The following is a 45419-nucleotide window of genomic DNA, read 5'->3' as shown; positions in this document are numbered from 1 at the left end:
AACCATTGAATCACTCGCACTATTTCCAGAACAGTCACTACCTGACACGGCTAGGGTGTGAGCGCCCAAAGCATAAGTTCCTAGTGCTGAGTTAAGAGTCACAACGCAGCATGTATCTGAAGCCGTTGCCTGAGTAGACACATCAAAATACACACCAGAAGTACTGGTTGCTTCAATTGTTTGATCAGCGCCTGCACTGACGGTTGGAGCTGTTGTATCCTGTACTGTAACCGAAGTGGTTGACGAGGCCGTATGACCATTGCCATCATCTACGGTCAAATAAATATCTATTGTTCCAATAGGAAATGAAGCGGATGGATTCACTCCCGTAACAGTTGTATCAAAGATACCATTCCTATCGCTATCCCACGTCCAAGAATAAGTCAGCGTATCTCCATCAGGATCAGATGAGGCGGTGCCATCTAACATAACGTTGGCACTTGAACCGCCAGTACACTGTGCTGTCTGCGCAGCCCCCCCACTCGCTGTTGGAGCGGAATTAATAGGCCCTCCTCTAAATAAAACAGCCAAACCAGCGCTTACCCTTTGTTGGCGAAATGAATACTGCAAACCGGTAGAAGAATCACGTTGGATGCCAATAGATGCGCTACTACCCTGATTTCTCACAGTTCCTGCATAAGCATATTGAAACAATATATCATTGCTGCCTTCGTGAAGAATTACCTCAAAGTTATTTGTTCCTGAGAAAAAATAGAAAGGTGGCCTATATTGTACAATAAATGTCCTATTTGGTGCAGTACCTTGCGTTTGATAATGTACCTGGCCATACCTAGGATATAGATCATCCCAAAATGGAGCGACAACAGTAGACGGCATCCATGGCGTAGGAAGGTTTAACTCACTATACCTACCATAGTTGCCCGTATTGAACGTTAGAAACCCATTAGAACCAACGTTTACGCTTGTATAATTCACACCGTAATAATTAAAAGTAAATCCAATAGGCACCATCCTAGAAGAGTCATCATAAAGACTGATAACAGAGCCAACTAAGGAAATATCCACATAATTATATGAAGGACCTCCAACTTCATGGGAATCAATAAAAGAATACCCTCCTGCATCTGGTCCCCCAGTTAAAGCAATGGCCTCTTGAGTCACACCGACAATAAAAAAAGGAATAGCCAACAAACATTTCAATGCTTTGATTTTCATATTTAGTTACCTCGCCACACTTATTATATCAATGTCAACTGGAGCTCCATTTGCATCTTCATAAAATAAGTGAATTGTTAAAGGTAAAGTGCCATCGAAACTCGAAAGACTTGTGTTTAGTTGCCAAGTATTGGCTAATGCCCCCCCTGCAATAATAGCGCCCAATTTAAGAGGGAGAGTAGTGGCAGCATTGATTTGCCATGTCGAATCATTCTGATCCACTGTAATGTAATTAATGTTTTGAGCAGATATATTCGATAAGACCAGATTTATTGTTATATCATTACCACTTGCTGTAGGTTGTACTGAAAGTATTTGGTGTGATGCTAATATATCAACTGCGTAAGCATATCCCGCTGATGTAAATATCAGCAGCAAAGCAAGCACCCCGTTTAAAAAGTAATGTTTCATATTCCCCCCCCCTAAGATCCTTCTTCATTCATCAAACATAAAATCATGTGAAAATTCAGTTTCACAATCCCAATTAAAGCAGGAAAGAAAGAAGTTCGAATCACCCATATGGGGGAGATTTTGAAATTAGTTGCAATTAATTCTTGCGAATTTGAAAATATGATCTAAAACTATGTGGAGATGTTACAAAAACGACAGCCTGAAGAGGCACGCTCTTTCAGTGAATTACGTGAAACGTTAATTCATAACATTTATGCATTGATAGATAATCAGCAGCAATGGCCTGAAATCATTCATACGCTGGATGCTATGATTCAGCAGTCGCCTGCCCACACCTTTGACGCAGAATTATCTGCCATGCTACCGCACCTTGAACGTGCTGATATGTTAATTGGTAAAATGGATAAGCTGCAATTAGATCAACAACACAGCGAAAACATCCTTAATAATATACCGATGGGTATCATTATGATGACTGAAGAGAGGCATATCATTTCAGCCAATCATCGCGCGCTGGAGTTATTGAAAAGCATTAAAATTGAGCATGGTGTAAAACATGTCTGTTTTACCAATAAAAAAGATCAAAGCACCTTTCTCAAAACCATTGATGAAGTATTACATCAACATGTTGATGGGCAATCTTTGCGTCTGGATGACTTGAATCTCTGGATCAGTAAACACAGCGAAAAACAGATCGTTATCTACTTATCCGATCACACTGTGCAGCATCAAATCTGCTGTGATGCACTCCAACAGATGTATGCCTTAACACCAAAAGAGACAACGCTGGTATGCGAGCTCTGTAATGGGAGAGCAAGCCTTGAAAGTGCCGCTTTGTCCATGCATATCGGTTTAAGTACTGCTCGCTCACACCTCAAAAAAATATTTCTCAAAACGAATACGCATAGCCAGACTGAATTAATACAGATGATTATGCTCAACCCGGCGGTAACGCTGTTTCATGATAATAAAAAACCAGAAAAAACATTGAACAGAGATCACCTTTTGGCGCATTTACCATCGGGTAGAACAATCTCATATGCTGAATATGGCCCGCCGAATGGTAGCCCTTTATTAATGTGTCACCCGGTTAGCGGTAGTCGTTTAAGTGCTCCTGCGAATAAACAGATTCTGAATAAGTTAGGCATTCGATTAATTATTCCTGATCGGGCTGGATTTGGAGATAGTACGCTTGCATCCGGGCACATCATGCAGACCTGGTTAGATGATATGCGCCTGTTTATCCCTATAGTATCCTCATCCAAAGTGACTGTATTGGCATACTCATCCGGTGGCAGTTTTGGCATGAATTTAGCTTCCGAATGCCCTGATTTGATTGAAGCGCTTTGTCTGGTGAGCTGTGGCGCACCTATCAATAAGCAATCAGATATTAAATCCATTTTGCCAATCAACCAAATGATTATTCATCTGGCTCGAACCAACCCGAAAGCCGCCAAAAAGTTTATTGAATTAACGCTGAAAGTTGCATCCAATGATCCAGACAGCTATTTCAACAGGATTAAAGATCATCTACCCGATAGTGATCGCACCCAACTCGAAACAAACCAACTTCAACAAAACCTGACTCAGGCGTTTAACATCGCTAGCCAGCAAGGTTTTGATGCCATCGGCAAAGAACTACTATTTATTCTTAAAGATTGGCAGCTCTCTGCAGCAGCAATCAACTGCCCTGTAAATATCTGGCATGGCAAAGAGGATAATCATATCTCTATCGAAAATATAAAACTGTTTTCACAAGGTTTCAGCAACACCGTCAAACACCAGTGGATCGACAGGCAAGGCCATTATCTGCTCTTTTCACATTGGCATAAGATTCTGGAAGATATTGCCAGCTAAACTAAAAATGCCTGAAGTGGCTGCTTTTTTTTACCCGAACAGGTCAACAGCACCCGCTAGAAAAGATCATCAATCTTGTGACGAATGATTTGATATAGTAATTTGATACTCATATCAGCCCCGCTATGCGTTGGTTGGAGTGCTAATATTTGATTAGTCGAAGAGGCATCTGCTGTGAACACATAAGCTAATGATGTAGCCAGGAAAAGGAGAACAAATCCACTGTATATTATCAATTGTCTCATATAATCTCCTTTCTCTTTTTATCATGCTAAGTCGAACTGAATGCTCCTTGGTATATAGTTAAGCAGATATTTCTGCGATGCGAATCCCCCATATGGGGTAGATTTTAGAATTATTTTGATGGCAATAAAGGAACAGGCAATTACTTCACAACAGTCTAGCTGTTCGGGTTGTTTGAAAAACAGGTGAATTCTCACCTTAACTTTCCATGCACATTCAAACATTCGGGGCTTTACGTTTCTTTGCATGGTTTTTACACAGCGCATACACACCACAACAGTTCACACCGTAGCATTCTCACCCATGAGGGAGACCATCCCCCCAGGAGAATAAAATGAATACATTTATTTCTACTACCATTTTGAGTGCTGCACTACTTACAGCTCCACTCGCCCAGGCTGCATCCTATCAGGATCGCAGTATGGCTACCGGCGCCGTTGTCGGCGCAACCACGGGGGCAGTGGTTGGTTCAAGCCAGAATCAGGCCATTGAAGGTGCTCTCTTTGGTGCCGTTCTCGGCACCATTGCCGGCGCATTTATCGGCAGCCAGCAGCAGGCTGTTTATGTTACAGAGCAGCCTCGCCATCACTACCGTCCTGTCACATATCGCCACTATCGCCCGGTCACATACAGGCACTACCGTCCGGTCATATACCAGCACTATCGTCCGGTCTCATATAAGTATTATCGCCCGGTCTCTCATCGCCAGCAAAGAGCAGTCTACATAAACAACAGACACCATCGTAGCGAACGCTATGAACATGATCATAGAGACTAAAAGTTGTTCGGCTAACCTCATTTCTCCCTCCCCCCCTCCCCCGGGTTAGCCATTCTGGCAGATGCCTCTCCTTCGTGAGAGGCATCTCTCATTGTACTGCTCAATGTGCTTCTGCCTCACGCCATTCTGAGGATATTAAAAAATACCTACCCCATGATATTATATAAGTTTCATCGAATTTATCAGCGCGCTACATAACAACACTGTGGCTTTGGCGTAGGAGGTAAGTTTCGCCTGATCGATTACCCGGCGCACAAGCCTTTGTTTACAATCATTCCGGTATTGGCGACATACGACTATATTTTTTCGATTCTGCAGGTAGGCGTGATCAATGACTCTGACCTCGTCCTCAAAGCCCGCTACCACAGGAAATTAGCTATCGGCGCCAATATACCGTTGGCGTTTTTTCTCTTTTAAACAGTGTAGATCCACCACAACGAGTCCGTCGATGCAGTTACCGAATTCCGGATCAACATTGAAACCAAGAAAATTCACACCTCCACGCTCGCACAGTTCACTGTATTGCTTGAACAGTGTTGGCACATTACAACCCAGGTGCCCCAATCGACTTTTCAGGGTAACGTAGTCACGTTTAAAATCCTTGCCGCTGAAACACTCCTGCATCTGTGATTCGGCCTCGATATCAAGGCGATATGGTAATCGCGCTTTAAGCTTCTGCTGCTCGGCTGCAAAGTAATTACCGTAGAACCAGACCAACATATCTTTAGCGGCAGCCGGATAGCTGTTACTGATGCTCACCGGCCCGTAAAGATAGCGGTAGTCGGGATTATTGCGCAAAAACGCCCCGATACCGAACCAGAGGTAATCAAGACTACGTTTACCCCAGTAGCGTGGTTGAATAAAACTGCGCCCGAGCTCCAGCCCTTGCTGTAGCACCGGCTGCATGCTCTCTTGAAATTCAAACAGTGTGGCGCTGTAAACATCTGCTGTTTTATAATCATCCTTACGAGTATCACGCAAACGATAGGCTCCTACAATTTCAAGCTCATCCTCATCCCAAAGAATGATCTGCTGACAGAAGCGATCAAAAGCATCCACATCACGACGATTGCCTGTACCTTCCCCTACCGCCCTGAAAGCAACTTCACGCAGCCGGCCAATCTCCCGCATAATGCAACAATCGGGATTGAAATCGAACAGGTATATACGTTTAGCATCTTTGGTTTCCCCGAGCAGCTGGCAATGATGAATTTCTGCTTTGAGTTGCTGACGCTCTTCTGGATGTGCAATGGCCTTGTTGGTAGCAAACACCGGTGCCTTCTGACTGCCTATGCGGTACACATGGCGCTGAAACATTTTAACCCGCGATTTCAGTGGCAGATTAGCGACCTGATAACTATCATATGTGACAGGATTACCGATTGAGATATGCACCGAGCGCCGAGCCTGTTTGAACATCTCCCGGACCAGCCAAAGGGTGGAGAGCGGTTTAGAAAACAGTGAGAGCGCATAGAAAAACATGGAATTCCGGCCATCGATATAAATTGGCAAAATGGGACTCTGGGTAGCTGAGGCTATGCGTAAAAAGCCGCTGTTCCAGCGACCATCCCGAATCCCTTGATGGCTCATGCGGGAAACCTCTCCGGCTGGAAAGATGATCACAGCCCCCTCATTCTCCAGTTGTTTATAAACAGCCTTTAACTGCTCACGACTGCTGCGTCCGCCCATGTTATCAACCGATAGCAGTAACGGTTCAAGCGCATCGATATTGGAAAGCACCTGGTTGCTGACGGCTTTTACATCGCGTCGAATCTCGCCGACCAGACTTATCAGCACGGCTGCATCCAGCGTACCTATAGGGTGGTTGGCAATAATGACCACACGGCCACTGGCAGGAATGCGTTCGCGTTCATTGCCGCGCAATGAATAGCTGAAATCGAAATGTTCCAGAAGCTGATCAACAAAATCGAAACCTTTGAGATGCGGATACGTTGCCTGAAATCGATTCAGCTCTTTCTCATGAAAGAGGATACGCAGCATCGCTTGCAAAGATTTTCGTAGCACAGGCGGTCTGTTCAGCACTTCGGGCAGATGATTGGCCGTGAGTGTATTGATATTCAACATTGAATGCCTCCCAATGAATACCAATAGACTACTTATTTTCGATGACACCCAGATTGCAGCGGCATGTCACGTACGTGACAGCGGATGATCTCTAGCAGGATTGTTCACCGGCAATAAAACACTTCTCCTTTGAGCTGATCACACATCTGTTTTGTCATTACAGTTGCTGCGCGATTCGGCGGTGGCACGCACAGAACGGCCCAGATCGTTCAGACAATGTATCAGCGTGTCGAACTGATGGCGTTCGATGCTGAGGACTTCCGAAGGCTCCAGGCAGCGGATGGTGGCGTTGCGCGGTGCGCGATGCAGTACGGCCATTTCACCAAAGATGTCGCCGCTATGAAGCTGGGCCAATCGGCACACCTGATCATTTTCATGGCGCATAACCTCAACCTCGCCCTTGATCAGCACATAGACGCGGTCGCCAACATCGCCCTGCTCAAACACGGTCTCGCCAGTTTCGTAATGTTCTTGCCTGATTCCACCGCTCTGTTTGAGTGAGAGCTGAATAATATCGCTGGGAAAGATGAAATCGAACAACCAGCTCAGGCCGACTCGAAACTTGCGGTAAATACCGGGCAACTTACCAAGGTGAACCAGTCGCCATAGCACCCAGGCCGGAAAACCTGAGATACACACACCCAATATCTGTGCCACGCCTCGTCTTCGCCCCAGCGATGCCAGTGCGCCGATGCCAAAGAAATTGAACGCTTTGCCTTTTTCTCCACGCATGTCAGCCAGTATATTGCGGGCACAAGAGACAGCCTCTCTCGAGGCGTGCTGGGCTGTTGGTGGTGCGTAGGCTTGCGCTTGGCCAGCTTTCATTGGCAGCGGAACCTGAGCACAATCACCGACCGCCCAAACATCGCTGAACCCTTCCATCTGTAGCATGGGGGTATCCGGCAGGCGAACCATGGGCCGCTTTCGGCCATCCGGTGTACTCTGTTGCCAGCCCTGCTGACGGATCAACGCCTCAACTACGGGATGCGGCTGACTGGGAACCGTGGAAACCAGTGTGCGTGTCCGGATCTCGCGCCCATCGGCCAGAATAGCTGAGCGCGGTGTGGCGGAACGCAGTCTGCAACCGAGCAGGATCTCAATATTGCGCTTGCGCAACTGTTTTTCGGCATAATGCCCGAGCTTGGCAGCCACTTCGGGCAAAATACGATCCTGCGAATGCACAAGAATGAAACGGCATTCATCCATATTGATATTCGGGTAATTGCGGCGGGCACGCCAGATCAGTCCGTGAATCTGGGCAATAACTTCAACACCGGAGAAGCCGCCACCACCCACTACAAAGGTAAGCAATTCGCGGCGAAAGGCCTCACTTTTCTCGCAATCCGCCTCCTCCATGATGCGGATAATGTGATTGCGTAGCGTGATAGCATCGGCCAGATTTTTGAAGGGCATCGCATGCTCGGCAAGCCCGGTCATGCCTTGAAAATTGCAGACGTTACCAAGGGCTATTACCAGATGATCATAGTTCAGCTCCAGCAAATGCGGCTGAAAGCCTGCCGAACAAATCACCCTGCGATTCTCCACATCAACCGACTCCACCTCTCGCAGATGAATCGTTGCGCCGGGCAATATTTGACGGATGGGTGTAGCGGTATCGGCGATGCCGACGCTGCCGGATATCACTTCGGGCAACAGCGGTTGAAAGGCCATGAAATTATCCATGCTGACAAGATCTACCGTTATTTCACCCGGTCTGGCTTTTTTCAGCAGCTGGCGTGCTGTATAAACACCCGCGAAACCACCGCCTAGGATAACTACCCGTTTCGGGCCGGATTGTTTGTACATGGGTACGCTCCTTGCCTCACGATAAACTGAGCTCAAAAAGCGTAAACAACGCTTAAATAGCAAGTCTCCATGATCAGCTATTGGCTCAGAGGTAAAGTTCTATTGTTGCAGAGAAATGATTCAACGCAATGTTTCATCATTGAGAAGCGCATCTTCAGAAAAACATTCAAAAGACCTTGATCAGACTATTCAGAGTCAGATACGTTTTTCAGACAGATTGCTTTTATCCATCGCATTGAGTTCATCATCAAGGCCTGCAATCACCATATCTTTGAGTGTCTGCTGGCCCATGAACTGCTCAATGGCATCATCTGTTGCTTGCATCATCTGATCCACCACAGGCTCTTTTGGTAATCGCCATGGCATGACACCACCCTCTTCATCACCGGAACGTACCGCCTCGAGAATCTGTTTGCCCGATAAGGTCTCCATATCCTGTGCCGGCACATACGGTGGTGAACCTTCGCTAGTATGAATAATGAGTTCACAATCGTGCAGTTTATCGATGATCTCCTGGGTGACATGCAGTGGCACACCGAGCCAGTTGGCCAATTCACCGACCTGCCATTCACTTTCATGGCGATAATAGTGGCGTCCGATAAAGAACATAACCAACAATGACAGTTTCTCGGTCATCAAGGCGCTGATCGCCTTTTTATCCTTGCGCCCTACCCCCAGATGGCCCGGATACTGGCAATAGAATGCGATGCTGGTGCCAAGAAGCAGAATCAGCCAACTGACAAACAACCAGATCATAAACATAATCAGGATAGCAAAACCGGAGTAGATGGCGGTATAGCTGCCTGAATTAACTACAAACGTGCCGAACGCCCAACCCGCTGTCTCCCAGGCAATACCGGCCACAGTGCCGCCAATCAGGGCGGGTAGCACTTTCACCTTGGTGTTGGGCATAAAGATATAGATAAAGGTAAATGCGATGATCACCAAACCGTATGGAATCAATTTACCAATGTACTCCACCACAAACCCCATCATCGGTACGGTCGAGACAACGTCAACCACGGCAGAACTCATCAACGATGCTGTCATCCCAAGCGCCGAAAAGATCAATAGTGGCCCAACGAGAATAACACTGAGATATTCGCTAAAACGTTGGCCTAGTGGCCTTTCATGATCAATGTGCCAGATATAGTTGAATGATTTTTCAATCTTGTGCAGCAAAGATATCACCGTATAAATCAACATACCCAGCCCCAACGAACCCAGCACACCAACTTTAATATTATCTACAAAACTGACGATCTGACGGGCAATCTCAGCACCCTGATCCCCCAGTGCCGACATGGTATTCACCAGCATTGGCTCAAGCTGATTTTGGACCCCAAAGCCTTTGAGCACTGAAAAAGTAAGTGCTAGCAGCGGCACCAGAGACAATAGTGTGGTATAGACCAAACTCATTGCACGTAGTGTGAGCTGGCCTTCGAGAAAATCGCGTACCACGGCAAAACTCACCTGTAACATACGTGACAAGGACAACTTCCAGGCCGGCAGTGAATCGATGTTTTGCGGCCACAGCAATTGCAGGGCTACCGCTTTCCATTCCATCATCAGCTTGTACATCATTCCTCCGCTTCCAATCGTTTCTGTTGAATGCAGCAGAAACTTGAGCGATTTTTACAGATCACCGACTGTAAAACCAGCTAATTCAAAATAAGTGTGCATTGGTTCATGCGATGGGCTTACTTCTGGTTGCGACAATCACCATGCGTCAGATCCACGCCGTAGAACCCCCTCATTTCTAACCCAGCTCAACCCTTACCTTGCATGCAGCTTGATTCACATAAGTATGGCTGCATGTTTAAAACGCTGATCATCATCTCTCTTTTCCTGCTCACAGCCTGTTCATCACCGGCTGATGTGCAAGACACCCGTTTTATCATGGGCACGCTGGTTAAATTCACAGTGGTTAAGGGCGATCACGACCTGGACGATGTGGAAGCAGCGATTTCCGCGGCAGCCAATGAGATGCAACGCATTGAAGATATGTTCACCATCTATGGCAACCACCCCAATGCAGTGAAGTCCTTCAATGCCTCTATGCCCAACACCCCTATCGCATTGCCCGATGAAGTGAATCAATTATTGGAACGCTCGCTATCCATTCAACAACAGAGCAACGGTGCATTCAGTCCAGTTCTGGGAGCGGTGAATCTACTATGGGGCTTTTCGGGAGAGAATCCTCCCTCCGCTCCACCATCTGCAGATGCCATTAGAGCGGCCATGCCGGCGGCACACTGTATTAAAAAACAGCCGGACGGGAGCGATCTTCATAAATGGTCACGCACACATGCTAACTGCCAGCTTGATTTCGGCGCTATCGCCAAAGGTTATGCTATTGATCAGGGTATCAAAATACTTAAAGCCCATGGTATTCAACATGCCATTATCAATGCCGGCGGAGATATTCGCCTGATTGGTAAACATGGAGAGCGAGCCTGGCACATCGGTATTCGACACCCGCGCAAGCAAGGTGATGTGGTTGAAGCGCTGAACTTACAAGGCGATGTTAGTATTGTGACTTCTGGTGATTATGAACGGTTTTTTATCTACAAGGGCAAGCGCTATCATCACCTGATTAATCCTGAAACGGGATGGCCTGCTACCAGCGCACAGAGTGCCACCATAATAGCCAGCAGTGCTACCCTTGCCGATGTCTGGAGCACAGCACTGTTTGTGCAGGGGCAACAAGGAATTAAACTGCAGAATCACTTGCAACAGAAGGTATTACTCATTGATTATAATGGAAAAATTTACGGTTCACTAAAATCCAATCCCGATTCACATTAACCATCTATCGCAACATGATCTGACGGATCAAGACTGAACGTGCACACAAAAATGCACGAACCAAATCATACTCTAGAGCGTGAAACAGTTATTCATCCACTTCAATAATAGGCAATATCGACATCGGCATAATCGGTGCATCAGACATTTTTTTTTCTACCGCCACCTCATCACAATGCGCAAATCGTGAACAGTGAACACATACCGTCCAGACCTTATGGGGTAAACTCTCTTTACTCACCACCCGATAACCGAGCTTGGTAAAAAAACCAGTGACATACGTTAAGGCAAACACTTTCGCGACACCGAGATCGTTCACCCACTGCTCACAACCTTCAACAAGTAATCGCCCTATTCCATGTTTTTGATACTCAGGATCAACTACCAGGGATCGTAGTTCAGCCAGGTTTTTGCCATAAATATGCGCGCATACAACACCAGCAATCTTGCCATCACATTCCGCAACCAGAAATTCCTGTAAATGTTGAAATATATTATCTTCATCCCGTTGCAAAATAATCTTCTTTTCAACGAAAGGTATTAACAGTTTGTAGATATGTGGCACATCAGATGCATTCGCATTACGTACAATAATGTGATGTTTCATGAGGCAAACATGCTCTGCCCACGTTGCAGAAACGCTTCAGCGTGCTGCAGGCCATTCTCATCGGCACCCCCAAGCATACGGGCAATTTCATGCTGCCTGTCAGCCGCCAGCACCGGTTTCAACTCTGTCAATGTGCGTCCATCTTTTTCATTTTTACCAATAACAACTTGATGATCAGCGCAGGATGCAACCTGAGGCAAATGCGAGATGACTAACACCTGTCGCTCTCTACCCATCGATGCCAGCAATTCACCGACACACCAAGCTGTCTCACCGCCAATACCTGTATCGACTTCATCGAATACCGCAACATTTGGCATATCATTGAGTGCACCGCCACCTTTTAGCGCCAACACCAGCCGGGACACTTCACCACCGGATGCGACGGCCGTCAGATCACGCCATGGTTCGCCCGGATTAGACATTACCTTCATGGTGATTTCATCCCAGCCTGAAGCATGCCACTTATGTTCATCCTGCTGCGCTGCAACATCAAAGCGCACCTGCATTCCAGCCAGAGCCAGGCGATCAAGAAATGGACGTAACTGCAGACAAATATCGGTTGCAATGCTTGTGCGTTGCTCTGTTAGCGTACCCGCAACACTACGATAATGTAAAGCTGCTGCTTCTAAGGCCTGTAACAAACTGGCCTCATCCCAACCGGCAGTATCCAATCTGGCCAACTGTTGTTGCCAATCTTCAATCAAGCTTAACAGACCAAGTTCATCACAGCTGTGTCTGCGCATGGATTCATGCAGTGCCATAAGACGTTCTTCGCATGCTTGAAGTTCAGATGCATCAAAGGATTGATCCATGACACTACGTAATGCAGGCACCACTTCACCCAGCAAGGCATCCATCTGATCGATTAATTCGCGGCTTGCGGACAAATCGTGATGAAATGCTTCCACCGGGCCCAAGGCCTGACTGGCCCTGGCCAGCATCCCGCGCACGCACGGCTCAGCGTCATCAAGTAACATTACAGATTCGGATGCAGCCTGCTGCACCTGCGCATGATGGCGTCCACCATCCACTTGCATCTGCAGTGCATCGGCCAGCCCCGGTTCTACCTGCAAGGCCTCAATTCTGGCCAACTCTTCACGCATCCAGGCGGCCTGCTGCTCAGTATCACCGCGCTCTGCACGCAAAGAGAGTAATTGTTTCTGTAGTTGTTTCCAGCCTTTAAATGCCACGGCCACATCGTTGAATATATTGTTATCAGCGCTAGCTGACAGAGCCGCATCTACCACCTGCATCTGTACATCAGCCTGCATCAATGACTGATGTTCATGCTGACCATGGAAATCCAGGCAGATCTCCCCGATCTGACGCAACATTTTCAATGCTACGGGTACACCATTGAGGTAAGCACGCGAACGCCCGTCTTTGCTAACAACACGCCTGAGAATTAACGCATCTTCAACATCAATATCGTGCTCTTCAAGTAAACTGGATATACGTTGATCATCACCTTGCCAAACAGCCGTGACATCGGCTTTCTCAGCACCATGGCGCACCCATTCACTGCTCGCACGGGCGCCAAACACAGCCCCTAGAGCACCCACCAGCATGGATTTACCGGCACCGGTTTCACCCGTAAACACCGTCATTCCGGCATGCAGCTCCAGCTGAACATGCTCAATCAGTGCAAATTGTTTAACCGTTAAAGATACAAGCATTAACTTGTTTCGACCTGTCCAGCCCAGTTTAGCTTGCTTCTAAGCACTTCATAATAATGACGGTCAGGTAGATACACCAGTGAGATATCCGCACCCTTTCGCACAACCACCCGATCACCTTGTTCCAAGGCTAATAATTCCTGTCCATCTAAATTAAGTGCAGCACAGTGATGTGATTCCTGCAAATGCAATGCAATATCAACGTCAGCAGAGAGTACAATAGGACGATTGGATAGGGTATGCGGACAAACAGGCACAACACTGATGGCGTTCAGACTGGGGTGTATAATAGGACCGCCAGCCGAGAGAGCATAAGCGGTTGAACCGGCCGGTGTTGCCAGAATAAGGCCATCACCACGCATGCGAAATACGAATTGATCATTCACATACATCTCAAATCCAATCATGCGGGGATGCACGCTGCGTTCAATGACCACATCGTTCATGGCTTGCCCACTGGCCAGCATGGTCTCCCCCCGCCAAATCTCGACGCGCAGACTGAAATGGCGTTCGGTAACCAAACGCCCGGATATAATTTTATCCACAGTATCAAACATATCGCCAACAGGGGTTTCTGTCAGAAAACCTAAACGTCCCAGATTAATACCCAGAATGGGTGTGCCCGTACCAATAAAATTGCGCGCAGTATGCAATAAGGTCCCATCACCACCGAGCACAATCATTAAATCGATATGCCCCAGCATTTGTACCAGACTCATTGATTGACATGAATCATCCAGATCAAGTCCGTGATCCACGCTATTATCGACAAACACCTCACAATCTTTTGCCAACAACCAGCCTTGTAAATCATTCAACACATTACAAGCACGCTCGTCATTAGGCTTAAGGCTGATGCCAATGCGTTTCACTTCGGTGCACCCACCCAGCCTTTTGGCTGTGTATGACAAAGAAAACATCGTTCCATTTTCGTATGCGTAGATGGCTGAGGGTAAACACCAGCCGAATCATGGCAAGCCATACAAGCTGCCTTACTGGTAGCTGTGCGATGCACATCATCACTTGGTACAGCAATTGTTTTTCGCTCTGTAGTACCTAACAGTAACGCAATCACTACGGCTACAATAATGGCAAGAAAAACGATATCACGTTTTCCAAATTTCCATGTATTCTTTTGCTGCTCTGCCATTTTTACCTCTCTCGTTCCAATATCAGCGATTATTATGCATCTTCAATGGTGATGCCAGCCCTGATTGTCCCTCAATAGCGAATTCTCATCCCATATTTCCTTGCGCAAGCAACAAATCAGAGAATCAAATCTAAATCGCGCAGCAATACTAACGAAACAACGTAGGCTGATTCCCCCAGGCAATGCATGGATAATAGTTCAACATTCTTTTTTTTTATTGTTCTCATGCTAGCTTATCAACCTCATCGGAACCATTCCCCGATTAAATACATGCAAAGAGGATAAAGATATGAACGTTGATCAGCATTTGAAAGTTGCACAGTGGCACATGGAACAAGCTCGTCTACATGCAACGACCCAACATGGTTGTGGCTGCCCTGTAAATGAACACTACCAGAAGATCATTGATGAAGTAGAAAGCGGTGCCAAAATCGAAGAAGAGTTAGCCTGCTCTATCGATAAATAAGCGCGCTTATCTACCAGATGACATCTGCCAACACGCACAATAAGCTTTAGTCATTGCGCCAGATATATGTTCGAAAAGCCGCCCTTGGGGCGGCTTTTTTTATTTACGCACAGGCATTAACCATGTCATTATGGATGTAATCTACTATAACCATAATTTAAAAAAGAATACCTGAGTGTTATAATAGGGTATTATGCGCCCAAAATATTGGGGTTTACCCTCTTATGGAGAAAGTATTATGAAAATATTATTAGATCACAAACTTACGATTATAGCCGGATTTGTACTCACCGCTGTACTGATTGCTGTAGCAACAGCAACAGGTGGCGGACTCAGTGGCGACCAGATGCTTGGTGCTGTTTCACGCTGGGGTCACTTTTTGGCGGGAATCACCTGGATTGGCCTACTTTATTATTTCAACTTTGTTCAAGTACCTTCACTTGGTGGTGTAAGTGCTGAAACCAAAGCGGATCTGTTTAAAGAAGGCAGCATCGTACGTCGTGCACTGTTCTGGTTCCGTTTTGCTGCCATGGCAACAGTCTTCTTCGGCCTGTTGTTGTTGATGGGCTTATGGAAAACCGGTGGTGCTTCTGCAATCAGCATGGATATCATGATCGGCGCAACATTTGGTATTATTATGTGGATCAATGTCGCTTTCATCATCTGGCCAAATCAGAAAAAAGTCATCGGTATAGATCAAGCCAGTGCAGATGAAAAAGCAGCTGCTGGTAAAAAAGCATTGATGGCTAGTCGCATCAACACATTGCTTTCTATTCCTATGTTGTTCTTCATGGCATCAAGCGCTCACTTCCCAATCTTTAACTAAGTTAAACACTACAAAGCACAACTAGCATTAAAGGGTCTCTGGTTTCAGAGGCCCTTTTTTTGTGCCTTGCGCAGTAGTGGGATTCATCATAATGGCAACGTTGCAGCGTTCTAAACATTAAAAATTCTACCGTCAGATAAAGAGCATCTCCCTTTCCTCTGTGTTCGTATCACCCTTATCTATCACGACATAGCTCTCTTATTCTTGTATAGCCGAAGCAACATTCCCGGTGTTTCGCGAAAGAACTTCTGCCTTTTAAAACTCAATTTTCTTCATCCAATAACTCCCTGCACCAGTCAATTGAAAAAACTAGCACGCTTCTTGCTATGACCCAGTTAGAAGATAAAAAAGACCCACCTGTTTCAGGCCGGGAAAACAACGCATTGGATCCGGGAGGTTTCCGTGGATATAGCAACTCTTATCGGAATTATCGTTGCATTTGGGCTGGTTGGTTTTGCCATCGGTAGTGGATTACCTAGTTTTATTGACCCTCCATCGATGATGATCGTTATTGGTGGTACGGTCGGTGTACTACTGGTCGGTTATCCACTAGCCAAATGTATCGGTGTCATCGGCGTTGTGATGAAAACTTTCATGTACAAATTGGATGCAGGTGCCGATGTCATCGCCAAACTTGTAGAACTAGCCCAGACTGTTCGTAAAGATGGCATTCTCGCTCTCGAGAGTGAAGTCGGCAGCATTGAGAATCAATTTATGTCCAAGGGTTTGCAAATGGCCATTGATGGACAGGAACCCACTGCCATTGAAGATATCCTCTATATGGAAATGGATAAAATATCTGAACGTCATTCTGTTGGCGCTGATATGTTCACCGCGCTAGGCACATATGCACCGTCCATGGGGATGATAGGGACACTGGTTGGGTTGGTACTAATGCTGCAAAATATGTCTGATCCTTCCTCCATTGGCCCGTCCATGTCGATCGCCTTGTTAACGACCTTCTATGGCGCGCTCATGGCCAATATATTATTTTTACCTATGGCTGGAAAATTAAAGACACGAAGTAAAGAAGAGTTACTCATACATGAAATCATTCTAGTTGGTATTCAATCGCTAGTGGCCGGTGAAAACCCGCGTGTCATGGAACAAAAACTATTGGGATACCTGCCACCCAAAGAACGCAAGTCTTCATTCGATTAAGGTTGTAGTGAAGGAATAGATATGGCCAGCAAAGAAAAGAAACCGGCACCCTTACCGTTCCCATCGGATCCCGGCGCAGCACTGTTTCTTGAACTCATGATGCAGATGTTAGCGTTTTTTATTCTACTGACATCATATGCAGTCATTGTCGATGATAAACGATTGGCTGCGATCGGCTCATTGGCAGGTACATTCAACCCCATGCCTCGCGGTGCTAATCTATCAGATGGTGAGGGCCCTGCCCTGCCCACACGGGATATCGTAGATGGGTCAACCGCGCCAAAAAGAACCGCCAAAGAATTGACGGAGATATCCAAAGGTCTCGGACTTGATGGAGCCATGACAGCATTACCATTGGATAAAAACACAGTTCGTGTTCGTTTTTCTGAGCACATTGCTTTCAAGCCCGGTAAAGTTGAATTATCTCCTGAGGCCATGCCACTGATTGACCGACTTGCAGAGAGTTTTAAGCGTCCCGAAGTCATTGAGATAAAAATTGAAGGGCACACCGATGACACGCCAACACGCGGTTCCGGCTATCAATCCAATTGGGAGCTCTCCGCCTCCAGGTCTATGAGTGTCTTTCATGCACTTTTTGAGCGTGGCGTTGCCAACACCCGCATGATTGCCGTAGGTATGGGCGATAAACATCCCGTTGCCAATCACCCTGAACTCAATCGCAGAGTGGATATCACATTGAAATTCCGCCCAACCACCGATAAAAATGTCCAGAAGGGCCAAATACATCAGAAACAACGTTCTGTTATTTCCCCTCCGAGCAGTAGTTTCTAATGGCCAGGAAGAAAAAATGGCCGGTAGTATATGCTCCCAATACGGAAGCATGGATGACCACTTTTGCCGATCTGGTCAGTCTGATGTTAACCTTTTTCATCCTGTTGATCTCCATGTCCACGATGGATAAAACCGGTCTATCAGATATCGAAACCTCATTCAGAAATGCTGTGTCCGTACTCAATTCCGGTGATAAAACCGAACTGCAAATCATGCCTCCTTTTGAAATGCAAAAACTTGTTTCTACTGAAGAGCTGATGTTAGCCATGCGACAAAACAGCAAAGCACTACTGCAAAATAGTGTTTTAAAGCACAAGGTAAAAGGTGTTATTATTAAAGATCGCCTTTATCTGCGCATACCGGATGCAGTCTTATTTGATGAAGGCTCCGCAACACTTAAACCCGAAAATACTCAGGCCATCAAAAAATTGGCACAGATGTTAGCCATGTCGCCCGGCAACATCAGTGTTCAAGGCCATACCAATGCCGATATAGATTTAAGCGATAGCCAGTTCGCCGACCCATGGTCACTCTCTTTAGCCAGAGCGGCATCAGTCTTGCATATACTGGAAGATGAAGGGGTCAGTGCATCACGATTATCTCTGGCCGGATATGGTCCTTCTCACCCGGTTTCAACAGAAGCAACACCATTCGGACGCAATAAAAACAGACGTGTTGATATTGTTATTTCTAAGGAGTGATAACAGCACATGAATGTAACCAGACAAAAAGACACGATGAACGTGGAGGATAATCATGGCAGATAGCGAGACAAGCGAAGAGAAAGGTAAATCCGGAGGCGGTATTTTACCGATCATCAACCTGGTTTTATTGGTACTCGTACTGGCTGTAGGCGGTTTTATCGCATGGAAATTGATGAGCATGGAAACGCCACCTGAAGCCCCCACCACCAAAGTGGAACAAACAGATCAAACAACTATCCCGGAAGCTGAGGATGAAACGGATGTTCCTACAGTCTATATGGTCCTTGATAACATCACAGTCAATTTGGCGGATACAGACCAAAGTCGATTCCTGCGCACAAAAATAAAACTGGAAGTGCGCAATGAAGAAGCTCAAGCCAAAGTAAATGCAAAAATTGTAAAAGTGCGCGATCTGGTGATCCGATACCTGATGAGTAAAAAGTTTTCTGAAATACGCACGCCACAAGGTCAATATAAACTCAAAGAAGAGCTTGTCTGGCGCATGAACCAGACTGTCGGTGGTAAGCCAATTATTGATCTCTTCCTTGATGATTTCGTGTCTCAGTAAGCCATCAAGCATGAGCATCATCACCACACATACTGGAGCAATAGATGAGTGAACCCATTCTGGCACCGGAGGAAATTGAAGCCTTAATGGCGAAAATTGATCCATCCGAGCAAACCGAAGCAATGTTTGCATCTTTGCCTCCGATGCCGCAACCCGAACAGGTCGATCTCTATTCTTTCAGTGGCGTTGATGAAGATAGTCCTGAACGATATCCCATGTTTGTTAACCTTCAGGAACGTCTGGTAGAAATGCTGGATGAGAACTGGGATGAAATATTCAACCGGGATATTAGTGTTAATTTGGAAAAGCTGGAAAGCAGCATCTATAAAGAACTCATTACCGTAGATCACCCACAGGTCTATTTCGTCTATGAAGTTGAGGGCAGTGGCCGCATGATGGTCACCTTCGATACAGCTATGATTGTAGCCTATGTCGATGCCATGCTTGGTGGCGATGGTGAAGCACCCAGCAAGCCGGAAGTATTATCCCCTGTAGAAATGCGCTTAAGTGAGCGTATTGCTGACAAATTGGGTCAAACCTTGTGCGCCTTGTGGGCCCCGGTATTCCCACTGGATTTTAAAGTATTTAAAATTGATCACGACCCGCAATTTTTAGCCATGACAGGAGCGATGGAAAAATGTTTCAGCTCCTATTTTAACATCAAAGTAAATGATGAACTTACCTGTCAGATGGGGGTGCACTATCCCCATGCTTTTCTTGAACCCATGTTTGAAATTTTACGTGTAGCAGTAAGTGATGAACCGACAAACACTGATCATGAGTGGTCGGATAACTTGTTGGAAGAAATCTCCAAAACATCCGCCAATGTTTGTTTTGAAATGGGCAGATGCCAGATAGATATCGGTGCGTTTCTGGCCCTTAAGTCCGGTGATTTTTTACCACTAACTACCAGAGCAAATGATCCATGCTCTTTGTGGGTTGAAGATATTCCGTTGTTTCATGCCAGAGCGGGTGAAAAGGACGGTTCTTTGGCTGCAGAAATTTTAGATCCAATTAACAATGGAGGTCAATCATGACCGATAATGCAATAGACGATACCCAGGATGCGCTACAAAGCGGAGGGCAATCTGCTAACCTTGAAACCATCATGCATGTACCACTGGAGATCAGTGTAGAGCTTGGCCGCGTTAAAATGCCTCTGCATCAAATTGCCCGCATGAACAAAGGCATGGTGATAGAACTGAACAAAGAAGCCAATGCAGAAGTGCAAATATTGGCAAATGGTAGTATTTTCGCCAAGGGTGAAGTGGTCTCTACAGGTGATAAATTAGGTGTTCGCATCACTGAAGTCGTATCCGCTTCTGCGCGCATTCAAAGTCTATCCTAAGCTCAGCCAGGGATTCAATCATGGAAACCAGCATGTTATCGCTATTACTCCAATCTATGTTGGGACTTGCTGTTGTGCTGGGCATTTTCGCCTTGCTGGTGTGGGGCATGCGTCGTTTGAACCTTCATCAAGGCGGCCCAAGCCAACGTGACTTTAAAATCATTCAACGCTTATACATCGACAGTAAAAACAGCATTGTCGAAGTCCATCATAAAGATCAACACTATCTGCTAGGCCTATCTCCAGGTGGCATGGTGCAGCTACACAGTGAAATGAACCCGCACAAACAGAATTTGAACGAACAGAACCTAAACAAACAAAATAGAAGCGAACTGACGAACAACCATCTAAAGGCTTCACCAGATGAATAAACAGCTGTTTCTGTTCTTATCCTTATGTCTGGCAATATGTTTACCGGGCTGGGCACATGCTGCTGATCTCCCTACTCTTTCATTCAGTTTAGGAGAAAGCGAAGATCCGGATGCCTGGTTCACTGGTCTGAAGATCATCGCCATGATGACTATTCTCACCCTGGCACCATCGATATTGATTATGATGACGTCCTTTACGCGGATTCTTATTGTCTTTGCCTTCCTGCGTCAGGCCATGGGAACACAGCAAGCGCCACCAAATCAAATTCTGGTTGGACTGGCACTGTTTCTAACCATATTTATTATGATGCCTGTGTGGCAAAAAATTGACACTCAGGCACTCACCCCATACCTCAACGAAGATATCACACAATCCGTCGCCATTGACCGCGCCATCGCACCATTAAGTTCATTCATGTTGAAACAGACCCGTGAAGATGATCTTATACTGTTCCTGGGTGCTGCAAAAATGGAAAAACCGGCCAAAGCAGAAGATACGCCACTGCACGTGTTGATCCCTTCCTTTGTTATCTCAGAACTACGCACAGCCTTTGAAATCGGCTTTCTGATATATATTCCCTTCGTCATTCTTGATCTGGTTGTTGCCAGTGTATTGATGTCGATGGGTATGATGATGTTGCCGCCTGTGATGATCTCCTTACCATTAAAAATCATTCTGTTTGTCTTGGTAGATGGTTGGCATCTAATCACTGCCAATCTGCTTGCCAGCTTTAAAATGTAGAGCTGTCATGAACTCTTATGCCTATCATCCATTGTGGCATCACCTTTGCTCTTAACACATTATGGGACCTGATTCAGTTATTCAAATAGGCAGTGAAGCCGTCAAAATGGTCTTGCTCATTTCTCTGCCCATGCTGGCAGTGGCGCTGGTCGTAGGTATCGCCATTTCACTATTTCAGGCACTGACCCAGATTCAGGAAATGACGTTGACATTTGTACCCAAAATCATTGCCGTATTTGGTGCCATGATTATTGCAGCCCCGTGGATGACAGAACGCATGATCACCTTCACCCGTGATATTTTTAACATGATTCCCACCCTGACCAATTAGCCATACGCATTCACAATGGATTTCCCATGGTTTGATATCCAACATATTATCGTAGCTTTACTCGTATTGCTGCGAGTGAGTACCTTGATAATCCTCCTACCCGTGCTCGGCCACCAACTGATACCTATGCAGGTGAAGATTGGCTTAATTGTATTACTTACGCTGCTTATTTTTCCTATTGTACAGAATCAGGTTCCCACTATTCCGATCAACCCCATTGTTTTTGCCACCATCGCCATACAGGAGATGCTGATTGCCGGTGCCATTGCACTTTTTGCGCAACTGATCTTTGCATCGGCCCAGTTCGCAGGTCAATTAATGAGTTTCCAAATGGGCATGACCGTAGCCAATGTATTTGATCCTATCACCCGTAGCCAACAGTCAGTGCTATCACAGTTAACGATTACTCTGGCCATGTTGTTATGGGTTGTAGTCGGTGCGCATCATATGTTTATTCATACGTTGATTGACTCATTCAGTCAATTTCCGATTAATCATGTCTGGTCATTTTCAGCTTTCATGGAATTAACGGATGCAGCGGCACTGATGTTTATTCTGTCCCTGAAGATTGCAGCTCCTATCATGTTACTGCTCACCTTTGTTTACATTGCACTGGGATTGGTATCCCGTGCTGTTCCGCAGATTCAGGTCTTTTTTGTCAGCTTCCCACTCACTATTGGTTTAGGCTTACTCACCTTAGCACTCGGTATGCCCGGTATCATTTATCTGATGAGTGATGCGTTCACTACACTATCCGGTCAAGTACCATTATTCCTTCGTCACCTTGGTAGCTAATAACGACAATGGTTGCAAACATTGGCTCAAGCGAATGAGAGGTAAGCCAATCAGAGCGGTTGGGTCATCCCCTTCCAGTCTGTCAAATAATGAAATTCCCAACCCCTCGGACTTAAAACTACCGGCACAGTTCAATGGTTTTTCAATTGCCACATAAGTGTCTATTTCAGCCGTTGATAAATGTCGGAAATGTACCTTAAATGGAATCATTTCATAAAACTCAGACTCCCTGCTCAATACAGATAAACCGGTTAAAAAAGTGACCGAGCGCCCAGACAACATCGCCAATTGTGCACAGGCATTTTCAATGCTGCCTGGTTTTCCCAAGACAGTAGAGCCACACACTGCAATTTGGTCTGAAGCAATGATCGTGACATCCGGATCAACGGAAAGAGAATCAGAAGAGAGCAGGCTGTGCGCCTTGCCCAAGGTATTATATTGCACCAGTTCAGCAGCCGGCATTGAACCTGGGCATGCCTCAACAAAGTCAGGGCTTACCTGCTCAAAAACAAGCCCTAATCGTTGTAACAATTCCCGACGATATGGTGAACTTGAAGCAAGGATTAAACGCATAAAAGTTTAAGGAGATGCTGATGAATTGATTCCTGCCAAAAATCAGTACGCAGAAACAACAGCGTGGGTTTATTTCTGCTTACTAATCGGTTGCTCACGCTCCCGCTTTGGCAGCCTACCCGTGACCTGCACGGAAATACTGAATACATCAGCACTTCCTTAATGACCGGAAAAAACTGTCGTTCAATAGCCTTCGGAATCATCGGGTATGATAGCCGGTTCACCTGCGATTCGGTATTCACCGGATGCCCATTGTCCCAAATCATTGGTGCGACAACGCGGACTGCAAAATGGAAAATCATCATTGCTACGTTTAACCGTTTTTTTACATATCGGACAAGAAAATTTTATCGTTGATATTGCTTCATTTGTCATATCAATTTCCAATCGGCACAAGCATCATGGAGTAATCAATATTCTCATTGAAGTCAGCAGGTGGTTCACCCGGCGCCCACCGTTGAAAACGAAGGCGAATTGCCAATTTATTTCCGGAAATATCAGGAATTAAACCCTCTGCCACCGCACTGGCTGGCAAAGCAATAACCAAAAGTCCGAAGGATTTGCCACGTTCAGGTGTGATTTGGCCGCTGCCAGCCACAGCCGTACAGCTTTCCCAACCTACAAAATCATTCAACATATCATTCAAACTATTGATCGCATGAATCAACGGGATAAGCGCCTGATGCAATGGTTGGGTACGCGCATCAGCATGATTCCATATAGCTTTAATACATTGTTGCATACATAGCTTATGCCCCAACCAGTCATGTTTTTTCTGCGTATTGAGATAAGCATTTACCAGCGCATCCTGCGTTAAATATTGACACGCTTCGGGCAATCCCGGTTTAAGAAGGGCAATAACATCATCAATATGATCGCAGGACTGCAGAATATGCTCACGGTATTTGGGTACGTCATCAGCCAGTTTTTTTAGATAATTTTTCATATCTTTAAACAAACCAATCACTTCTGGAATGGCATTTTTGCGTCCATGGTCCCCTAGTAAAGAGGCCCGTAAATCACAAGCAGCATGTAACCAGTTAGAGCCAAGCTGATGGGTAAAAGCGGTGTCAAGACAGGTAAGTGCATCACGCAATTCGATAAACGAACGCATTCGCGGACTTAGTGCGAACGAAAAATGAACCTTATCTGTCATGCTAGTTCCTTCTCTTTTACGGTTTTTAATCTTTCACATGCTCTGGCAAACACTTGGGACTTTCTACATGCCAAGTTTGTGTAAGTACAGACTGCCAATCCTGCCAGCGATTCGTAGCGACGACCACGATTGTATTCGTATGCTTAAACCATGCGGCAATATCCATGGATAAATCCAGCGCCATTTGCTCGCACAGTGCTGCAGAGGGGTTATCCAATAATACCAAGGCTGGCTTGGCCAGATCAATTGCAGCGAGTGACAAACGGATGCCTTGTAAACGATTCAACGAATGCGTTTCATCAGCAAGCGCCACCCCCTTCAATCCCCAGCGCTGCAATGTTTCTTCCATCAACAGCTCTGAAACAGGCGTTTTAAGACCAAACATAAGTTCTTCTTCAATGGTTTGTCCCAACCAACTGCATGGCCAGCGATCAAACATCATGCGTACCACCGGTGCAGATTCTGCCATCGTACATGTCAGACCATCAGGCATATCCACCAACATTGCCATGCGCTTCAACCAAAGTGTTTTGCCACTACCCACATCCCCGGTAAGCACAACAAGCGCTCCGGCATCTGCTACCAGCCTCTGCTCAGCACTACTTAATATCATTCTATTTGATGTTTCAGGCATAATCTTTACGCCACCATTTTAACCGGGCTTATGAATCCAAGTATCTTTAATACCATGTTGTTTTAGTAGGGATGCATTTGCCAGATTGGCTGCATCACGACTGGCAAAACCACTGATTTGAACACGGTACCATGGGTTTCCTTTTACCGTTGTAGGGTTCACCTCTGCATTAATACCTTGGGCTTTGAGTCCTTTCACGGCCTTATCTGCCGCTGCTCGAGTCGCTACAGAGGCGATCACGATTATCCAACCACGCTGTTTCTTAGCAACCGATGGCTGCGATTGAACCGGCTTGAACACAGACCTGTCCACCGATTTCTGAACTACAGGCCTTACCTTCTGAACTACTTGTTTTACTTTTTGGGTAGGCATTTTTTTCTGTTTACGGGATTGCTCGGCGACCAAATGTGTCAATTCAGCGATTTGCTCATCTTTTGCTGACAGGCGTTCCTGCATGGCTGCCAACCGCTCCTGCATTTCGATTATTTTTTTCTCAGAGCGCTGCATCTGAACATCTTCACCCAGCACAGGCTGCGACACATGCCGTTCACTCAATACTGCCTCATCATCATTTCCCATGTTCAACCACGCGACCAATCCGACGATCACGATCACCACAACAACAAAAATGCCAAACAGGCGACTTCCGGACTCTTCACTCTCAGGGGGAACTTCATCTTCAACAAACACATCATCCAAATGTTCCAAATCTGCAGCAATTACTGGTTCATCAGCAATCAATGATTCATTAGCAACCGGCGCTGCATAATCAGCATCATTCAACGTCTCCGACACATCAGCCTTAACAGGTTCAGCATTCACATCAAAAGCATTCGGGATGGAAGGTGTATGTTTATCATCTTCAAAGGGGGGATCTACATGTTCATCACCAGCAATCATGGTATTAAACTGATCATTCTCATCGACCGGATTCGGGATATGTTTTTCACTTTCAAAAGGCGGATCTACTCTTTCATCGCCAGCAATCATGGAGTTAAAAAGATCACTCTCATCGACAGAATTCGGTTTCTTTTGATCATCATTTAAGTCGAACTTATTCAAACTGAATTCCTCGTCATCTACACCGTTATTAGACTTATCTTGCATGGGAAACGTGCCTCCTAAATCTATTTGTGCTGATGATAGTCACCGACAACCATAAAGAGAACCATCAACATCAGGCTCATGAACAAGTAATAAAATAACAGGTGCTTGTGTATTCACTGGGACTGTTATTTATCCATCCGATGTTGTAATTAAACCGCATTCAGCGAGCCACCCACTACTCGCATCAGCGATGCTATCGGCATAAGGGATGTATGGTTTGATATCAAGCACCGGTGTACCATCAAGCATATCATGGCCCTCGATATGCAAGATACGACCACTTATTTTCTTCAATCTAACAGCAGAAAGACCAATACTATTGGGTCGATGCGGTGCACGGGTAGCGAACAGCCCACGGCGCACTTTAGGCCCTCTTGGCGGGACCACTGTCGGATTCCAACCTGTATTCAAGTGCATCCAGTAAATCACCCACACATGTGAAAATCCATCCAAATCTTTTACGGCCTGTTCAAAGTTAAGGCCGGCATTGAGGTGGATTTCAGCGGGTTCCGGATGATCCAACGTTGCTTGCCGGGGTGTAGCAAACCGTTCGTGATAGGTGCTATGCACCACGCCGATAGCCTGCATATCAATATGTAAGCTTGCGTTATCCACCTGATTAAGATCGGCGGCATATGTTTTCGCCTTTCTGCTACGTTTTGAAATGGAACGATCTTGATTCACTACAGTATCAGTTTTGCAGTCGCTCATGCAGGTTCACTTTCTGAAAGTTGATTTTTACTTCGAGGATTGTCTGTTTCAAGCCCTGAATCCAACATGGTCAATGCATCGTCCTTACACTCAAAGCGTGCAGTGCCACCCTTTTGCAGACTTCCAAACAAAATCGCATCTGCCAACGGCTTCTTGATATGCTCCTGAATCAAACGCGCCATAGGTCGCGCCCCCATCTGCGCATCGAAACCATTTTTGGCTAACCAGCGTTTGGCATCCAAACTAACATCCAAATCCACTTTCTTCTCGTAAAGCTGTGTTTCCAACTCTATCAACATCTTATCTACTACATGCAAAATCACCTCTTCAGTCAGTGTTTCAAAACCAATACTGGCATCAAGGCGGTTACGGAACTCCGGTGTAAAGATGCGTTTAATTGCTTCATTATCAGCCCCCTGACGTGATTGAGGGTTAAAACCAATACTGTTTTGCTGCATCTCAAAAGCGCCGGCATTGCTGGTCATAATCAGCACAATATGACGGAAATCGGCTTTGCGTCCGTTGTTATCGGTTAGCGTTCCATGATCCATAATCTGCAACAGGAGATTAAACAGATCCGGATGTGCTTTCTCTATTTCATCAAGCAACAAAATTGCATGTGGATTTTTATTAATCGCTTCGGTTAACAGACCACCCTGATCAAAACCTACATAGCCCGGAGGGGCACCGATCAAACGGGAAACCGTATGCGATTCCATATACTCAGACATATCAAAACGGATCAACTCCACACCCATTGTACGGGCGAGCTGCCTGGCCACTTCTGTTTTACCCACACCGGTCGGGCCGGTGAACAGAAAGGAACCAATCGGTTTTTCCGGATGGGATAAACCTGCACGTGATAGCTTGATACTCGATGCCAGTTGATCAATGGCGTTGTTCTGCCCGAATACCGACAGCTTCAAATCCCGATCCAGATATGACAAACGTTTTTTATCCGAAGCATTGACCTGTTGATGCGGAATCCTGGCCATCGATGCAACCATTGATTCAATATCATGGACATTAATTTGCGTGCGCCGTTTAGCCTCTGGTTTGACACGCATAGATGCCCCAACTTCATCCAGAATATCTATAGCTGAATCAGGCAGATGCCGTTCGGCCAGGTGCCGTTTAGCCAGTTTCGCAGTCAGTTCAATGGCCGTATTACTATAACGCACACCATGATGTTCCTGTAACTTGGATTTCAACCCTTTAAGAATTTCAACCGTCTCTTCCACACTCGGTTCTGGTACATCAACCTTCTGAAAACGACGTGCCAATGCACGGTCTTTTTCAAACAGATTACGGAACTCCTGATAGGTTGTCGCTCCAATACAACGCAACTCACCATTAGCCAGCGCAGGTTTAAGCAGGTTAGATGCATCCATGGTGCCACCACTGGCTGCACCTGCTCCGATAATAGTATGGATCTCATCAATAAATAATACCGCCTGATCCTCTTCTTCAAGTGCTTTTAATACAGCTTTAAGACGCTCTTCAAAATCACCACGGTATTTTGTGCCGGCCAGAAGTGCGCCCATATCCAGAGCATAAATAACTGCATGATGAATCACATCCGGCGCATCTTTGTCTTCGATCCTTAGAGCCAGACCTTCAGCAATCGCAGTTTTACCCACCCCGGCTTCACCCACCAGCAGTGGATTATTTTTGCGACGGCGACAAAGAATCTGCGTGCAACGGCCCAGCTCCTCTGCACGACCAATCAATGGGTCGATCTTTCCATCACGCGCGCGCTGACTCAAATTAATACAATAACGATGCAGCGGAGACTGCCCCTCATCTGCCTGATTGGACTCCAGTGCAGGTGTTTCATCGCCTATATCAGGCTGAGGAAATTCTCTACTCATCGCACCATGAGCCATAAAACTGACAATATCCAGACGGTTAATACCCATTCGATTAAGAAAATGCACAGCATGGGACTCTTTTTCGGAGCAAATGGCGACCAGTACATGTGCACCGGTAACTTCACGTTTCCCTGCCGCCTGAACATGCATTACTGCCCGCTGAATCACCCGCTGCAAACCAATGCTGGCAGTCGTTTCACCGGCTTCAACCGGCAAAATAGCAATATGATCCTGGATAAATTCAGAAAGTTCACTGCGCAGTACTTCTATATCGGCATGGCAACCCAACAACACGCCAAGAGCATTGGGATTATCAAGCAGTCCGAGCAACAGGTGTTCTACAGTCACAAACTCATTACGGCGAATATGTGCATCACGGAATGTATCATTTAGTGTCTCTTCAAGTTCTTCACTCAAAATACCCATAATCACTCCTCCTGGAATATTGAACACTCTTTCTTTCTAATCTGTCGTACCGAATACTCCAACGTACCCGTGTACAACCCCATCGTTTAACACAGCCAATCATCTCACTATCAACCTGCAACATTGATGCCACTTTCTAAAAAGCAAAATTCAGAAAGGTATCATGCATGTAACATGCATCAGTCCTCGCTATCTATTTCGATGATACAACGCAACGGATGTCCACTGGTACGGCTGGCTGTTTCAACCTGCTGCATCTTTGTTTCAGCAATATCTCGCGTGAACACACCACAGCGCGCACTACCCTCATTATGAATCTGTAACATCAGTGTGTTGGCAATTTGTTCCGACTTATGAAAGAAACGTACCAGCACTTCAATCACAAAATCCATCGGTGTAAAATCATCGTTCAGCATAACCACACGATACATAGGGGGACGTTTATATTGAGGTTCAGCTGTTTCTGTCGCAGCCTTGCGAACGATTTCCGGGGTCTCAATTTGGCTCATGCGCTGATAGTAAGCGCAGCTTACTTGATCGGCAATGATGATATGATGAAGCTTTTTTCATGCTAAAAGTACGGAAACCAATCTTGGAGGTTAATCACCATGGCAGAACTGAAATGTATTTTATGGGATGTTGACGGCACCTTGGCCGATACTGAACGTGACGGGCATCGTGTAGCCTTTAATATGGCTTTTGAAGAAGCGGGCCTCTCCCGCCAATGGGATGTTGCAACCTATGGTGAACTGTTGGCTGTCACCGGTGGCAAAGAGCGTATTCGTTTTGATATTGATCGCGGCGGCATGCCTGAGATGCCGTTTGAAGAGATCGCTAAACTGCACGCCCGCAAAACCATTCATTATCAAACACTCATTGCAGATGGACTTATTCCACTTCGCCCCGGTGTGCGTCGCCTACTCGAAGAAGCCTATGCAGCGGGCATCACACTCGGTGTTTCCACTACCACTACTCCGGCAGCCCTTGATGCACTAATTGAGCATTCTCTCGGCAAAGAGTGGTTTGATCGTTTTGCTGTGCTGGCGGCCGGTGACATTGTACCTGCCAAAAAACCTGCACCAGATATTTATCTCTATGCCATCGATAAACTCGGCGTATCTGCAGCCGAAACCATTGCCTTGGAAGATTCCAGTAATGGTTGGAAATCTGTGCGCGATGCCGACATGAAATGTGTTATCACCATCAATGATTATACCGCTGATCATGATTTCACCGGTGCTGACCTGGTGGTATCTGAACTAGGCGAAGCAGATAGTGATGCTATTAAGCTACTTCAAAATCCGCATGCACTTGATATTCACCATGTTGAACTCAAACATCTACAGGCCATCATGCATGGCTGAGCAACACAAACTCAACGATCATATCAGCCTGATTGATACCCACTGCCATGTGAATTTCCCGCATTACAGCGATGATCGTGATGCTATGTTTGAGCGCATGTCTGAGGCAGGTGTTGATCGTTGTATAGTTGTTGCTGTTGACCTGGAACATGTGTCTGAACTAAGGGCATTGTCGGAAGCTCGCGACAATGTCTGGTTCAGTGCCGGTGTTCACCCCAATCATGAAGTAGCGAAAGAACCGACAGTGGATGAACTATTATCATTGGCCGAGCACCCGCGTTGTGTAGCTATTGGTGAGAGCGGTATGGATTTCTTCCGCAACAGTGTTGAACCCGAACTACAGGAGTCACGTTTTCGCACCCATCTACAGGCAGCCAAGGCCTGCAATAAACCGATCATTGTGCACGACCGCAATGCCGATGAAGCAAGCATTCGTATTTTAACAGATGAAGGCGCGGACAGATGCGGTGGTATCATGCACTGCTTCTCCTCCGACTGGCAGACAGCCAAACAGGCCATTGATCTCGGTTTTTCAATCTCTTTTTCAGGTAATGTCACCTTTAAAAATAATCCAGCCTTGCGAGAGGTCGCGGCTCAAATACCTGATGATCTCCTGTTAATTGAAACCGACTCCCCTTATCTGACCCCTGTTCCCTATCGCGGCAAACGCAATGAACCGGCCTATGTACGCCATATCGCTGAATGCATCGCCGATGTACGGGGTGTAAGTCTGGAAACGCTGGCTAAACAGACTACTGCCAATGCGTTGAAACGTTTTAACATCGGGGCTTAACAAATAGACGAAGCAATCATTAGTGAGCTTGTTTATTGCATCCGGCAAGGAGTCAGCACTTCCTTAGTTCTGTTATCGCAAAGCTAAATCAGCAGTTTGATCATCATTGTTCACAATTGATCTGGAATTGAACTTCCCGATAAACTTATTCCGCCATCTTGACTGCTGTATCACAAGGGGATGTATCGACGATTACACGCTTGATCAGACTTTCTCCGATGATAGAGAGGCCTCCGGAAGCAATAGCTCCCACAGTGCGTGCCGCCACCATACCTGTCTTGCCGGCATCTACAGTGATACCAGGCTCCACCAATGTACCACCCAACTTCACAACATTGACCATATTGCTTACGTTCAAGCCTAATCCTTCTCGCGTTTCTGTATTGATTGAGAGATTAATCTTTTCACTGGCCAAGTTCACATGGCCGCTACTAATGACATTCATACGATCCGTTTCAAACGCAATGCCATTGCGGGTATGCATATCTCCATTATTGATGCGAAAGTGCACCACACCGCATTGCAGCACATTATAATCCATTTTTTCGGCGAACGGATTCAGTGTGTTCGCTAAATTCATCAACACATCACCTCCGATGAAACGCAATGCTTGCGACTGAATACGCCCCTTCCCCAGCTTGACCAGTAACTCACCATCACCATGTGCCATCATCTCAGCGATCGATTTACCACTACCTGTAAATGTAATATCGGCATTGACCGGAGCACCCTCAATTTGTGTTTTCCCATCCTTCTCTACAGGCAGAAAAAAAGATGGTTGCATGTCGGCAATCTTCAAGGTCATCGCAATGGATGGCTGTGGCATCATCGAGGCAAGCTTCACCGACCCGCCCATACGACCACCCGCAACTCCCAGAGAAAATGGATTTAGTGCCAGCTCACCATTTTTCAGATGGATATTGGCATCTAAGTTTAGCAGCTCAAGGTCAGGTAGTTTCAGTCGTTTCAACTGCAACCCTAATGCAATATCTGCCAGCTTCAGCGGAGAAAAATCGATCTCTTCAGCAGAAAACAAGCGTTGCTTCGCAGGCTGCTTTTGTGCTGTATTGTCAGACGGTATAAGTTCACGGCTATCCTTTTCCTCAACAGGTAAAAACCTGGTGAGATCAAAGTCTGTTGAACTCAATTTCCCATCAAGGGATGGGCGTTCACCCGTAATATTCAGGCTTAAATCTCCAGATAGATCGCTGTCTGGAAACTCTCCTCCTGCAATAATCAGTGAAAATGGATTCAACGCCAACACACCATTTGCAAGATTGATTTTAGTATCCACATCATGCAGTTCAACGTTTGGTAGTTTCAGCAGTTTCAGCTGCAATTCCAAGTTAACGTCTGCCATTTTCAAGGCAGAAAAATCGATAGCCTCGGCTGGCAATATCGCTTGTTTATTCTGCGGCACTGTATCCTCAATCTCAGATACAGGCGCTTGCGTAAGCGTGGCATTCTGCGCATCAAGCGGCAAAAACCGGGTGACATCAACATTAATGGAATGCAACAGCCCATCAATCGATGGGTGTTCGCCCATAAGGTTCAGATTCAGCGCTCCGGAAAGATCACTATCAGCCATTTTCAGCTCGATATCCGAGAATTGAAAACCATCGTCACTATCTGTGATACCCATTTGCATCTTCAACGGGAAATCATGCGGTAGCTCAAAATCGAATGCTTTGGCAGCCGGATTCATGCTATCGGTCTCTAATAATAGATTCAGATTCATCCCTTGCGCATCCAATGGTTGCGCTATGCTTCCACTGAAAGAGATATGCATTCCGACATATTCGGCTTGAAAGGCCTGCAGTTGAATCACGCGATTCGCCAACAAGCCTGGCAAATCATCAATCATGCCGCTGAACTGTAAATTATCCCGGTTCACTTTGCCCTGACCGCGAAGTGACAATCGCGTGTCATTCGGTAACTGGTCAAACGCTAATTCTGTCAATGTCAGAGAACGGTCTTCTTCAGCCATGCTATCATGGTAATGTATCTGTACATCCCGCATCACTATTTGCTGAATTTGAGGTATTAACAGGGCATCTGATTCTGTAGCCTTTTCTATTGTTTCTCTCTCATCACCCTGATCCGATACATTCTCAAAACTCCAGTTGTTAGCCCCTGATGGCAGGGTTTCCAATAAAATATCCGGAGCGATCAAATAAACCCGATCTACCTTCAATTTACCGCCCAACAGAGGCATTAAGGAGAGTTGAATCTCCATACGCCCGACATTCATCATATTCGTACGTGATCCACCTGCCACGTTGGCCAGATGCAATCCATCTACGGTCAATAATGGATGCATGGATAAGGTCAATTCCATAACCCCGTCAATATCCATATTTCGGCCGATGGCTTCGAACATAGCCTCTTTGAACAAGGGCTTATAGCTGTTGAAATCCATGTTTTTCAAATACAGTGCCAGTCCACCACATGCGAACATGAACAGCAGCACCAATCCAACCAACACTGTCATCAGTAATTTTACACTTCTTTTAACCATCAATACCCGCTCTCAGTGTGGATTTATGCCGACCCATTCAACGGTACAGTAATAATATACACAAGCATTTATCACCTTGTATCTGAGCATTTCATGCATGTTTCAATACTCACCAGAGACTGTAGCGATCCTATTAAAAAGTGCCGTACTGTTATCTATTGCGGGTGAAGTTGCTATCGCGGACTAAAACAAACAAGAAGTCGGCAATCATCGGATTCAGTGAACTCCGTGAAACCAACAGCCACCAAGCGGATATTATTTCAGGTGTTATCGGATGAACTGTCGTTCTTTTCATTACAAAACATGAATTCACCCAGTGCAAAAACAGTGACTACAGGTACATCGCAATAGCAACGATAATCACACTGTCACCTTTTTTTTGCGTCCAGAACGCTGCTATTTATCACTACCGCCTACCAGCACAGCAGTTAATTTGGACCTGTATATGATCATTCCCCCACCACTGTCATGTTTTTCAACGGCCTTCAAATGATAGAGTTTACCCATCACTTTACTCATCCGCTCTCGAGTACAATTAAGTAAACAGGCAAGTTGTGTGTTCGTAGGTAATCTTACCATAATTTGATCTTCGTTGTGCTCATGCCATTGCGGTAGCGTCAGCAAGTAGGTGCCCAGGCGCTCTAATACTGTGGATTGACCAAGACGACTGACAACCTTGGTTGTTTCAATGAATCTGTATAACAACATTGCATATATATCGATCATAAAACTTGGATTTTTCATACTCAAATCCCATGTTTTTTCGTTAATGATTAATAGCGACGTTTCCTCAATAGCATAGATACTTGCCGAGCGCTTATGCACTCCCATCATGGTCAGCTCTCCAACCAGATCACCAGGGTATAGACTATACAACACGGTTTGTGTGCCATCATAACATTCGGTCACCACTTCCACGCAACCAGATTCAATCAAATAAGCTATTTTCTGACTTTCATTTCCTTCACGAACTAAACAATAGCCTTTTTTTACTTTGATTTTAGTCGCCCCCAGGAAATCCTCTGGTTGAAAGGTTTTCCGGCTTCCATCTATCAATGGCTTGGTTGTCGTATGCATTTTTACTCCCTAAAGCTAGAAGATAGCAATATTTATTTACATGTCTGTGAAATAGTTCACGGATGTTTTCAACTAACACACGGCAGAATATCGGTCCATCAGGTTGGGGAGAATATTCTTGAATAATCCTATAATCAAAAAATACTTAATCTTTATACTAGCCTTGGCAACGCTGGTTTCATTTATCATTTTTTCTCAGCTTGATCTGCTTGAGATGATCATGCAAATATCTTCAAATCAAAAGCGCCATGATATAGATGGACTTATTTTAAGCTTTATTGTTTTTTCAATTTGTACGGTTGTGTTTTCGATTAGACGCTTGCAAGAAGAACGCAAATTAAACCTGTTACTTATTGCTAAAAACAATGAATTACAAAAAGCTTCTAAAAAAATAAAAATCCTGGAGGGAGTACTTCCCATTTGTTCATATTGCAAAAACATTAAAGATGAACAAGGTGAATGGTCACAAATAGAACAGTATATAGACCATCATTCAGAAGCAGAATTTAGTCATGGCATATGTCCGGCATGTATAGAAATACCAAAGGGCGAATTAGAAAAGCTGTCAAATAAATCCAAGAAAAGTGATTTTCCAACGAAATAAAAGCTCTAATATAAAGCAATCACCTGAAACAGTGAAAACAGCGGAGCGATCCTTATTTTTTTAACACTGCCTTGATAACCGGTCAACCACCTTTACCACACCCAACAAGCAGATGAACGCTGCAATAATACAGCGTTCATCCCTCTATCTTTAAATATTGTGAAAGGCAGAAGCTGCCCTACAATGCAATAGACTCCAACGGCAAGAGCGTTTAGAGAGCTTGACTGGAATAGTCCGCTATCATGCGATGTGTTGCTCCTGCTGCCAACGCCACTACATCATCGGCAGCATTCACCGTTTCAACGCATAACATATTCAGATATCCATCAGGCCCGAGATCTCCCATTTTGTTGGCTGTGGCAACCCAGGGATTCCACACTACCGTTGATGCGCTACCACTGGATTTGATAATGATTTTTCTAGCCATGACCGGATCAATAATTTCAGATTTCACGCCGGTATCCAGGTAAATTCGATCCACTTCACCACTGATTGTAACCGCACCATTTTGCTCTTTGCGCACAGAACCATCCATTTTGTCGATGTAGATTGATCCATCGAGCCCTTTGATTTGCGCTTCTCGCACATCACCTACCAGAAAATATGTGTGCAAGGCTTCACCCAAGGTAAATGTTGAGTCTCCGAGGTTGGTTGTTTCCATTTCCAATAATAACGAACTACCCACCGTGATATGCAAACGCACGCGTAGGGGATGCGCACATGCAGCTCTGGTTTTATCGTTTTCAATCATCTCAAAGCTGACTTTGTTCCTGCCATCTGATAATGCAACCGATTCAACCGGCTTCCAATCAACGGTTCGTGCCGGGCCATGCCCTGGCAGCGATGCATCGGTGCCGTGAGGTCCAAACCATGGCCAGCAAATCGGCACACCACCACGCAATGATTTACCCGGTGCGTGCGTAGCTTCATCAGACATCCAGATCAAGGGTTGCTGCCCTTTAGCCTGAAAATTCAGTACGTGCGCACCCTGTAATGCAACAGATGCCTCACCCAGAGCATTGCCGACCTTCACCATCGGCATACCACCTTTACCAGCCAGAAACCTTACCTGCCCGTCAATGCCAAAGTCACTATTCATCTGTTCAAGATTTCCCATGTCCCCTCCATGTTTCAAAATATATCCACAAACAAATCTATGCTTCATATTTCTTCTGCACAATGACCCATTACGTGTTACCGTAGGATCTGACTGCAAACAACACTGGTTGCTTGATCACAGGCTATCTGAATAGGATGCGAACATGTTTAGTCTTCACCATGTCGCCTTGAGTGTCACCGACCTTGATGCATCCATTGCCTTTTACAGCACCCTACACTTTCAACCGGTCTATCACTGGCAGGCCGATGATGACTCAGCCAGGATTGTGCATCTGAAACAGGGTGATTTGCTGCTGGAACTCTTCTGTTTTAAAAACACTTCACCTGCCCCGCTTACTTCTCGTGATCTTGCAAGTGATCTTCCCCGCATCGGCATCAAACACTTTGGTCTGCGTGTGGGCGATATCCACGCTGCACTGCAACAGTTACAACAGCTCAAGCTTGCCGATAATGTGCAGGTCATGCATGGCCGCACCGGCATCGATTATTTTTTCATCAAAGACCCCGATGGCATATTGTTAGAAATTGTGCAGGACGACAGGCAGCTTTAGCACCATGATGCATATTTCTGATGAGAACATAACGCGCTGTTGCCCCGAACAGGATATCTATAACACATTATTGCAACTTGATAATCAGCGCATTCTGGAACTGGGCTGTGGCAAAGCTGAAATAACACGCGCCATCGCAACAGACGGTATGGCCCGCCACATTACCGCATTGGAAGTAGATCAAATCCAGCATCGTTATCATCAGCGTATTAACGATCTACCCAATGTCACATTTATCAAAGCTGGAGCAGAACAGATCCCTTGTCCGGATAGCAGTTTCAATATCGTACTCATGTTTAAATCACTGCACCATGTGCCGCTTGAGCGAATGGATCGGGCACTGCAGGAAATTCACCGTGTACTTCAACCCGGTGGTGTTGCCTATATTTCCGAACCGGTATTTGCAGGTGACTTCAACGATCTGCTGAAAATATTTCATGACGAAGAAGCCGTGCGCATTGCCGCCTTCAATGCGGTCAAACAGAGCGTGGAGTCAGGACTGTTTTCACTGCAACAGCAATGCTTTTTCAATGCTCCCATGCACTTCGAAGACTTTGCTGATTTTGAACAGAAGATTCTTAACGTCACCCATACCGATCATCATTTACCCGATGACCTCTTTGCCAGCGTTAAACAGCAGTTTGAATCCCACATGAGCAGCAATGGAGCCCATTTTCAGATGCCTGTTCGTATTGATCTGTTACACAAAGCGCATGCAACGCCAGCCTGAAGCACAGGCTCTTATGATTTATCCATCCAGAGTGATGCGCTCAAGCACCCGGTAACTCGCCCCTTCCGGCCTTAGTCTGGACTGGATCAGATGTACTTCATTAGCATTCCAGCATAGATATGGTGGTGCACTGAACTGTTCAAGATTCGGAATTGTAAACTTTTCTGCATGTCTGGCCATGGTGATATGGGCTCGAAAAGGTGTCGCTTTGCCATGTTTATCCTGCACCTGCTGACAAAGCCTGCGACATTGGCGTGCAGCTCTTGCTAGTGCCATATCCAGATCATCAACCCCTACCCAGAATGTGCGGGCTCTGGACGGAGAGGGAAAGAAACCCATGCCATTGATGGCCAGCTGCATAGAAGCAGTGATTGCAAAGTTAGCTTCAAGGCTTTCAGCAAGGTCATCCAATTTATTACCATGGATGTCACCCAGGAAATGAAGTGTCAGATGTCTGTTGATTTCCGGGATACTGCGCCAGCCGGGTAACAACCGTCTTTCATCATGCCACCAGGCATCCAGTGCTTGCTGAATCTGATGAGGCAGTGGAATAGCAATAAACAGACGCATGATAAAAGCGTACTGCAAATGTTAGTGATAGTACAATGATGAACGTGATACAGCCGCTACAGATGATCACCCTGTTCTATCTACACGCCATAAAAAAAGACAGCCTCTAAAGAGCTGTCTTTTTTAGTTGAAAACTGAGCGTTAAACAGACCCTGCGTTTATAATATTCCCTGTTCATTCACAGTACTGGCTTTAGCCGGTGCTGAAGACGTACTTACAGCTGCTTTCAGATAGCTGTGATGAATCCAACCAACATGACCATTCTTTTTCACTCGTACCTGAACCCAGACATCCACTTTATCCAGCCAGATGACAACATCATCTTGATACACTATTTCACTAACATGAGACGGGCCCGAAGCAGCAACATGTAATTTGGCAGACTTTATCAATTTTAGTGCGGGCCCTTCTGCTTCAGCATTGGCCACAGAAACCGGTGCAAAGGCAGGATAGATACCATCAGCCAGCGCACAAACAGTAAAAAGTGCCGCTGCTGCAATCATTAGTCTCGTTATTTTCATTTCGTAAGTTCTCCTCACACCTTGATGTTCCAGTTAAAAACGTATGGGAAGTCTCCCTTACATTCCAACTGTTCATCTGTTGCCCCAAGCTACGGACTACACCCGCACTGTCAAAAGCAGATATTTCATTGTTTCAATATGCCAGTATCACCATGTATATCATCTCCTATTCAGGCGTACTGCCGTCATCAGGTTCAATCAACAGATGCTTCGCAACCTTTGCACCCAGCGCCTGCTTGGCAGCACGTTTACGCTGCCTCGCCTCTTGCAGTGACATACCCAGATGTGGCACACCGCGCTCTTTGGCCAGACGGGTCTGCTTTTTTCGTTCCTCAAGACGACTGCGCTTGTCAGCTGTCAAAACATCATGGCAGCGTTCACAGCAGACGCCCTCTTCATAATGTTCAGACTGCTTGTCGGCTTCAGCCAATGGCCAGCGGCAACCCCGGCAGAGCTCATAATCACCCTCTTCCAGCGCATGTTTGACGGTCACCCGATCATCGAAGACGAAACACTCGCCCTGCCACAAACTCTCATCTTCAGGCACCTCTTCGAGATATTTCAGAATGCCGCCTTTGAGATGAAATACCTCTTCATAACCCTGTTGCAACATATAGGCCGAAGCTTTTTCACAGCGGATACCGCCGGTACAGAACATCGCCACTTTTTTATGTTTCAACGGATCGCAATGGGCCTGCACATATGCAGGAAACTGGCGGAAAGCGGTCGTATTCGGATCCAGCGCACCTTTAAAGGTGCCGATTTCATATTCGTAATCATTGCGCGTATCAATCACCAGCACATCAGGATCAGCGATCACGGCATTCCACGCTTGTGGCTCAACATAGGTACCCACACAGACAGTCGGTGACACCCCTTCCACGCCGAGCGTGACGATCTCCTTTTTCAGTTTCACCTTCATGCGATAAAACGGCCATGTCGTGGCCGTCGACTCTTTATGTTCGAGTCCCTGCAGGCGCGCGTCACTGCGCAGATGAACCAGCAGCGCATCGATATTTTCTCGTCTTCCTGCCACCGTGCCATTGATGCCTTCGTCGGCCAGCAACAGTGAGCCCTTAATGCCGTGTTCGACACAAAACTGCTGCAGCGGTTCACGCATGGACCGGTAATCATCCAGCGTGGCAAAGTGATAGAGTGCGGCAACGATGATTTTCATATGTTCTCCGGATAACTTGTTAATAAAACACGCCAATGTGAAGTATGTGGCGAACCATATTCCGCGGCGCAGGCTGACCCAGCCTCTGTTTGTTTGAAAGCTTTTGCATGTCGCATGAAAAAAACCAGCCTGTTTTTATTGGGAAGATCAACCGACTCTATTGATTAGACTATTACTTTTCCAAAGGATTACCGCCATAGGTAACAACTGATGGATTTCCCCATCAAATCCATTGTAAATACATCTCCGGCTGGCGCTTGCGCCAAACCATAACAGACATGCAAGGGCAGCAGATGTTCCTCTCTGGGATGACAATAACGTGCTCCGGGCGCATCTTCCCAATGACTCAACGCATACGTCCTCGCCACTTCATCTATCTCACGGTCTGAACAGGTCTGCATTAGCCAGCGTTCAAAGGATGCATTCAAGCCCTTGCCCTGATCAGTCGATGTTGAAAAGAAGGCTTTAAGATTGTGAAATGACAATCCCGATCCGATTATCAATACATTCTGCGCTCTTAATGCAGCCAAAGCCTTACCAATCTGAATATGCTGCAATGGATCGAGTGTGTGCAGCAGGGATATTTGCACACTGGGAATATCAGCATCCGGATACATGATTTTCAACGGCACAAACATGCCATGATCAAATCCCCGTACTCCATCCAATGCAGCATCGATACCGGCACGCTTTAATAGATCGAATATATTTCGAGCCAGCTCTGGCTCGCCCGCTGCCGGGTATTGAATATCATACGACTCTTTCGGAAAACCATAATAATCATATATCAAGGCTGGCTGTGAACCACTGGTAATAGTTGGCCTATCGGCCTCCCAATGGGCACTGATCACAACAATAGCCGATGGCTTCTCAAACAATGTCACCACATGTTGAAGACAGCTTATCATCTCCTGATGCGCGGGATCACCCAATAGCGGCAACGGCCCGCCGCCATGCGGCAGATAGAGCACCGGAGCTAAAGATGCATTAGAACAAATAGTCATGCTGTCCTCCAGTCAATCATGCTGTCTCCAAACCACAATCATCAGCGCCGAGCAAGCTTAGACAATCACCTGCTATAGTACGAGCGATGAGATTATATATTCCATTTGCAATGGATAAGACCACCGTCTGATAACAGTGATCTCTTATGCCATACTTGTCTGCATGAGTTGCTATGCAGGAAGAGCATCCAAGCTAACATCCCTATGATTCACTGCAGCTATTGTTGCATGAGGATAGTCAGGCTCACGATGCTGAAACGACAAAATGACCGGTTTTTGAATCACACCGGCATCAATATTCACAGCCTGGCGAATCGTCTCATTCTCCTGCCAGCCCTCTCGTCCTCCTAGTACAGAAGGTAGATGCACAATCATTGCAGCTGAAATAGAACGTGAAGCACTTTCCCAGAGGTAGCTTGGTGTATGATCAACGGCATAATAATCGACCGTGCCAACCTTAAACATCGGCGCATTGAATGTGGTGGGTTTGGCAAAATAGAAACCCATGCCTTCATCACAACTGACATCGATAATCAGGCAGCCGGGTTTAAGGCAGGTACTCTCCTTTTCGGTCACAAAATTGATGGGATGATCTGGATTTTGATAAGCCCCATTAATGATGATATCTGATTCGCTGATCAGATCCGACAACGGTCGCTCACTGCCATCGTGCTCTTGCACCAACAAACGCGGTTCACCTTCTCCGCCTGCCCGTATGGTGACATAGTGACAATCGAGCACCTCTTCACGCACCTCGTGATCCGGTCGCTGAATGCAGATGGTGATATCTCTGAATCCATGTGCCTTGAGCGCATAGATAGCTCCACGACTGACCGCACCGAAACTGAAAATAATCGTTTTGCGCTGGTTGCCGTAGTGGCCATCGATACCTTTGAGTTGCAGGGCGTGTATTACCGCACAATAGCCGGCCATTTCATTGTTTTTATAAAACGTATGACGACCAATCTGTCCGGTGGGACTCCAGACAAACATATCTTCAAAGGCAATGAGCGTCAGTTTGCGATCGATTGCAATCTGCGTAACCGCGCGTTGCTGTGTGCAATGCACATAACCCCAAAGGGTTCCTCCCTCTTTAAGTTCCTGAAAATCAGTTTCCATTGGCTTGGAGATAATTACAGAACCAATCTCAGCCAATAGTTCATGGCGCGTGGCCATGCCTCCGCTCTGTGCAACAATCTCCGAGTCTGAAATGCCAAATGGTTCACCATACCCCTGCTCAAACACCAGTTGCTGACGCAGCTCTGCGGGCATGCGTGACAAATGTCTTGGATGGATCGGTACACGTTGCTCATTCTCCATTCTTGAAGTCCCGATGACTCCAAATGTTTTTTTACGCATGATGCTTTCCTTGTGCCCGACAGACATGTTGAAGATGCATACCATCAACACCGGGGCTTGTTTTTTTAGATTTGATCTGTGTGACTCGGATCCATTCAGACCTATTGCGTTCGCAAGAGGGCAAAAAGAAAACAACCTGCACATACAGGTGTTTTTTATTGAAACGTTTCAATGATGGCCGGAGCTGCCAAAGCGGCGGATAAAATCAAAAGGAGTGTCCATATTAACAAACACCATGGATTATTAAGGAAGTGCTGATTTATTCAGTGTTTCCGAGCTGTCCATGGACGGGTTGAAAACCAGCCACTTAAGTGGTTGGTTTGTAAGTAAAAGAAAACGACGTTTTTTTCTTTTACTAGCTATGTTTGGCAGGAGCCAATAAACAAGCATCTTCCAAGTAACCGCGTAGTGAAGGGATAAAACTCTCACAAAACCGATAAACCAGCATGTCGGGTTCAACGGTTTCGCTACGCAGATCGACCACCATACAGTATTTGTCTGTTTTAGCGAATATGCACAGGTCGCAAAGCAGCCGCACTGAGAGCTGAAAACTATATGGACGTGTAGTTTTTCGGTATTTCTCTAACCGTGTTAAATTATTTTAGTGGAAAATAAATATCGGTAATCTGCTTATTCTCTGCCACTTCGGGCACAACATTCAGGTATTCAAAAAAGATCGGAGCATCACGTTTAACCTCTTCGCTACTCGGCAACCAATCGCGAGAAATGGCGTTCACTTGTAACTGCAATGTATCATGTGAACCCGTGTGCCGCACTTTTGCGCAACGACCAGCAGGAATTTCCTTATTGATCACCCCATAGGTGTTTGCAACGATGTCAGCATCAACTTCGCCGCAAATATCAAAACGAAATTGTTGAACAGGTCTGGCTTCCGGATTGCTGTGAGCCAAACCAAAGGTACGCATATTAGCCACAGGTGAGTATCCACTCTCTTTGCGCCAGGCTCTAAAATTTTCAACAGACTCACCCAAAGTCTCGGGCTCACCCTGATGTTCTAATGCAGCAACTTTGATGGCTTTTATGTTTACGATATCTATTCTCATATGCTTTTGATGCTAACCATTCTGCCAACAATACATACAAAGCGTTATTACCAGATGTAAAGCCAATCTCTATTCTTAATAATCACACTGCCTCTTTATGCATCGAACTTCAGAAGAACGATACAATTATTCCTGCTGTGTTCGTCTTTTTCGTAATCGAAGTACAAAAAAGATGGCGCTCGCTGTCACCAGAGGCACGGCGAATGCCTTAAATAGAATGGGATTGTAAGTCAGCGACAGGAGTTGAGCGGCAGCTTCTCCCATGTAGGAGAGTAGGCCAATCGCATAGAAGGAAAAGATCGCCACAGATAACATTTCGGCAGCAGACTGCAGGCGCAGTTGCAAATGGAAACGATCATTCATCGCCTTAAGCAGATCCTGTGATTGTTTCTCACGACCAACATCGATACGGGTTCGAAGCAGTTGACTGGCATGCGTCACACGCTGTGAAAGCTGTTCAAGCCAATGGGATACAGAATCGCAAGTCATACGCGCAGGCTCCAATCTGCGGTTCAAGATACCGCGCAGCGAGGGAACCAGCTCGATGGGTTGTTCATGCAGGTCACTTAAGCGCTGTGTAACCAGATTAAAATAGGCACGCGAAGCCGACAGACGGCGATAGTTAGAGGCTACCAGACTTTCGACATTGGCCGCCAAAGTACTTAGTTCATCGAGTAGTTGTTCATCATCTCTACCTGATCCACGCGATATTGCGCTGGTTAGCTCGGTTAGACGCGCATCATACTGAGGCAGTTTTTGTAATAATTTTCTGGCATCCGGAAGCATCAGCATTGCCAGCATACGATAAGTTTCAATTTCAACCAGGCGAAGCATGAGACGGCCGTTCTGCGACGGTAAGCTCGCTCGAGAAAGTATCAGCATACGCAACATGCCATCGTTGCGAATCGCAAAATCGGTGATAACCAGCCCTTCACTACGACCAACCAGTGAAGCAATTAAAGTCTGCTGGCTGAAGCAGTGGCCAAAGCGCTCAATCATTTGCGTTGATGAGGAACCTTCTGCATAAGATAAAATAGGCACATCCATGGCAGTCAGCATTTTACCGGGCAGCGAGGCCAGCCAACCTTTCGGCAGTTGATCCAGTGGGTTACCACTAAACGGGTCTTCATGATTGTCGGAATCAATCGCAAAAATAAATTTGTAACGGGTAAACTCTTGATGCTTTTCCAGCTTAAAGCGAAACGCGTCAAAATTACATCGGATGCGATCACCATCCAGCTCCAGCCTTTGACCGAAGTGATCGAAAAGGCGCTGTAGGTGCACAAGTTCCATAGCCCGTTGCTCAGGGCTTACCTGCATGCCAATGCAAATCACGCGCTCAGGTGGAATGAGATTTTCGTAGGGATGTTGATGCAATTCATCGTTGAGTAAATGGCGTTGATTATGACTATTCGGCAGATCGATGCTCATGAGGAAATTAGTTTTCTCCGATAAATTACTTTTACAACAGTACTTCTGTGATGACAGAAACTGAACGAAGCCTAACGAAAAAGAAACAGGATACTAATTCAGTTCACTAAAAACATGAGGATAAGGCAAGAGTGCAGAAACATCATGTCACCTTATTAGCGATTTTAATGTACCTCCGGCTGGGGTTAGGAGCATGCAGTCGAGCCAGGGTATTTCATGGAAGACCGAAACAAGGGGACAGTTTACTAAATATACTTAATTATTATTTTTGGCCCACGTTCTGGGGCTTTATCTGTCGACCTAACCCTGCTTTTTTAGCTTCGCCTAAATAGTGTATTTAGTAAACTGTCACTGT

47 protein-coding genes are annotated in these 45419 nt (G+C 45.9%); 20 read left to right on the top strand and 27 right to left on the bottom strand.

Going from position 1 to position 45419, the window contains the following annotated elements; all coding sequences use genetic code 11:
- Both D8Y20_RS10265 and D8Y20_RS10260 read right to left on the bottom strand, forming a co-directional pair.
- The coding region (locus D8Y20_RS10265; RefSeq protein ID WP_201265621.1) for a PKD domain-containing protein at positions 1-1176 on the bottom strand (1176 nt) is incomplete at its 3' end.
- A 6-nt stretch (positions 1177-1182) separates the two neighbouring features.
- The gene (locus tag D8Y20_RS10260; RefSeq protein ID WP_121543409.1) at positions 1183-1587 is read right to left on the bottom strand and encodes a hypothetical protein; all 405 of its coding nucleotides are present in this window, start codon (positions 1585-1587) and stop codon (positions 1183-1185) included.
- Positions 1588-1767: 180 nt separating this feature from the next.
- Between D8Y20_RS10260 and D8Y20_RS10255 the strand changes: the two genes are divergently transcribed.
- Positions 1768-3444 (top strand): alpha/beta fold hydrolase, encoded by a 1677-nt coding sequence (locus D8Y20_RS10255; RefSeq protein WP_121543407.1) that lies wholly within the window; start codon positions 1768-1770, stop codon positions 3442-3444.
- 577 nt (positions 3445-4021) lie between these two features.
- Positions 4022-4465 carry a glycine zipper domain-containing protein gene (locus D8Y20_RS10240; protein WP_121543401.1) on the top strand — a complete coding sequence of 148 codons (444 nt, stop codon included), beginning with the start codon at positions 4022-4024 and terminating at the stop codon, positions 4463-4465.
- A gap of 372 nt (positions 4466-4837) precedes the next feature.
- Here D8Y20_RS10240 and D8Y20_RS10235 read toward each other — a convergent pair whose 3' ends face one another.
- From D8Y20_RS10235 to D8Y20_RS10225, 3 genes are all read right to left on the bottom strand, one after another.
- Entirely contained in the window at positions 4838-6550 is a 1713-nt protein-coding gene (locus tag D8Y20_RS10235) for a lysophospholipid acyltransferase family protein (RefSeq protein ID WP_121543399.1), read from the bottom strand.
- A gap of 138 nt (positions 6551-6688) precedes the next feature.
- Positions 6689-8356 carry an FAD-dependent oxidoreductase gene (locus tag D8Y20_RS10230; RefSeq protein ID WP_121543397.1) on the bottom strand — a complete coding sequence of 556 codons (1668 nt, stop codon included), beginning with the start codon at positions 8354-8356 and terminating at the stop codon, positions 6689-6691.
- Positions 8357-8551: 195 nt separating this feature from the next.
- A complete protein-coding gene (locus D8Y20_RS10225) occupies positions 8552-9937 on the bottom strand; it encodes a YihY/virulence factor BrkB family protein (RefSeq protein WP_121543395.1) in 1386 nt (461 codons plus the stop codon).
- 234 nt (positions 9938-10171) lie between these two features.
- Here D8Y20_RS10225 and D8Y20_RS10220 point away from each other — a divergent pair, with 234 nt between their 5' ends.
- Complete coding sequence (locus D8Y20_RS10220; RefSeq protein ID WP_121543393.1) at positions 10172-11164, top strand: FAD:protein FMN transferase; 993 nt, start codon at positions 10172-10174, stop codon at positions 11162-11164.
- Positions 11165-11252: 88 nt separating this feature from the next.
- Here the strand turns inward: D8Y20_RS10220 and D8Y20_RS10215 are convergent, their stop codons facing one another.
- From D8Y20_RS10215 to D8Y20_RS10200, 4 genes are read right to left on the bottom strand one after another with little or no spacing between them, the layout of a single operon-like run.
- Positions 11253-11771 carry an N-acetyltransferase gene (locus tag D8Y20_RS10215; protein ID WP_121543391.1) on the bottom strand — a complete coding sequence of 173 codons (519 nt, stop codon included), beginning with the start codon at positions 11769-11771 and terminating at the stop codon, positions 11253-11255.
- On the bottom strand, positions 11768-13450 hold the full coding sequence (locus D8Y20_RS10210; protein ID WP_121543389.1) for a DNA repair protein RecN: 1683 nt from the start codon (positions 13448-13450) through the stop codon (positions 11768-11770). Before D8Y20_RS10210 ends, D8Y20_RS10215 begins: the two co-directional genes overlap by 4 nt.
- Positions 13450-14322, bottom strand: coding sequence for an NAD(+)/NADH kinase (locus tag D8Y20_RS10205; RefSeq protein WP_121543387.1), 873 nt, complete (start codon positions 14320-14322; stop codon positions 13450-13452). The genes D8Y20_RS10210 and D8Y20_RS10205 overlap by 1 nt, the downstream gene beginning before the upstream one ends.
- Positions 14319-14600 carry a hypothetical protein gene (locus D8Y20_RS10200; protein ID WP_121543385.1) on the bottom strand — a complete coding sequence of 94 codons (282 nt, stop codon included), beginning with the start codon at positions 14598-14600 and terminating at the stop codon, positions 14319-14321. The genes D8Y20_RS10205 and D8Y20_RS10200 overlap by 4 nt, the downstream gene beginning before the upstream one ends.
- 289 nt (positions 14601-14889) lie before the next feature.
- Between D8Y20_RS10200 and D8Y20_RS13740 the strand changes: the two genes are divergently transcribed.
- From D8Y20_RS13740 to fliR, 12 genes are all read left to right on the top strand, one after another.
- Positions 14890-15066, top strand: a complete 177-nt coding sequence (locus D8Y20_RS13740) for a hypothetical protein (protein ID WP_201265620.1) — start codon at positions 14890-14892, stop codon at positions 15064-15066.
- Between the two features lie 238 nt (positions 15067-15304).
- Positions 15305-15892 carry a urate hydroxylase PuuD gene (locus D8Y20_RS10195; RefSeq protein ID WP_121543383.1) on the top strand — a complete coding sequence of 196 codons (588 nt, stop codon included), beginning with the start codon at positions 15305-15307 and terminating at the stop codon, positions 15890-15892.
- A gap of 402 nt (positions 15893-16294) precedes the next feature.
- Positions 16295-17053 (top strand): motility protein A, encoded by a 759-nt coding sequence (locus tag D8Y20_RS10190; protein WP_121543381.1) that lies wholly within the window; start codon positions 16295-16297, stop codon positions 17051-17053.
- Positions 17054-17074: 21 nt separating this feature from the next.
- Positions 17075-17845, top strand: coding sequence for an OmpA family protein (locus tag D8Y20_RS10185; protein ID WP_121543379.1), 771 nt, complete (start codon positions 17075-17077; stop codon positions 17843-17845).
- Positions 17845-18546: a flagellar motor protein MotB gene (locus D8Y20_RS10180; RefSeq protein ID WP_121543377.1), complete on the top strand. Its 702-nt coding sequence runs from the start codon at positions 17845-17847 to the stop codon at positions 18544-18546. Before D8Y20_RS10185 ends, D8Y20_RS10180 begins: the two co-directional genes overlap by 1 nt.
- 55 nt (positions 18547-18601) lie before the next feature.
- Complete coding sequence (gene fliL, locus D8Y20_RS10175) at positions 18602-19117, top strand: flagellar basal body-associated protein FliL (RefSeq protein ID WP_121543375.1); 516 nt, start codon at positions 18602-18604, stop codon at positions 19115-19117.
- A gap of 44 nt (positions 19118-19161) precedes the next feature.
- Positions 19162-20154, top strand: coding sequence for a flagellar motor switch protein FliM (locus D8Y20_RS10170; RefSeq protein ID WP_121543373.1), 993 nt, complete (start codon positions 19162-19164; stop codon positions 20152-20154).
- On the top strand, positions 20151-20465 hold the full coding sequence (gene fliN, locus D8Y20_RS10165; protein ID WP_121543371.1) for a flagellar motor switch protein FliN: 315 nt from the start codon (positions 20151-20153) through the stop codon (positions 20463-20465). The genes D8Y20_RS10170 and fliN overlap by 4 nt, the downstream gene beginning before the upstream one ends.
- 20 nt (positions 20466-20485) lie before the next feature.
- Positions 20486-20836 (top strand): flagellar biosynthetic protein FliO, encoded by a 351-nt coding sequence (locus D8Y20_RS10160; protein ID WP_121543369.1) that lies wholly within the window; start codon positions 20486-20488, stop codon positions 20834-20836.
- Positions 20829-21578: a flagellar type III secretion system pore protein FliP gene (gene fliP / locus D8Y20_RS10155; RefSeq protein ID WP_121543367.1), complete on the top strand. Its 750-nt coding sequence runs from the start codon at positions 20829-20831 to the stop codon at positions 21576-21578. Before D8Y20_RS10160 ends, fliP begins: the two co-directional genes overlap by 8 nt.
- A 61-nt stretch (positions 21579-21639) precedes the next feature.
- The gene (fliQ, locus tag D8Y20_RS10150; RefSeq protein ID WP_121543365.1) at positions 21640-21909 is read left to right on the top strand and encodes a flagellar biosynthesis protein FliQ; all 270 of its coding nucleotides are present in this window, start codon (positions 21640-21642) and stop codon (positions 21907-21909) included.
- A 15-nt stretch (positions 21910-21924) separates the two neighbouring features.
- Positions 21925-22704, top strand: a complete 780-nt coding sequence (gene fliR, locus D8Y20_RS10145; protein WP_121543363.1) for a flagellar biosynthetic protein FliR — start codon at positions 21925-21927, stop codon at positions 22702-22704.
- Here fliR and D8Y20_RS10140 read toward each other — a convergent pair.
- The 8 genes from D8Y20_RS10140 to clpS form a co-directional block, all read right to left on the bottom strand.
- Positions 22678-23277: a nucleoside triphosphate pyrophosphatase gene (locus D8Y20_RS10140; RefSeq protein WP_121543361.1), complete on the bottom strand. Its 600-nt coding sequence runs from the start codon at positions 23275-23277 to the stop codon at positions 22678-22680. The two genes, fliR and D8Y20_RS10140, sit on opposite strands and share 27 nt — an antisense overlap.
- A gap of 183 nt (positions 23278-23460) precedes the next feature.
- Positions 23461-23652 (bottom strand): DNA gyrase inhibitor YacG, encoded by a 192-nt coding sequence (locus D8Y20_RS10135; protein ID WP_121543359.1) that lies wholly within the window; start codon positions 23650-23652, stop codon positions 23461-23463.
- Between the two features lies 1 nt (position 23653).
- Positions 23654-24433: a hypothetical protein gene (locus tag D8Y20_RS10130; RefSeq protein ID WP_121543357.1), complete on the bottom strand. Its 780-nt coding sequence runs from the start codon at positions 24431-24433 to the stop codon at positions 23654-23656.
- Between the two features lie 25 nt (positions 24434-24458).
- A complete protein-coding gene (locus tag D8Y20_RS10125) occupies positions 24459-25067 on the bottom strand; it encodes an ABC transporter ATP-binding protein (RefSeq protein ID WP_121543355.1) in 609 nt (202 codons plus the stop codon).
- Positions 25068-25085: 18 nt separating this feature from the next.
- Positions 25086-26174 carry an SPOR domain-containing protein gene (locus D8Y20_RS10120; RefSeq protein ID WP_121543353.1) on the bottom strand — a complete coding sequence of 363 codons (1089 nt, stop codon included), beginning with the start codon at positions 26172-26174 and terminating at the stop codon, positions 25086-25088.
- A 129-nt stretch (positions 26175-26303) separates the two neighbouring features.
- Positions 26304-26885, bottom strand: a complete 582-nt coding sequence (tsaA, locus tag D8Y20_RS10115; RefSeq protein ID WP_121543351.1) for a tRNA (N6-threonylcarbamoyladenosine(37)-N6)-methyltransferase TrmO — start codon at positions 26883-26885, stop codon at positions 26304-26306.
- Positions 26882-29182, bottom strand: coding sequence for an ATP-dependent Clp protease ATP-binding subunit ClpA (clpA, locus tag D8Y20_RS10110; protein WP_201265619.1), 2301 nt, complete (start codon positions 29180-29182; stop codon positions 26882-26884). Before clpA ends, tsaA begins: the two co-directional genes overlap by 4 nt.
- A 179-nt stretch (positions 29183-29361) precedes the next feature.
- Positions 29362-29691: an ATP-dependent Clp protease adapter ClpS gene (clpS, locus tag D8Y20_RS10105; protein WP_121543349.1), complete on the bottom strand. Its 330-nt coding sequence runs from the start codon at positions 29689-29691 to the stop codon at positions 29362-29364.
- Between the two features lie 99 nt (positions 29692-29790).
- Between clpS and D8Y20_RS10100 the strand changes: the two genes are divergently transcribed.
- On the top strand, positions 29791-30546 hold the full coding sequence (locus tag D8Y20_RS10100; RefSeq protein WP_121543347.1) for an HAD-IA family hydrolase: 756 nt from the start codon (positions 29791-29793) through the stop codon (positions 30544-30546).
- A complete protein-coding gene (locus tag D8Y20_RS10095) occupies positions 30539-31339 on the top strand; it encodes a TatD family hydrolase (protein WP_121543345.1) in 801 nt (266 codons plus the stop codon). The genes D8Y20_RS10100 and D8Y20_RS10095 overlap by 8 nt, the downstream gene beginning before the upstream one ends.
- Before the next feature lie 145 nt (positions 31340-31484).
- Here D8Y20_RS10095 and D8Y20_RS10090 read toward each other — a convergent pair whose 3' ends face one another.
- Positions 31485-33857, bottom strand: coding sequence for an AsmA family protein (locus tag D8Y20_RS10090; protein ID WP_121543343.1), 2373 nt, complete (start codon positions 33855-33857; stop codon positions 31485-31487).
- A gap of 396 nt (positions 33858-34253) precedes the next feature.
- Entirely contained in the window at positions 34254-34934 is a 681-nt protein-coding gene (locus D8Y20_RS10085; RefSeq protein ID WP_121543341.1) for a Crp/Fnr family transcriptional regulator, read from the bottom strand.
- A gap of 118 nt (positions 34935-35052) precedes the next feature.
- On the opposite strand from D8Y20_RS10085, the gene D8Y20_RS10080 reads away from it, so the two are divergent.
- Positions 35053-35538 (top strand): hypothetical protein, encoded by a 486-nt coding sequence (locus D8Y20_RS10080; RefSeq protein ID WP_121543339.1) that lies wholly within the window; start codon positions 35053-35055, stop codon positions 35536-35538.
- A gap of 211 nt (positions 35539-35749) precedes the next feature.
- Here the strand turns inward: D8Y20_RS10080 and D8Y20_RS10075 are convergent, their stop codons facing one another.
- Positions 35750-36655 carry a D-hexose-6-phosphate mutarotase gene (locus D8Y20_RS10075; protein WP_121543337.1) on the bottom strand — a complete coding sequence of 302 codons (906 nt, stop codon included), beginning with the start codon at positions 36653-36655 and terminating at the stop codon, positions 35750-35752.
- A gap of 145 nt (positions 36656-36800) precedes the next feature.
- On the opposite strand from D8Y20_RS10075, the gene D8Y20_RS10070 reads away from it, so the two are divergent.
- Together D8Y20_RS10070 and D8Y20_RS10065 are read left to right on the top strand one after the other, a co-directional pair.
- Entirely contained in the window at positions 36801-37208 is a 408-nt protein-coding gene (locus D8Y20_RS10070; protein WP_121543335.1) for a VOC family protein, read from the top strand.
- Positions 37209-37212: 4 nt separating this feature from the next.
- A complete protein-coding gene (locus D8Y20_RS10065; protein ID WP_121543333.1) occupies positions 37213-37938 on the top strand; it encodes a class I SAM-dependent methyltransferase in 726 nt (241 codons plus the stop codon).
- 18 nt (positions 37939-37956) lie between these two features.
- Here the strand turns inward: D8Y20_RS10065 and thpR are convergent, their stop codons facing one another.
- The 7 genes from thpR to D8Y20_RS10030 form a co-directional block, all read right to left on the bottom strand.
- A complete protein-coding gene (gene thpR / locus D8Y20_RS10060) occupies positions 37957-38508 on the bottom strand; it encodes an RNA 2',3'-cyclic phosphodiesterase (protein WP_121543331.1) in 552 nt (183 codons plus the stop codon).
- A gap of 158 nt (positions 38509-38666) precedes the next feature.
- Entirely contained in the window at positions 38667-39029 is a 363-nt protein-coding gene (locus D8Y20_RS10055) for an SH3 domain-containing protein (RefSeq protein WP_121543329.1), read from the bottom strand.
- Positions 39030-39195: 166 nt separating this feature from the next.
- Positions 39196-40206, bottom strand: coding sequence for a rhodanese-related sulfurtransferase (locus D8Y20_RS10050; RefSeq protein ID WP_121543327.1), 1011 nt, complete (start codon positions 40204-40206; stop codon positions 39196-39198).
- A 188-nt stretch (positions 40207-40394) separates the two neighbouring features.
- The gene (locus tag D8Y20_RS10045) at positions 40395-41210 is read right to left on the bottom strand and encodes a class III extradiol ring-cleavage dioxygenase (RefSeq protein ID WP_121543325.1); all 816 of its coding nucleotides are present in this window, start codon (positions 41208-41210) and stop codon (positions 40395-40397) included.
- Between the two features lie 171 nt (positions 41211-41381).
- Entirely contained in the window at positions 41382-42569 is a 1188-nt protein-coding gene (locus D8Y20_RS10040; RefSeq protein WP_121543323.1) for a N(5)-(carboxyethyl)ornithine synthase, read from the bottom strand.
- 596 nt (positions 42570-43165) lie between these two features.
- Positions 43166-43633, bottom strand: coding sequence for a GyrI-like domain-containing protein (locus D8Y20_RS10035; RefSeq protein WP_121543321.1), 468 nt, complete (start codon positions 43631-43633; stop codon positions 43166-43168).
- 126 nt (positions 43634-43759) lie between these two features.
- Positions 43760-45064, bottom strand: coding sequence for a DUF3422 family protein (locus D8Y20_RS10030; protein WP_121543319.1), 1305 nt, complete (start codon positions 45062-45064; stop codon positions 43760-43762).
- Between the last annotated feature and the right edge of the window lie 355 nt (positions 45065-45419).

Source organism: Mariprofundus sp. EBB-1, assembly GCF_003665155.1.
Taxonomy (GTDB): domain Bacteria; phylum Pseudomonadota; class Zetaproteobacteria; order Mariprofundales; family Mariprofundaceae; genus Mariprofundus.
This window is presented reverse-complemented; position numbering and strand designations above follow the sequence as displayed.

What these genes read in the sequence shown, in the direction of transcription:
- D8Y20_RS10260 (WP_121543409.1), bottom strand. Translation starts at nt 1,587, where the DNA reads ATGAAACATTACTTTTTAAACGGGGTGCTTGCTTTGCTGCTGATATTT.
- D8Y20_RS10255 (WP_121543407.1), top strand. Translation starts at nt 1,768, where the DNA reads ATGTTACAAAAACGACAGCCTGAAGAGGCACGCTCTTTCAGTGAATTA.
- D8Y20_RS10240 (WP_121543401.1), top strand. Translation starts at nt 4,022, where the DNA reads ATGAATACATTTATTTCTACTACCATTTTGAGTGCTGCACTACTTACA.
- D8Y20_RS10235 (WP_121543399.1), bottom strand. Translation starts at nt 6,550, where the DNA reads ATGTTGAATATCAATACACTCACGGCCAATCATCTGCCCGAAGTGCTG.
- D8Y20_RS10230 (WP_121543397.1), bottom strand. Translation starts at nt 8,356, where the DNA reads ATGTACAAACAATCCGGCCCGAAACGGGTAGTTATCCTAGGCGGTGGT.
- D8Y20_RS10225 (WP_121543395.1), bottom strand. Translation starts at nt 9,937, where the DNA reads ATGTACAAGCTGATGATGGAATGGAAAGCGGTAGCCCTGCAATTGCTG.
- D8Y20_RS10220 (WP_121543393.1), top strand. Translation starts at nt 10,172, where the DNA reads ATGTTTAAAACGCTGATCATCATCTCTCTTTTCCTGCTCACAGCCTGT.
- D8Y20_RS10215 (WP_121543391.1), bottom strand. Translation starts at nt 11,771, where the DNA reads ATGAAACATCACATTATTGTACGTAATGCGAATGCATCTGATGTGCCA.
- D8Y20_RS10210 (WP_121543389.1), bottom strand. Translation starts at nt 13,450, where the DNA reads ATGCTTGTATCTTTAACGGTTAAACAATTTGCACTGATTGAGCATGTT.
- D8Y20_RS10200 (WP_121543385.1), bottom strand. Translation starts at nt 14,600, where the DNA reads ATGGCAGAGCAGCAAAAGAATACATGGAAATTTGGAAAACGTGATATC.
- D8Y20_RS13740 (WP_201265620.1), top strand. Translation starts at nt 14,890, where the DNA reads ATGAACGTTGATCAGCATTTGAAAGTTGCACAGTGGCACATGGAACAA.
- D8Y20_RS10195 (WP_121543383.1), top strand. Translation starts at nt 15,305, where the DNA reads ATGAAAATATTATTAGATCACAAACTTACGATTATAGCCGGATTTGTA.
- D8Y20_RS10185 (WP_121543379.1), top strand. Translation starts at nt 17,075, where the DNA reads ATGGCCAGCAAAGAAAAGAAACCGGCACCCTTACCGTTCCCATCGGAT.
- D8Y20_RS10180 (WP_121543377.1), top strand. Translation starts at nt 17,845, where the DNA reads ATGGCCAGGAAGAAAAAATGGCCGGTAGTATATGCTCCCAATACGGAA.
- fliL (WP_121543375.1), top strand. Translation starts at nt 18,602, where the DNA reads ATGGCAGATAGCGAGACAAGCGAAGAGAAAGGTAAATCCGGAGGCGGT.
- D8Y20_RS10170 (WP_121543373.1), top strand. Translation starts at nt 19,162, where the DNA reads ATGAGTGAACCCATTCTGGCACCGGAGGAAATTGAAGCCTTAATGGCG.
- fliN (WP_121543371.1), top strand. Translation starts at nt 20,151, where the DNA reads ATGACCGATAATGCAATAGACGATACCCAGGATGCGCTACAAAGCGGA.
- D8Y20_RS10160 (WP_121543369.1), top strand. Translation starts at nt 20,486, where the DNA reads ATGGAAACCAGCATGTTATCGCTATTACTCCAATCTATGTTGGGACTT.
- fliP (WP_121543367.1), top strand. Translation starts at nt 20,829, where the DNA reads ATGAATAAACAGCTGTTTCTGTTCTTATCCTTATGTCTGGCAATATGT.
- fliQ (WP_121543365.1), top strand. Translation starts at nt 21,640, where the DNA reads ATGGGACCTGATTCAGTTATTCAAATAGGCAGTGAAGCCGTCAAAATG.
- fliR (WP_121543363.1), top strand. Translation starts at nt 21,925, where the DNA reads ATGGATTTCCCATGGTTTGATATCCAACATATTATCGTAGCTTTACTC.
- D8Y20_RS10140 (WP_121543361.1), bottom strand. Translation starts at nt 23,277, where the DNA reads ATGCGTTTAATCCTTGCTTCAAGTTCACCATATCGTCGGGAATTGTTA.
- D8Y20_RS10135 (WP_121543359.1), bottom strand. Translation starts at nt 23,652, where the DNA reads ATGACAAATGAAGCAATATCAACGATAAAATTTTCTTGTCCGATATGT.
- D8Y20_RS10130 (WP_121543357.1), bottom strand. Translation starts at nt 24,433, where the DNA reads ATGACAGATAAGGTTCATTTTTCGTTCGCACTAAGTCCGCGAATGCGT.
- D8Y20_RS10125 (WP_121543355.1), bottom strand. Translation starts at nt 25,067, where the DNA reads ATGCCTGAAACATCAAATAGAATGATATTAAGTAGTGCTGAGCAGAGG.
- D8Y20_RS10120 (WP_121543353.1), bottom strand. Translation starts at nt 26,174, where the DNA reads ATGCAAGATAAGTCTAATAACGGTGTAGATGACGAGGAATTCAGTTTG.
- tsaA (WP_121543351.1), bottom strand. Translation starts at nt 26,885, where the DNA reads ATGAGCGACTGCAAAACTGATACTGTAGTGAATCAAGATCGTTCCATT.
- clpA (WP_201265619.1), bottom strand. Translation starts at nt 29,182, where the DNA reads ATGGGTATTTTGAGTGAAGAACTTGAAGAGACACTAAATGATACATTC.
- clpS (WP_121543349.1), bottom strand. Translation starts at nt 29,691, where the DNA reads ATGAGCCAAATTGAGACCCCGGAAATCGTTCGCAAGGCTGCGACAGAA.
- D8Y20_RS10100 (WP_121543347.1), top strand. Translation starts at nt 29,791, where the DNA reads ATGGCAGAACTGAAATGTATTTTATGGGATGTTGACGGCACCTTGGCC.
- D8Y20_RS10095 (WP_121543345.1), top strand. Translation starts at nt 30,539, where the DNA reads ATGGCTGAGCAACACAAACTCAACGATCATATCAGCCTGATTGATACC.
- D8Y20_RS10090 (WP_121543343.1), bottom strand. Translation starts at nt 33,857, where the DNA reads ATGGTTAAAAGAAGTGTAAAATTACTGATGACAGTGTTGGTTGGATTG.
- D8Y20_RS10085 (WP_121543341.1), bottom strand. Translation starts at nt 34,934, where the DNA reads ATGCATACGACAACCAAGCCATTGATAGATGGAAGCCGGAAAACCTTT.
- D8Y20_RS10075 (WP_121543337.1), bottom strand. Translation starts at nt 36,655, where the DNA reads ATGGGAAATCTTGAACAGATGAATAGTGACTTTGGCATTGACGGGCAG.
- D8Y20_RS10070 (WP_121543335.1), top strand. Translation starts at nt 36,801, where the DNA reads ATGTTTAGTCTTCACCATGTCGCCTTGAGTGTCACCGACCTTGATGCA.
- D8Y20_RS10065 (WP_121543333.1), top strand. Translation starts at nt 37,213, where the DNA reads ATGATGCATATTTCTGATGAGAACATAACGCGCTGTTGCCCCGAACAG.
- thpR (WP_121543331.1), bottom strand. Translation starts at nt 38,508, where the DNA reads ATGCGTCTGTTTATTGCTATTCCACTGCCTCATCAGATTCAGCAAGCA.
- D8Y20_RS10055 (WP_121543329.1), bottom strand. Translation starts at nt 39,029, where the DNA reads ATGAAAATAACGAGACTAATGATTGCAGCAGCGGCACTTTTTACTGTT.
- D8Y20_RS10050 (WP_121543327.1), bottom strand. Translation starts at nt 40,206, where the DNA reads ATGAAAATCATCGTTGCCGCACTCTATCACTTTGCCACGCTGGATGAT.
- D8Y20_RS10045 (WP_121543325.1), bottom strand. Translation starts at nt 41,210, where the DNA reads ATGACTATTTGTTCTAATGCATCTTTAGCTCCGGTGCTCTATCTGCCG.
- D8Y20_RS10040 (WP_121543323.1), bottom strand. Translation starts at nt 42,569, where the DNA reads ATGCGTAAAAAAACATTTGGAGTCATCGGGACTTCAAGAATGGAGAAT.
- D8Y20_RS10035 (WP_121543321.1), bottom strand. Translation starts at nt 43,633, where the DNA reads ATGAGAATAGATATCGTAAACATAAAAGCCATCAAAGTTGCTGCATTA.
- D8Y20_RS10030 (WP_121543319.1), bottom strand. Translation starts at nt 45,064, where the DNA reads ATGAGCATCGATCTGCCGAATAGTCATAATCAACGCCATTTACTCAAC.